Source organism: Streptomyces bikiniensis, assembly GCF_000716625.1.
GTDB classification, from domain to species: Bacteria; Actinomycetota; Actinomycetes; order Streptomycetales; family Streptomycetaceae; genus Streptomyces; species Streptomyces bikiniensis.
In genome coordinates this window covers 168,767-215,635 of sequence record NZ_JNXJ01000004.1, presented here as the reverse complement: position 1 = coordinate 215,635, position 46,869 = coordinate 168,767, and the positions used below count along the sequence as shown (strand labels likewise).

The following is a 46,869-nucleotide window of genomic DNA, read 5'->3' as shown; positions in this document are numbered from 1 at the left end:
CGCGGGCGAACGCGGCCCACGCGGCCGGGGCGGCTCAGGACTGGCATCGGAGACCTCCACCCGCAACCCCTCCCGCCCGCGCCGCAGAACGAACTCCTCGGGACCCCCGGCATGCAGACAGGCATTGGTCACCACCTCCGACACCAACAACAGCACGTCCTCGACCCGCTCCTCCCCCGCCTCGCTCCCCGCCGGAATCCACCCCCAGTCCGCCAACGCCTCCGCCGTGAAGTCCCGGCAACGCGACACCACCCTCCGCACCCCGCGCACCATCAGCCTCCGCACCTGGATTCCACCTCCCCCGCCCTCGCCGTCAGCCATGGCCCTGTCGGGGCCCGGAACTCTCGCCTCCCGGCTCCTCTTTCCGCACGGACGTCGTGGGTTTCATGAATCTCACCGTTCCTCTCACACCTTTTGCTCCTTTTACCTCTTTCCGAGAACTGTGGGCACATTCCTGAGATGTGAGGGGTTACGAAAGGGGGTTCTGGGAAAACGCGGCGACCGCCTTCTCGTGCGAAAGCGCCGTCGCACTCGCGCGAAAGCGCCGTCGCAGCCGCCGGGCGGACGCCCTTGCGGGACGATTCGGAGCGGACGTCCTGGGAACCCGCAGCGTATGAACGGTCGCCGCGTACATCACGTGCGGCCCATGGCCGCCGAGACCCGCCGGTACGAACTGACGGAGGTCCCCGGGGTGGTGGGCGCGTGCCGGGACCTGACCCAGCGGGCGCTGAGCGAGTGGTTCGGGACCGCGGGCGCGCCCGGGCAGGTCGCCGCCGAGGACGCCCTGCTGCTGGTCTCCGAGGTGGTCACCAACGCGTTCACCCACGGGGGCGTGCCGTACGAGCTGCGGCTCGACCGCACCGGGGGCCGGTTGTGGGTCCAGGTCAGCGACACGAACCCGGTACACCCCCGGCCCCGTGGCCCGCACCGCCCGAGCCGCGCCTCCGGGCACGGCCTGTACCTGCTGGAACGGCTGTCGACCGCCTGGGGCTGCGTCCCGAGGGACGGCGGCAAGGCCGTCTGGTTCGAGGTGGAGGTGCCGCCCGCGCCCGGGACCCCCGGCCTCCCGTGGCCGGAGGGATGAGCGGCCCCGGCGTTTACGGGGCGCACCGCGCGGTCACTCGCAGGGCGTGGCCGGTTCCCCGGCCGGGAGCCGACGGTGGGCATGTCCGCACCGCCTCCCCCGCCCCCCCCGCGATTGGACAAGCACCATGAGGGTCGTCGTCACAGGAGCCACCGGAAACGTCGGAACCAGCGTGGTCCGGGCCCTCGACCGTGACCGCGCGGTCACGGACGTGCTCGGTGTCGCCCGTCGCGTCCCCGAGCTGCGGATCGGCGGAGCCCGCTGGACGGCGGCGGACGTCGACCCCGGCGGCCCCGACCTGGCCGCGCTGTTCGCGGGGGCCGACGCCGTCGTCCACCTCGCCTGGAAGTTCCAGCCCACGCACGATCCGGTCGAGACCTGGCGCACCAACGTCCTGGGCAGCATCAGGGTCTTCGAGGCGTGCGCCCGGGCGGGGGTGCAGTGCCTGGTGCACGCCTCTTCGGTGGGCGCCTACTCCCCCGGCCCGTCCGACGGACGCCCCGTGGACGAGTCGTGGTCCACCCACGGCTGGCCCGGCGCGGCCTACACCCGGGAGAAGGCCTATCTGGAGCGCTACCTGGACGGTTTCCAGTCGGCCCACCCGGACCTGCGGGTCGTACGGATGAGGCCGGCGTTCCTGTTCAAGGAGGGGGCCGCGAGCGAGCAGCGCCGCATCTTCGCGGGCCCCCTCCTGCCGTGGCGCGCCGTACGGCCGGGTGTGCTGCCCGTCGTGCCCTCCATCAAGGGGCTGCGGTTCCAGGCGCTGCACACCGACGACGCCGCCGAGGCCTACCGGGCGGCCGTGGTGCGGCCGGTCAGGGGGCCGTTCAACCTGGCGGCCGATCCGGTGCTCGACACCGACGTCCTGGCCCGCCTCCTGAGGGCCCGCGCCGTCCCGGTTCCGGCGGGCGCGGCCCGTACCGTACTCGCCGCCGCGTGGCGCCTGCGCCTCGTGCCCGCCGCGCCGGGGCTGTTCGACGCGGTCCTGCGGCTGCCCCTGCTCGACTTCTCGCGGGCCCGTGAGGAACTGGACTGGGCGCCGTCGTGGACCTCGGAGGAGGCCGTCGGCGAGTTCCTCGAAGGCCTCGGGCGGGGGGCCGGGCTCGACACCCCGCCCCTGGCCGCCGACGCGGCGCCGGCGGGGGCCGGTGGGAGCGCGGGGAGGTGAATCCGCGCCGGTGGGCGGCCCGGGCGGGCCGCCCACCGGGGCGCTCCGGTCTCGCCCGCGCCCGACCTCGTCCATGTCGGTCTCGTCCGCGCCCGGCCCCGTCCACGTCGGCCTTACGCGTCTCCGGCCCTCATCCGTGGACGACCTCGCGCACGTTCTCCACGCGGCCGCAGTCCGAGGCGAGCTGCCGGGCGCGCTCCTTCAGGAACGCGCCGCCCAGTTCGGCCCTGCGCTCGTCGGGGACGTTCTCCCGGGTGTCGTTGAGGATGGTGCGCTCCTCCTCGTCGAGGTGGTGGGTGACCGCCTCGACCAGCTCCTCCAGGCGCTCGTCCCACTCGTCGGAGCCGACCTCGTCCACTTCCAGGAGGGCGAGGAGGGCCTTGTTCCCCTCCTCGTGCTCCTCCGTGCCGTGGTCCACTTCCTCGTCGTCGACGTTCTTGAAGCGCTTGAGCGCCCCGTAGACCTCGGCCTCCTCGGCCTCGCCGTGCGCGATCAGCAGGGCCGAGAACTCCTTCAGGGCGGCGGCCCGGTCCGCCTCGACGCTCCGCATCCGGCGGAACAGGTCCTCCATCCTGCGGTGGTCCTTCAGGATGGCCGCGACCACGTCCTGGTTCTCCTTGCTGCCCGCCATCGTGCTGTCTCCTCCTCCGCCGGTCTTCCACCGGCCGGTCTGTCCCGCCGTACGGCGCTCCGGTGCCCGGTGCCGTCCGGCGGGTACCCCTGCCGGGGAGAACCAATCGCGCCCGCCGTCCCGGCGCTCGAACCGAACCCGGTGGAGCGCGCGGCGGCCCTGCCCGACGTCCTCCGGGACCCGATCGCCGGGCGTCCCGTCACCGCACCCCGCCTCCCCGGGGCCCGGCCGCGCCCCCGGGGCCCGACGCGGCGGCGAGCAGGTCCTCGCGGTCCACGAGTTTGACGCGGGGGCGGTCCTGGGCTCGGCCCTCGGCGCGTTCGGCGGCGTCGATCGCGCGCCAGCCGTCGAGGTCGACGGCGTCGGGACGGGCCGGGCCCGCCGGCGGGCCCGCGGGGGCGGTCAGCAGGCCCGCTTCGAGGTCGTCCAGGAGGGTGGTGACGGTCTCCTGGGCGCAGGACTTGTTGGTGCCGATGAAGCCGGTGGGGCCGCGCTTGATCCAGCCGGTGACGTAGACGCCCGGTTCGACCCGACCCCGCTCGTGCGGCACGGTGCCGGTCTCCGCGTCGAACGGCAGGCCCGGCACCGGTTCGGCGCGGTAGCCGACGGCGCGCAGCACGAGCGACGTCGCGATGGTCTCGGTGTCGTCGGTGGGGACGGCCCGTACGGTGCCGTCGTCGGCGCGGCGCAGTGCGGTCCGTACGACGGTCAGGCCGGTCACCCGGTCCCCGCCCTCGATCCGCGCCGGGCCGGTCAGGAAGCGCAGCACGATGCGGCGGCGGCCGGGGACGGGGGCGCGGGCGGCGAGTTCGGCGAGGACCGCCGTCTTGGGCGTGGCGTCCGCCGGCAGGCTCTCGGGCCATCCCTCCACGAGGACGTCGACGTCGTCGAGGGCGGCGAGCGCGATCAGTTCGGGCAGGGTGAACGCGGCCTCGGCCGGTCCGCGCCGCCCGAGGACGACGACCTCGCGGACCCGGCTCGCGCGCAGCGCGGTCAGGGCCCGGTCGGAGATGTCGGTACGGGCGAGGGCGTCGGGGTCGGCGGTCAGGATCCGGGCCACGTCCAGGGCCACGTTGCCGTTGCCGACGACGACGGCCCGTTCGGTGTCCAGCGGGTGGGCGGTGCCGTCGTGGTCGGGGTGGCCGTTGTACCAGGCGACGAAGTCGGTGGCGGAGGCGCTGCCGGGCAGGTCCTCGCCCTCGATGCCGAGGCGCCGGTCGGTGGCGGCGCCCACGGCGTAGACCACGGCGTGGTGGTCGCGGACCAGGTCCTCATGGTGCAGGTCGTGGCCGATCCGGGTGTTGAGGCGGTACGAGAAGCCGGGCTGGCCCTCGATGGCCCGGAACAGTTCGGTGACCCGCTTGGTGTCCTGGTGGTCGGGGGCCACTCCGGCCCGCGCGAGTCCGTACGGGGTGGGCAGCCGGTCGTACACGGTGACGCTCACGCCGGGGTGCCGGAGCAGTTCGTCGGCGGCGAAGAGTCCGGCCGGTCCGGCGCCGACCACGGCCACCCGCAGCCCGGTGGTCTCCGCCCGGCGCTGCGGGGGCACGAGGGCCATGGGGGTGCGGTCGGCGTGCGGGGAGGTGTCGTAGTAGGCGCGGTTGAGTTCGAGGAACGGCAGCTCGCCCTCGGTGAGCTTGGTGTGCGGTTTGAGGGCGTCCACCGGGCAGGCCGTCGTGCACGCCCCGCAGTCGACGCAGGTGCGGGGGTCGACGTACAGCATCTCGGTCTGTCCGAAGCCCGGTTCGCCGGGGGCGGGGTGGATGCAGTTGACCGGGCAGGCCAGCACACACGACGCGTCGGCGCAGCACGACCGGGTGACGACGTAGGGCATGGGGAGCGGTTCTCCGTTCACGTTCGCGGGGCCGCCGGGACGGCTCCCGGTCGGCGGTCCCGCCCGGCGGGCGGGTGTGCTGCCCGGACGGCGTACGCCCGCCGGACGAGGAGCCGGTGCGTCAGGCGGCGTGCGGGGCGGGCTCGCCCCGGAAGCGGGACGGGCGCCCGTCGATGCGCAGGGCGCGCCACACCTTCCGGGAGGCCCGGTTCATCAGGCCGATGTCCTCGGCGAGCATCCGCACGTCGGAGAAGAGGTCGCGGAGCATCTTCTCGCCGTCGGGCGACTTCCAGAAGATGTCCTTGATCACCCAGTGGGGGACGCCGATCTTCTCGGCGGTCTTCCGGTCGGGGACCACGATGACGTCGCCGAGGACGCGCATGATGACCGGGAAGGCCACTGAGAGGGCGCCCCGGCGGAACCTGCCGTAGCCGGGGACCTTGACGCGCAGGAACTCGTGGGCGAAGGAGATGTGGCGGGCCTCCTCGGCGACGTGGATCTGCATGAGCCGCCGCATCAGGGGGTGGATGTCCTCGCCGCCGCGCAGGATCGCCTTCTGGAGGTGGTCGATGGGCTCCTCGCCGGCGAGGACGCCGGTGAAGAACGACTCGGGGATGAGGGAGCCGGCCAGCGGCAGGAAGCGGCTGACCACCCGGAAGGAGCGCCGGCCGCCGGGCACGTCGGCGCCCGCGCGGTTGACGAACTCCTGGAACATCTGGGTGTGGTGGCACTCCTCCGTGGCCTCGTGGGTGAGGTAGCGGAACTCCGGGTTCTGGTTCGGCAGCGCGAAGAGGTAGTCCATCACCCCGCGGATGAGGACGTTCTCGAACTGCATGCCGACCTTGACGATGTTGGCGTACCGCCACAGGCCGATCTTCGTCCGGACCTCCAGCGGCTGCGCCCGGTACCACGGGTGGCCGCCGAGCGGGTCGGCCGCGGGGAGCACCCAGCGGGGGTCCTTCGGGTCGATGGCGAACTCGGGGTTGTCCCAGTCGATGTCGGTGAAGGCGTCGAAGTGGATGTGCACCGACGCCTCGGACAGCGTCCGGAGCCTTTCGTGGTAGTTCTCCTGGCTGATGGTCATCGTCGTCCTCGATCTCTCGTGTGCGGTCTCCGGAGGGACGGGCGGGTCCGGGGTCAGACCGCCGGGGCGTGGTCCCGGCGGTCGGTGGCGGGACGTGTCCCGGGGGCGGTCCGCTCGAAGCGGAGGGCGGGGTCCTCGACGGGCGAGTCCCGCAGGGCCCGGCGGTCGCGGTAGTAGTCGTTCCAGATCCGCCAGGGGTCGCGGATGCCCTGGCGGGGCATGATCGCGTCGCCGCGCGCGATGTAGCCGGAGGTCAGCGACTCCCCCATGACGGACACGTCGGAGCGGTCGGACGCGGCGGCGACGGGGGTGGCGCTGGTGAGGCCGTGCCGGTCCATGTGGGCGATCAGGCGGCTGAGGTACGCGCAGGCGAGGTCGGCCTTGAGCGTCCAGGAGGCGTTGGTGTAGCCGATGATCATCGCCAGGTTGGGGACGCCGTCGAGCATCACGCCCTTGTAGAGGAGGTGGTCGCGGGTGACGAGGGGCTTGCCGTCGACCGTGATCTCCATGCCGCCGGCGAGCTGGAGCTTCAGGCCGGTGGCCGTGACGACGACGTCGGCCGGGATCTCCTCGCCGGACTTCACCCTGATCCCGTTCTCGGTGAAGGTCTCGATCCGGTCGGTGACCACGGAGGCCTTGCCGCTCTTGAGGGCCTTGAAGAGGTCGCCGCCGGGGACGACGCAGAGCCGCTGGTCCCAGGGCTTGTACGACGGGGTGAAGTGGCGCATGTCGACGTCCTTGCCGAGCCGGGCCCGGACGGCGCCGAGCAGCACCTTGCGCATGAGCCGCGGGGCCTTGCGGCACAGGGCGTACAGGCCGCGCTGGAGCGCGATGTTGCGGGCGCGGCCCACGCGGTGGACGAGCCCGGCGGGGACGCGGAGCCTGCGCAGGACGGTGGAGACGGGGTCGTCGGCGGGCAGCGCCAGGATGTACGTGGGCGAGCGCTGGAGCATGGTGACGTGCGCGGCGGTGTCGGCCATCGAGGGGACCAGGGTGATGGCGGTGGCGCCGCTGCCGATGACGACCACGCGCTTGCCGGTGTGGTCGAGGTCCTCGGGCCAGTGCTGCGGGTGCACGAGGGTGCCGGTGAAGCGCTCCTCGCCGGGGAACTCCGGGCGGTGGCCGGCGTCGTAGTCGTAGTAGCCGGTGGCGCCGACGAGGAAGCGGGCCTTCCAGAGCTCGGTCGTGCCGGTGGCCTCGTCCAGGGTCTCGACGGTCCACCGGCCCTCGTCGCCCGACCAGTCGGCGCGGACGGCCTTGCGGCCGAAGCGGACGTGCTCGGTGACGCCGCGCTCCTCGGCGGTCTCCTGGACGTAGCGGCGGATGTCCGTGCCCTCGGCGAGGATCCTGGTGCCGTGCCAGGCGCGGAAGCCGTAGCCGAAGGTGTACATGTCCGAGTCCGAGCGGATGCCCGGGTAGCGGAACAGGTCCCAGGTGCCGCCGACCCGTGCGCGCCGCTCGATGACGGCGTACGTGGTGCCGGGGTTGCCGTCGGCCAGGTGGCAGGCGGCGCTGATGCCGGACAGTCCCGCGCCGATGATCAGCACGTCGACGTGCTGGTGTTCCATCTCGTTACCCCTCTGTCGCCGCCCCGCGTGCTTCCGCACCGGTGCACCGGATGCACCAGACCCGAACGCCGTCGCCCGGTACGGGAATTTACCTGTGTCACTGCGTCCAAGGTACCGGCGGTAACACGTCATGCGCCACCCCCGGGAAACGACCGCGCGCGGCCTCTTGATCGGGCCGGGTACGATCCACGCCGTGGCGGAGGACAGAGACGTACGCGGTGACGGACGCCCCGACGGCCGGGACACGCGCTGGTCCGGCCACCGGGCCGAGCGCCGCGACCAGGTCCTCGCGGCGGCCCTCGCCGTCATCGGCCGGGAGGGTCCCTCGGTCAGCGTGGCGGCGATCGGCGCCGAGGCCGGGATGCCCCGTTCCGTGGTCTACCGGATCTTCCGCAGCCGCGAGGACCTGGACGAGCGGATCCGCGCGCGCATCGCCGACGACCTGCTGGCCGAGTTGTACCCGGCGCTCGACCCGAAGGGAACCGTCCGGGAGGCCGTCGAACTCGGCGCCGCGACCTATGTCGGCTGGGTCGCGGAGCACCCCCGGCTCCACCAGTTCCTCGGCACCGGCTCGCCCGAGCGGCACGCCGCCGGCTCCCGGGTGGTGGCGGGCACCCGCACGGCCATCGCCCTCCACCTGGCGCGGCTGCTCGACACGTACGCCGAGCAGTTGGTCGACGGCGGCAAGGCGCCCGCGGGCTTCACCCTCAACCTGGCGTTCGGCATGGTGGGGCTGGTGGACGGGGTGGTCAACCAGTGGGCCGCGCACCCCGAGTCGCGGAGCTCCCTCGACGACCTGACGCATTTCCTGGGCGACGCCCTGTGGGGCGTCCTCTCGCAGTCCACCCTGCGGCTGGGGCTCGTCCTCGATCCGGACCAGCCGATCGGCACGGCCCTGGAGCCACCGGCGCGGCCCCGGCCGTGAGGGGCCAGGGCGGTCGGGCCCCGTGCCGGAAGAAGCCAGGGCGATCGGGCCCCGTGCCGGAAGAGGCCGGGGCGATCGGGCCCCTTCCGGAAGGAGGCCCGGGCGGTCAGACCTTTCGCGCCTCCGCCACGGCCGAGCGCAGCGTCTTCCTGGTCCACGGGCTCTGCGGGGCGAGCCGTTCGACCACGGCCGCCAGCCAGTCCGGGTCTCCGAGGCGCTCGGTCTCCTTCGCCTCGGCCGTCCGCACGAACAGCTCGTCCAGCAGGAGCACGTGGGCCGTGCGGTAGCGGTGCGCGTGCCGGGTGAACCGCGCCTCCCACACCTCGTAGGGGTGACGGAGCGTCGCCCTGACGAGGGGGCCTATCCGGTGGCGCCCCTCGAACCTCGGTCCCACTTCGTGGATCGTCATGAACCGCGACCAGGGGACCAGGGTCTGCCGGACGCCGTCGCACCGCTGTTCAAGGCCCTCGGGCAGGAGGACGACATGGCTGCCGGAGGGATTCCGCTCCCGGTCGCCGAGACCCCAGAAACCGTTGCTGTCCCTCTCCAGCGGCCCCAGAGCCATGGGTCCCTCCCGGTGTGCGGTGTTCCGTTCCTCCCCGCACGGTAGACGGGGAGTACGGGCGGCCGTCATGCCGGACTCCGGCAGTCCGGAGGGCGCTCTGTTGCCTGCCGGTCACCGGCCGGCACCGGGAACGGCGACGCGCCGGCCCCGCGGGTGCGGGGCCGGCGCGGGGTGGTCCGCTTGCCGGGGACGGCGGCCGTGTGGACCGTGGGGTCCTCGTCGGCCGACGAGTCGGGTCCTCGTCAGCCGGCGAGGAGTTCGAGCGTGTCGATGACGCGGTTCGAGAAGCCCCACTCGTTGTCGTACCAGGCGACGACCTTGACGTGGCGGCCCTCGACGCGGGTGAGCTCCGAGTCGAAGATCGAGGAGGCCGGGTTGCCCGTGATGTCGGAGGAGACGAGCGCGTCCTCCGAGTACTCCAGGACGCCCTTGAGCGGGCCCTCGGCGGCGGTACGGTAGGCCTCCAGGACGTCCTCGCGGGTCACGTCGCGGGAGACGGTCGTGTTGAGCTCGACGATCGAGCCGACCGGGACCGGGACGCGGATCGAGTCGCCGGACAGCTTGCCGTCCAGGCCGGGCAGCACGAGGCCGATGGCCTTGGCGGCGCCCGTCGAGGTCGGGACGATGTTGACGCCGGCGGCGCGGGCGCGGCGCGGGTCGCGGTGCGGGCCGTCCTGCAGGTTCTGCTCCTGCGTGTACGCGTGGACCGTCGTCATGAAGCCGTGCTCGATGCCGGCGAGGTCGTCGAGGACCTTGGCCAGGGGGGCGAGCGCGTTCGTCGTGCACGAGGCGTTCGAGACGATCGTGTGCAGCTCCGCATCGTACGCGTCGGTGTTGACGCCGTACGCGAGGGTGACGTCGGCACCGTCGGCGGGCGCGCTGACGAGCACCTTCCTGGCACCCGCGTCGATGTGGGCGCGGGCCGCCTTGGCCGACGTGAAGCGGCCGGTCGCCTCCAGGACGATGTCGACGTCGAGTTCGGCCCAGGGCAGCTGCGCCGGCTCGCGCTCGGCGAGCACCTTGATGCGCTGCCCGTCGACGACCAGGGTGTCGCCGTCCACGCTCACCGGACGGCCGAGGCGGCCGGAGGTCGAGTCGAAGGCGAGGAGCCGCGCGAGCGCGGTGGGCTCGGTGAGGTCGTTGACGGCGACGACCTCCAGGCCGCTGTCGCGCTCCAGGAGCGCACGCAGCACGTTGCGTCCGATGCGGCCGAATCCGTTGATGGCGATGCGAGTCATGGCGATGTCCCTTCGGTTCGCCACCCATGCTCGTGCGCGGCGGGCGCCTGTGACAGCGGCGCGATCGCCACGGTCCGCAAGGATCGCGCCAGAGCGCCACCGGGGCCGGTTCACTCGCCCTGGGCGAAGGTGCGCCGGTACTCGGTCGGCGTGGTGCCCAGGATCCGCTGGAAGTGCAGCCGCAGGTTGGCCCCGGTGCCGAGCCCCACGTCGGCGGCGATCTGCTCGACGCCCCGCTCGGAGCGTTCGAGGAGTTCGCGGGCCCGGTCGACGCGGGCCCGCATGACCCACTGCATGGGGGTGTACCCGGTGTCCTCGACGAACCGGCGCGAGAAGGTGCGCGCCGACACCGCCGCGTGCCGGGCGAGGACGTCGAGGGTGAGGGGTTCGCCGAGCCGGTGCAGCGCCCACTCGCGGGTGGCGGCGAACCGTTCTCCGAGCGGTTCGGGCACGCTGCGCGGCACGTACTGCGCCTGGCCGCCGCTGCGGTACGGGGCGGCGACCAGGCGCCGGGCCGCGTGGTTCGACGCGGCCACCCCGAGGTCGCCGCGCAGGATGTGCAGGCACAGGTCGATGCCCGAGGCGGCGCCGGCGGACGTCAGGACGCTGCCCTCGTCCACGAAGAGGACGTTCTCGTCGACGCGGATCAGGGGGCGCTTCGCGGCGAGCGCCCGCGCGTAGTGCCAGTGCGTGGTGGCGCGTTTGCCGTCGAGGAGTCCGGTGGCGGCCAGCGCGAAGGCGCCCGTCGAGATCGCGGCGAGCCGCGCGCCCCGCTCGTGGGCGGCGATCAGCGCGTCGACGACGGCCCGGGGCGGGTCCTCGCGGTCGGGGAAGCGGTAGCCGGGGACGAAGACGATGTCGGCCCACGCGAGCGCGTCCAGGCCGTGGGCGACCTGGTAGGCCAGACCGTCGCCGCCGGCGACGACACCGGGTTCGGCGCCGCACACCCGTACCTCGTACGGCATGCTCGCGCGGGTCGTGAACACCTGCGCGGGGATGCCGACGTCGAGGGGCTTCGCCCCTTCGAGGACGAGGACGGCGACGCGATGCAGACGGGAAACGGGCACGTCACGAGGGTACGCGGGGCGTGTCGGGGGCGGGGCGGGGGCGTCCGGACGCGGCCGCGGGAGGTGGCGCGCGGGAAACGGAATCAGCCCCTCCGCATCCCGTGGCCCGTGTCAGGAACCTTTCCCGGGCGTTGGCACTCATGATCAAGGGGCCCGGGGCCGCGCCGTGACGGTGGCGCCCTCCGTGCCCCCGGTGCGCCGCCGCCGCGCGTCGTTCCGGACGAATCCGATGAAGTCGAGGAAACCACCGTGCCCCTGACGTCGCACCGACGCCTGGTCGTGAGCGCCACCATGATCGCCGCACTCGCCGCGGGCGTCGCACCCGCCACCAGCGCGTCCGCCGCCCCGCAGGCCCCGGCCGCCGTCCCGCAGGCCCCCGCCGTCCCGAAGACGGCGGACACCGCTCCCGCTCCCGACATGGAGGGCGTGGTCGCGGCGCTGAACGCCGCCGTGGCCAACGGAGCGCCGGGCGCGATGGCCCGGTTCTCCGGCCCCGACGGCGTCCGGAGCCGTACGGTCGGCGTCCAGGACCGGGTGAACGGCACGCCCATGGACGTCCGGTCGCGGTTCCGGATCGGCAGCGTCAGCAAGACGTTCTCCACGGTCGTGCTCCTCCAGCTGGTGCAGGAGGGGCGGCTGACGCTCGACGCGCCGGTCGACGCGTACCTGCCCGGCCTGCTCCCCGACGACCGCATCACGGTCCGTCACCTGCTCACCCACCGCAGCGGACTCGCCGACTACACCGACCCGATGTTCGCGAACACGGTGCCGGGCTTCGAGTCCGTGCGGAACAGGGTGTTCACCTACCAGGAGCTCGTGGACCTCTCCCTGGCGCTGCCCCGGACCACCGAACCCGGAGTGTCGTACAAGTATTCCAACGCCAACTTCGCGGTGGTCGGGATGCTCATCGAGAAGCTGACGGGCAGGCCGGTGGCGGACGCGTACCAGCGCCGCATCTTCAAGCCGCTGAAGCTGCGCGACACCTCGTACGTCCACCCCGAGACCCGCATCGCGGGGCGACACGTCCGCGGGTACCTGTACCCGGACGCGGCCGGCGACCCGCTGGTGGACTCCACGGAGCAGACCGTGTCCTGGGCTCAGTCCGCCGGGGCCGTCATCTCCAGCCCCGCCGACCTGAACACCTTCACCAGGGCCCTCATGCGCGGCCGTCTGCTGTCCCCGGCGATGATGGACGCGATGACGACGGTGACGCCGACGGACGCCACCGGCACCCGGTTCTACGGCCTCGGCCTGCGCCGCTACGACCTGTCGTGCGGCACCCAGGTGTACGGCCACACCGGCACCGTGCAGGGCTTCTACACGTACGCCTTCTCGACGCGTGACGGCCGGCGCAGCCTCTCGGCCATGGCGAACTCCTCGAACCGCGGAGTGGTCAACACGGCGCTCGGCGGAACGCTGGAGGCGGCGTTCTGCGGCAAGAAGCCGGCCGTGGCGCCGTCGTCGCGCGCCGCCTCGCCCTCGGCCGGCGACCTCTCGGCGCTGCCGGCGGAGCGGGACCTGCCCGAGCGCCACTGACGGCCCCGAGGGGGCGTCCGCGGTCCTCACCCGGCCGGACGCCCCCTCGGGTTCACGCCTGGTACTCGCTGAGGTCGATGGCGTGCACGCGCAGGGGGACGCCGAGGACCGGGTGGTCCAGCTCGCGCTCGGGCTCCATGCCGAGCTTGGCCGCGACGTTCTCGGACGCGCGGTCGCCGAGGTGCGTGACGGCGACGACCCGGTCGAGCCCCCGGTCCTGGAGCGCCCACTCCAGGACCGCGTGGGCGGCCTCGGAGGCGTAGCCCTGGCCCCAGAACGGGCGTCCGAGGCGCCAGGAGATCTCGACGTCCGCCGCCGCCTCGTCCGGTACGGAGAGTCCGACGAGGCCGATCAGCTCGCCGGAGGCGAGGAGTTCGACGGCGAAGAGGCCGAAGCCCTCTTCGTCCCACTCCTCCTCGTACCGCTCGATGTCCCCGGCGGTCTCCTCCAGGTCGCGGACCGAGCCGTCGCCGGTCCGGCGCATGACCTCGGGGTCGGCGTTGATCTCGGACAGCGGGACGAGGTCGTCGTCGCTCCAGCGGCGGAGGACGAGGCGGGGGGTGCGGATCTCGGTCATGGTCCCATCCTGGCGCACGCCGCGGCCCGCCCGCGCCACCGGGCCGCGGGGCGGTCCCGCCGCGCGGACAGGGAGCGCCCCGGAGGCGCCGGCTGCCTCCGGGGCGGTCGCGTGCGCCGGGTCGCGGCGCGGGCCTCGTTACGGGACGATCCGCAGGAGGCGGTTCGGGGAGCCGCTGCCCGGGCCGGTGACCTTGCCGGGCGTGGCGCCGTTGACGAGGGCCGTGGCGACCTGGGCCGGGGTGGCGGAGGGGTGCCCGGCGAGGTGGATCGCGGCGGCGCCCGCCACGTGCGGGGCGGCCATCGAGGTGCCCGAGATGGTGTTGGTGGCGCTGTCGCTCGTGTGCCAGCCCGCGGTGATGGAGACGCCGGGGGCGAAGAGGTCGAGGACCGAGCCGTAGTTGGACCAGCTCGCCTTGGCGTCGGCGTTGCTCGTGGCGCCGACCGTGAGGGCCTCGGTGACCCGGGCGGGCGACGAGGAGGAGGCGTTGACCCCGGAGTTGCCCGCCGCGACGGCGTAGGTGATGCCGTCGGCGATGGACCTCCTCACCGCGTTGTCGAGGGTGGTGGAGGCGCCGCCGCCGAGGGAGAGGTTGGCCACGGCCGGGGTGCCGGCGGTGTGGTGGGAGGTGACCCAGTCGATGCCCGCGATGACGCCGGCGGTGGTGCCGGAGCCGTTGTCGTCGAGGACGCGGACGGCGACGACCTTGGTCTTCTTGGCCACGCCGTGGGTGGTTCCGGCGACGGTGGTGGCGACGTGGGTGCCGTGGCCGTTGCCGTCCTGGGCGACCGTGTCGCCCTCGACCGCGTCGTAGCCGTTCACGGCGCGCCCTGCCAGCTGGGAGTGGCTGATGCGGACCCCGGTGTCGATGACGTAGGCCGTGACGCCGCCGCCCGCGCTGTCGGGGTAGGTGTACGTGCCGGAGAGCGGCAGGTTCGCCTGGTCGATGCGGTCCAGGCCCCAGGGGGCGTTGGTCTGCGTCGCGTCGGAGCGGACCACCTGGTTCTGCTCGACGGAGGCGACGGACGGATCGGCGGCGAGGCGGCGGGCGGCCTTCGCGTCGAGGGTGGCCGTGTAGCCGTCGAGGGCGGCGCCGAACGTCTTGCCGACGGTGCCGCCGTAGGCGGATATCAGCTTCCGGCCCTTGTCCGAGCCGGCCTTGAAGCCCGCGTCCTGCTTCAGCGTGACGATGTAGCTGCCGGGGACGGCGTCGGCCGAACCCGCCGCGAGGACGGTGCCCTCGGCCGGGGCCGCCTGGGCGGGGACGGCCGCGAAGGTGCCGAGCAGGGCGGCCGCGGTCGCGGCGGAGGCCGTCACGGCGAAGCGGGTCCTGGTGCTCTTCGGGAGTGCCATTGCGAGGGAGTCCTCCTCGTCCGCGTCGTGCCCGGGGGTGGGGCGGCACGACTGTGGGGGGGGTGCACGCGGGGCCACGTGCACGGTCGGGACCGGTGTGTCCGGTCCCGGCGTGATCAGCAGCCTGGCGGCTCCACGGGCGTGGCTCAAGGAAGTTGACGCCTTGTCATGCATCCGCCACACGCCTGCAATCGAACCCCCTCGGAACCCCGTCGAGGTGGCCGGATCAGGTGTACGACTGGCCGGAAACACGGCCTGCCCGGCCCGGCCGATCCGAACGGCCCGGCGGGTTCGCCACGTCCGGTCGGCCCGTCGCGTCCGGCTCGTCCGCCGGGTTCGCCACGTCCGGTCGGCCCGCCGCGTCCGGCTCGTCCGCCGGGTCCGTCACGTCCGGTCGGCCCGCCGCGTCCGGCTCGTCCGGCGGGTCCGTCACGTCCGGCCTGCCCGCCGCGTCCGGCGGGTTCACGTGGCTTCCGCGAGGGAGCGGGCGAGCGCGGTGGCGAAGCCGTCCGGGTTGTCCAGCATCAGGTTGTGCCCCGCGCCGGGGACCTCGGTCACCGGGATGCCGAGCGCCGCGGCCTTCTCCGCGTCGGCGTCCGGCAGGCTGAACTCCCCGACGAGGAAGGCACGGGGCGCCACGATCCCGGCCAGCAGGTCCCCCGTGGCGGGCGCGCTCCCCTCGACCAGCGCCACGGCGCTGCGGTGGACGGCCAGCGGGTCGGCGAGGCGCAGCCGGGCGGCGTAGTCGGCGCGGCCGGCGAGGGCGAGCATGCGGGAGAACCCCCTCGTCACGAACGCCTCCTCGCTCTGGGCGGCCACCGGTGAGCTGAAGGCGCCCCCGCCCGCGTACAGGTTGGGCTCCGCCACCACGAGCCGGGCGACCAGGTCGGGGCGGGCCGCCGCCAGGTGGATCGCCACGGAGCCGCCCATCGAGTGCCCGACGAGGTCCGCTCCCGTCACGCCGAGGTGGTCGAGGACGGCGGCCACCGCCGCCGCCTGGGACTCCATGCGGTAGTCGAAGTCCGCGGGCCGGTCGCTCAGTCCGTGGCCGAGGAGGTCCACCAGGAGCGCCCGGCCGCCGCGGAGCGCGGGGTGGGCGGCGATGTGGGCGAAGTCCGAGGCGGCCGTGCACCCGAGGCCGTGGACGAAGACCCGTACGGGCCCTTCGCCCGGCAGGTCGATCCACCGGATGTACGCCCGCTCCTCCGCCAGGAACAACTCCCGCATGCCGCTCTCCTCCGTGCCGCACCGATGCCGTACGGCCGTCGTGCCGTCACCGTGGTGCCGCTGTCGTGTCGTCGGGCGTCACCCTATGGGTCGGTACCGACAGCGTCGCCGGAGCGGCCTGCCGCTCCGCGCGCGGGTGGGTCGGATAGCGTCGGTCCGAGCCGATCCGGTGACGCCGGACAGGAGCCGAAAGGACACACATGCCCCTCGAAGGTGAGTACGAGCCCAGTCCGGAGGCGTGGGTACGGGACCAGGTCGAGCTCTACGAGTCGTCCGGCGGCACGGAGGGCACGACCCTGCGCGGCATGCCGGTGGTCCTGGTGACCAACCGGGGCGCGAAGAGCGGCAAGCTCCGCAAGATCCCGTTGATGCGGGTCGAGCACGACGGGGCGTACGCGCTCGTGGCGTCGAACGGCGGCGCCGCGAAGCACCCCTTCTGGTACCACAACCTCGTCGCCCACCCGGAGGTCGAGCTGCGCGACGGCACCGGGGTGTGGGACATGCGGGCCCGCGTCGTCACCGGCGAGGAGCGCCGGGAGTGGTGGGACCGGGCCGTCGCCGCCTTCCCGGACTACGCCGACTACCAGCGGAAGGCGGACCGGGAGATCCCGCTGTTCGTGGTGGAGCGCACCGGCTGACCGGCCGTCGGCGCGGGCCCCGGGCCACGACCGGCCCGGGGCCGTCCCTCAGCCCGTACGGAGGACCCGGAGCCGGTCGGGCTCCGCCAGGTCCCGGTCGACGACCTGGACCGGTGCCCAGGTCCACTGCCGTACGCCGATGCCCGGCGCGCGGGAGAACCGGATCGGGCCGCGGGTCCCCTCCACCTCCAGGTGCGGCCACGACGCGGCGACGGACGCCCGGTCCGTCCCGTGGGAGCGCAGCGCCGCGGCCAGGACGGTGACGGTGTCCCAGCCCTCGAAGGCGACGAAGGAGGGCGCCGCGCCCAGGCGTTCGCGGAGTTCCCGCCCGACGCGCTCGCCGAGCGGGCCGAACCGCTCGGGCAGGTAGCGCAGGAACGGGATTCCGGCGCCGTCCCCGCCCAGCGCCCCGGCCCATTCCGCGAACTCCGGCTGTCCGGCCGGGGCGCCGATCAGGACGTCCGCGAGCCGCCGGTCGCCCCGGACCGCCTTCACGATCGGCACCGCCGGCTCCGGGTGGCCGACGAGGAGCAGGAGGGCCGTCGCGCCGTGCCCGGCGAGCGCGTCGCACAGGGCGCCGGGGGTGAGCGCGTTGGCGTCGAGTTCGGCGACGGTGCCGCCGTGGGGAGCGAGGCGGTCCCGCAGGATGCGGGTGCCGGACGCCCAGTAGGCGCTCGGCTGGGTCGCCACGGCGATCCGGTGCCAGCCCGCGCCGAGGAGGAAGTCCGCGTAGAGCCGCCAGCCGTGGGACTGGGCCGGGGCCAGGCGCGCGACCCACTCCGTCGGCTCCCCGGTGAGCGCGTCGAGCACGGCGGACGAGCAGAGGAAGGGCACGCCGAGGGCGGCGGCACGGGCGGCGGCGGCGCGGGCGACGACGCTGTGGTACTCGCCCGCCACGGCGGTCACGCCCAGGGCGGCCAGTTCGTCCACGGCCGCCGCGGCCCGCTCCGGATCGGCAGCGGTGTCCCGGACGAGGAGTTCCAGCGGTCTGCCGTCGATCCCGCCCGTGCCGTTGACCTCGCGGACGGCCAGGTCGAGCCCCGCGAGGAGGTGCCGGCCCGCCTCGGTCCAGCCGGGGCGCGTCAACGGGATGAGGGCGCCCAGGCGGACGGGCGGCCCGTCCGCCCGCTCCGCTCCGGACGACGGCGACGGTGACGGCGACGTGCCCGGTGACGGCGACGTGCCCGGTGACGGCGACGTGCCCGGTGACGGCGACGTGCCCGGTGACGATGACGTGCTCGGTAGCGGTGACGTATTCGGCAGCGGTGACGTGCTCGGCAGCGGTGACGTGTTCATCGGGTGGCGCCTCCCCTGGGGCGATGCGGTCGCGGTCCGTCCGGATCGCGCGCCGGTCGGGACCGGCGGCCCCGTCGCCCACGTCCCGCCCGGGCAGGCGCACCCGGATGATCACGCCGTCATTGGATCCGCCGCCGTCACCGCCGGGCAACCGGTTATCCGTTTGCCGCGCCCTCCTCCCGGTCAGGCCGGGGCCAGGACCGTCAGGAGGCGGGCGACCTCCCGGGCCACGGCCGCGCGGGCCGGAGCCAGGTACCGGCGGGGGTCGACGGCCTCCGGGTGGTCGGCGAGGTGGTCCCGTACCGCCCGGGTGAAGGCCTTGTTCAGATGGGTGGAGACGTTCACCTTGGTCATGCCGGCCGTGACGGCGGCGGCGAGGTCCGCGTTCGAGACGCCGGAGGAGCCGTGCAGGACCAGGGGGACGTCGACCGCGGCGCGCAGCCGGGCGATCAGGTCGAAGTCGAGGACCGCGTCCCGGGTCAGCATCTGGTGGGAGCTGCCGACGGCGACGGCGAGGGCGTCGACCCCGGTGGCTGCGACGAAGGCGCGGGCCTCTTCCGGGTCCGTGCGCACCCCCGGGGTGTGGGCGCCGCCCTTGCCGCCGACCTCGCCGAGTTCGGCCTCGACCCAGACGCCGTGGCGGTGGCACTCCTCCACCGCTTCACGGGTCGCGGCGACGTTCTCGTCGTACGGGAGCTTCGAGGCGTCGAACATGACGGAGCCCAGGCCGAGTCCGACGGCCTCGCGGACGAGGTCGGGGTTCTCGGCGTGGTCGAGGTGGACGGCGACGGGGACCTTGGCGGCGCGGGCGACCGCCAGGGAGGCGAGGGCGACCGGTTCCAGGGCGCCGTGGTAGCGGACGGTGTTCTCGCTGATCTGGAGGACGACCGGTCTGTCGGCGTCTTCGGCTCCGGCCACGATGGCCTGGGCGTGTTCGAGCTGGAGGACGTTGAAGGCCCCCACTCCGGTGCCCGCCGCGCGGGCACGGCGGGCGATCTCGTCGGTCGGCGTCAGCGGCATGGCGCGTCTTCTTCCGGGGTGCGGTCGGCTGCTTCTCGGGTGCGGCGGACGGGGCGCCGGTCGGGCGTGGGCACAGGACCCTCGGACACGGACACCGGCGCGTCAGGCATGGACGTCGGAGAGGACCACGGAGCGGGTCAGGTTGCGGGGGGTGTCGGGGTTCAGGCCCCGGGCCTCGGCGACGGCGACGGCGAGGCGCTGCGCGCGGATCAGGTCCGCGAGGGGGTCGAGGCCGCTCTCGGAGAGGATGCCGCCGACCTTCCGCACGTCGTCCGCGAGTCCGGCGGGGAGGGCGCCGAGACCCCAGGCGACCCGGCCGGGGCCGGTGATGCTGATCGGGCCGTGGCGGTACTCCATCGCGGGGTACGCCTCCGTCCACGCGCCCGCCGCCTCGCGCATCTTGAGGCCTGCCTCCAGGGCGAGTCCGTAGGTCCAGCCGCTGCCGAGGAAGGTGAACTGCTCGGCCACGAGGACCTTCTCGTCCAGCGGGGCGGCGAGGGCCTGCTCGGCGTCCCGCGCGGCGTCCTCGACGGTGGCCACGCCCTCGGGGAGGGCGTCCTCGGCCTCCAGGTGCGCGCGGAAGAGGGCGAGCGCCGTGGTGGCGAAGCGGGTCTGGACGACGGACTCCTCGTCCGCGAAGTCGAGGACGGCGAGTTCGTCGGCGAGGTCCGCCACCGGGGTGGCGGGGTCGGCCGTGACCGCGCCCGTGGGGACGGTGCCGCGCAGCCGGGAGAGGAGGGCGAGGACCTCGCTGGTGGTGCCGGAGCGGGTGAGGGCGACGACCCGGTCGTAGCGGCGCCCGTACGGGAACTCGGAGGCGGCGAAGGCGTCGGTCTCGCCGTGGCCGCCGGACTCGCGCAGCTCGGCGTAGGCCAGGGCCATGAACCAGGAGGTGCCGCAGCCGACGACCGCGACCCGCTCGCCCCGCCGGGGCAGGGCGGCGACGTGCCGGGGCAGGGTGCGGGCTGCCTGGCGCCAGGTCGCCGGCTGGGAGGCGATCTCCACGGCGGTGCGGGTGGTGCTCATGCCGATCTCCTTGCAAGAAAGACTGCGCGATATTGAATGAACATGCTCGAAGTAGAACTCATTCAAGCAGAAACATGCACGCCGTTTCCAGATCCCACGCTTGTCGGCGGCTAGAATCGGACGCTCGCACGACCGGGAGGGAGGGACCCATGTCCAAGCACGAGCGGTGGAACACGCTCCTCGAACTACTGGCGGCCTCGGGAAAGGTCGAGGTGGAGGAGGCGGCGACCGCGCTCGACGTCTCCGCGGCCACGATCCGCCGGGACCTCGACGAGCTCGCCGAGCAGCAGCTCCTCGTGCGCACGCGGGGCGGCGCGGTCGCGCACGGCGTGTCGTACGAACTCCCCCTGCGGTACAAGTCGACGCGGCACGCCCCGGAGAAGAAGCGGATCGCGGAGGCCGCCGCCGATCTGGTCGCGCCCGGCGAGGTCGTCGGGCTCAACGGCGGCACGACGACGACCGAGGTGGCACGGGCGCTCGCGCTGCGGTTCGCGAGCGGGCGCGCCGAGGCCCCGGTACCGGCGACGGCGCCCGCGGGACCGGCGCTGACCGTGGTCACCAACGCGCTCAACATCGCGGGCGAGCTGGCGGTGCGCCCGCAGATCAAGATCGTCACCACGGGCGGCGTCGCCCGCCCCCAGACCTACGAGCTGGTCGGCCCGCTGACGGCGGGGGTGCTCGGCGAAGTGGTGCTGGACGTGGTGGTACTGGGGGTCGACGGGGTCGACGCCCAGCTGGGCGTGATGGCGCACCACGAGGACGAGGCGAGCATCAGCCGGCTCTTCGCGGAGCGGGCGAGCCGGGTCGTCGTGGTGACCGACTCCTCGAAGATGGGCCGCCGGGCGTTCGCGCGGATCTGCGGTCTGGACCGGATCGACACCCTCGTGACCGACACGGACATCGCGCCGGAGACGGTCGCCCAGCTCACCGAGGCCGGGGTGAAGGTCCTCACCGTCTGACCCACCCATGGCCATTGGTACGCGGTCAGACCAATCACACCGCGGGGAGACCCGTACTTCCGGTTGTTAACCCAGTAATTACCACACGTGTGTATACCTTTGAGCACCCCTCACTTCATCATGTGTCCGACGTGCCGCCGGGGCACGCCGTGACACGAGAGGCGGGGCATGCTTCCCATCAGCCGCAGGGGGTTCGTCGGCATCGGCGCGGGGCTCGTGGCGGGGGCGGCGCTGCCGCCGGCGCCCGCGTCGGCCGTCGCGCGGGCCGCGACCGGCACCCTCACCGACGTCCGGCACGTGGTGATCCTCATGCAGGAGAACCGCAGCTTCGACCACTACTTCGGCACCCTGCGCGGGGTGCGGGGCTTCGCCGACCGCGCGGCGGGCAACCTGCCCGGCGGCTGGGGAACCTTCAACCAGCCGAACCTGGGCGGCCGCCAGTACCCGTGGAAGCTCAGCGACACCCCGCCGGCCGGAGGGGTGGACGGTGAGACCCTGGCGCAGTGCAACGGCGACCTGCCGCACAGCTGGACCTCGCAGCACGCGGCCTGGAACAAGGGACGCCTCGACCACTGGGTGACGGGCGTGGGCAACGTCCGCACCCTCGGCCACCTCGACCGCGAGGACATCCCCTTCCACCACGCGCTCGCCGACCACTACACGATCTGCGACGCGTACTTCTGCTCGGCGCTCAGCGCCACCGGCCCCAACCGCACCTTCCTGTGGAGCGGGAAGATCGACGCCTCCAGCAAGGACGGCGGCGAGGAGCGGGGCCTGACCTGGGAGACGTACGCGGAGGCGCTCCAGCGCGCCGGGGTGAGCTGGAAGGTCTACCAGAACGCCCAGGACAACTACGGCGACAACGGCCTCGCGTACTTCAAGAGGTTCACCGACGCGCGGCCCGGCGACCCGTTGTACGACCGGGGCATGGGCTCGGTCCCGAAGGTGACCGGCTCGACCCCGGACGACATCGCGGCGGCGATCCGCGCGGACGTCCTGGCGGGCACCCTGCCGCAGGTGTCGTGGGTGGTCGCGAGCGAGGCGTTCTCCGAGCACCCCTACGCCCCGCCCGGGGACGGCGCGCACTTCGTCGACCTCGTCTACCGGGCCCTGGCCGCGAACGCCGAGGTGTTCGACTCGACCGTGCTGTTCCTCAACTACGACGAGAACGACGGCTTCTTCGACCACGTGCCGCCGCCGGTCGCCCCGCCGGGCACGCCGGGCGAGTACCTCGACGGCGTGCCGATCGGTCTGGGCTTCCGCGTCCCCATGCTCGTCATGTCCCCGTGGACCCGGGGCGGCTGGGTGAGCTCCGAGGTCTTCGACCACACCTCCGTGCTGCGCTTCCTGGAGACCTGGACGACGGCCCTCGGCACCCCGGCCGCCTGCCCCCACATCAGCGCCTGGCGACGGAAGGTGACGGGCGATCTGACCGGTGTCTTCGACTTCGCCCGCCCGGTGTACGGGGTGCCCGCCGGGCTGCCGTCGACGGCGAAGGTGATCGGCCAGGCCACCTGCAAGCCACTGCCGAACCCGGTCCCGCAGAACAACGCGCTGCCCGCGCAGGAGCCCGGCACCCGGCCGGCGCGCGCCCTTCCGTACCAGGTGAACGGCAATCTGGACCGCTTCGAGTTCGGCTCGGGCGGCAAGATCCTGGCCTGGTTCTCGATGACGAACCAGGGGCCGGAGGCCAGGCGGGCCGCACACTTCTCGATCCACCCGCACCAGCACCGCGACACGGCCGCCTGGCAGTACACCGTGGACCCCGGCGGCACGGCCACCGACTTCTTCAACATCGGTACGGGCTCGGGGTCCGGGAAGTACGACCTCTCGATGATGGGGCCCAACCGCTTCCTGCGCCGCTTCGTCGGCGACGCCTCCAAGGCGGGCAGGGACGTCGAGGTGGCGGCCCGGTTCGCGATCGAGCCGGGGACCGGCAGGACGGCCCTCTGGTTCAGGATGACCAACGCCTCCGGCGGGCCCGTCACCTTCACGATCCGCTCCCACGCCTACCGGACGGACGGCCCGTGGACGTACACGGTGCCGGCGGGCTCCGCCACCGAGGACTTCTTCAACGCCGTCGCCCACCACAAGGGCTGGTACGACTTCACGATCACCGCCGACGTCGACGGGACCTGGTCACGCCGGTACACCGGCCACATCGAGAACGGGGCCCCGAGCGTCAGCGGCTGACCCCGGCCGCCCGGGCGGCGGGCCCTCGCGCCCGGGCGGCGGGGCCCACTCGCCCGGGCGGCACCGTCAGCGGCCGGCGTGCGCGGCGCGGCGGATCGTGGCGTCGAGGAGGGCGAGCGCGTCGTCGGCCGTGCGCCCCGGGGCCCGGTTCCACGGGCCGATGAGGTCCCCCCAGCCGCGCGACCGCAGCTCGGTCATGATCCAGGCGGCCGCCTCGTTCATGGTGTCCGCGCCGCCGTAGCCGAGGCGGTGGGCGGCGAGGAGCGCCCCGCAGACGCAGCGGGCCCCGCGTCTGTCACGGAGTCTGTACGGGGCGTTCTGCCAGCCCCACTCGGTCAGGACGAGGCGCGCGTACCCGAGGTGGACCGAGGGGCGCAGCTCGGCCTGTCCGATGCGGCGCCAGGCGTGGAGGCGGTCCGGCAGTACGGCTCCGATCCGGCCGGGGAGGCGGCGTTCGGCGGGGCCCGGCGCCGGGAGCGCGTCGAGCGCCTCGGCCACGAGCCGGTCCACGGGCACGCTGAGCAGGTCCCGCCAGCTCCGCTCCTCCCCCGGCGACGGGGGTGCGGGGGCGGGCGCGGACGGCTCGGGCGCGGACGGTGCCGGTGCGGACGGTGCCGGTGCGGTCCAGTCGGTGACGATCCGCTGCCAGACTGCGCTCTCGTAGAGGGCGGCGGCCTCGCGGTCGAGGGCGTCGGGGGCGTCAAGGACGCCGGGAGCATCCAGGACGCCGGGGGCGTCGGGGGTGAGCTGGGGGGCGGTGGGGGGCATCGGGCGGCTCCTGGGTCGGTCGACTCCATCCTTGAGATGAATGTCGGCTTTGCGAGCTTTGCCCTTGAGCGACCACGATGCCACCAAAGGTACCCCATCGCCCTCGAAACCCCCACCACATAGATTTTCGCCCTATTTCCCCATCAATGGAATTACGCCGCATATTCGGACATAACTCACCGGGTGATGCGACTCACTCCGCACGGCCCGCCGCACGGCGCCGGCCTCCCCGCCCCGTACCGCGCAAGGAAGTTCGGCCCCTTTCCGGGCCATCCGATCTTGAATTCTCCGAATTCGGTGATCCTTTTACGGGCGCCGCCGCCCTGATCCTCTTGTTATTCGCCGCATTACTGGCCTACGGTCACCCCCATTCGAGCGGAACGCCTAATCCTGCCACCGCTCGGAAACCTCCCTTTTCACCCGACGGCAGGAGCGGGGGACCCACGAATACGCCGGTCCGGTGATCCGGAACGGCTCGGGGTGCAGCCGCGTGCGCGCGGCCGGACACCTCCCGTCCGAACCCGACAGCTCACCTCGTAGGCGCCGGAGAGGAATCCCGTCATGCCTGCACACGGTAAGCACCGCCGCCCCCGCCGCAACCACGTCTCCCGTGGCCTCGCCCTGGTCGGAACGGGTGGGGCCGTGCTGTCCCTGCCCCTGCTCGCCCCCGCCACGGCCGGCGCCGCGCCCGCCGCCGGGGCCCCGGCGATCGCCGCCGAGGCCTTCACCGCCCCCGTCGCCCCGGCCGCCGCCAAGGCTCCGGCCGCCGCGGAGACCACGCGCACGTACACCGTCGTGAGCGGTGACTCGCTTTCCCTGATCGCCCACAAGAAGGGAATTCAGGGGGGCTGGAAGAGCCTTTACCGCGCCAACCAGAGCGCCGTGGGTGACAACCCGTCACTCATTCACCCCGGTCTGGAACTGACGATTCATCGGGGCGCCGCCGAGGCCGCCCCCGCTCAGGCGAAGACGCAGGAAAGGGCGGAGCGGAAGGCCACCGCGAAGGCGGAGGAGTCCACCTCGGCCGACCGGGCGAGCCGCTCCGAGCGCCGCGCGACCGCCTCGTCCGCCGGCACCGCCACGGGCGCCTCCGCCGCCGCTCCGGCCGCCGCCGCCCCGGCCGCCGTCACCCAGTACGCCGACAACCTCGACGGCTGGATCCGGCAGTCGCTGGACATCATGGCCCAGCACGGCATCCCCGGCTCCTACGAGGGCATCCACCGCAACATCATGCGCGAGTCCTCCGGCAACCCGCTGGCCATCAACAACTGGGACATCAACGCCGTCAACGGCACCCCCTCGAAGGGCCTCCTCCAGGTCATCGAGCCGACGTTCCTCGCCTACCACGTGCCCGGCACGTCGATGGACCTGTACGACCCGGTCGCCAACATCACCGCCGCCTGCAACTACGCGGCCGACCGCTACGGCTCCATCGACAACGTCAACGGGGCCTACTGAGTCCCCGTTCGGTGCGGCCGACCGGCCGGACCGCGGGCCGGTACGGCGCCGGACGCCCGCGCGTCGGCTCCGGTGCACGGGAAGGCCCCGCCGGGTCGGTGGACCGGCGGGGCCTTCCTCCGGGGATTCGCCGTGCGGCGGGCTCCCCGGGCGTCAGAGCGGGCGGGCGGGAGCGAGCAGCGTCAGATCCCCACCGGCCTCCTCGCTCCTCAGCCCGGGCCGCGACCGCAGGAGCGTCCGCGTGAGCGGCTCGCGTGCGAGGACCCGGTCCGGGAAGACCGGCGCCCCGTCTCCGTCGTAGAGCACGGCCGAGTCCCAGTCGGCAGGGTCACTCGCACCCTGCCGGTCGACGATCACGGCGCGGGTCGGGACCGGCAGTGCCGTCGTCGCCGCGATGACGGCCGCCTCGACCGCGTCGGCCTGCTCGGGCGTGAGGCCGTCCAGCCACAAGGTCTGGATCTCGCAGCCGAGCGGTTCGTACAGGAACTCGTCGGTCACGTCGACGTCGGCGGAGAACCACCAGTTCACCGTGAGGGACGCGATGCGCAGGCCCAGCAGGCGGCCCAGCTCCTCCCTGCTCATGGGGACGCCGTCGCCCTCGACGTCGAGCACCACGGCCGCGCCCCGCGCGGGGTGCGCGAGCGCGAGGCCGTGCGCACCGAAGACCTCCGCCTGCTCGGCGAGGACCGGCGTGGCCGCCGACTCCCGGTACCACCGGATGAACCCGTCGGTCATGACTGGCAGCTCGGCAGCGTGAAGATGTGGACGTTCTCGTCTCCGAAGACCTTCTCGGCCTGCTTGATCGCCGACTCCGGCGTGTTGTCGGCCAGGTAGGAGACCGCCTTCACGCCGGCCTCGCCGGCCGCGTACTTGTTGATCTTGAGGGCCTTTCCGAACCTGGACGGGTTGGCGGCCTTGGCGCCGCCGCCGACGTAGATGTACTCACCGTTCGGCCCGATGACGTCGAGACCGCTCGATCCCACGTTGGGCATGACGATCTTGATGTCCTGGCCCTTGTCGTCCTCGGCCACCGTTCCGCCGACCAGCTTAGCGATGTTCTCCTCGCGCTTGAGGCCGATGTTCTCCGCGTCCTTGCCACCGGACATCACCACGAACGAGCCGCGCGCGACACCCGCCGACAGCGCGGAACTCCGCGCCGAACCGTTCTTCTTCTTGCCCGTCACGCACGCCGGAAGCTTCTTCCAGACGTCGTCGAGGATCTCCTCGCCCTTGTCGACGAGCTTCTTCGCCCGGGCCGACTTGTCGAGGAAGTCGTTGATGCCGAGGATGATCTTCCCGAGCTTCGGGAGCTTGCCGACCACCTTGACGGCCTTCGCCCAGGGCAGACTGCCGACGATCGCCCACAGGCAGGTCGGAATGTCGGGATCGTCCCAGCACTCCTTGATGTCCTCGGCGACGAGTTCGACGAGCAGCTCGGCGCCGTTGTCCATCAGGTAGTCGAGCAGGTCCTGCTGCGCGAGGGCCTTGGCCGCCTCGTACTCCGCGACGCTGAGGCCCGCCGCTTCGAGCGCCTTGCGCTCGGCCTCCTCCAGGGAGTAGCCGTCCCCCTTCTCCTTGCTCCCGGCGGCCTCCTCGGCATGGGTGCCGGCGTTCTTGGCAGCGGCCTCGGCCGACGTGGCGTGCTTCTCGGCGGATTCCGCGAGCCCGGCGGCGCCGGCGGCGTCCTTCTCCGCCCGGGTCGCCGCGTCCTGCGCGAGGCCGGCCTCCTTCTCCGCCAGGGCGGCGGCGCCGGCGGCGGCCGCCGCGTGGTTCTCCGCTTCGGCGGCGGCGCCCCGGGCCCGCTGCGCCTCGCCCCCGGCCCGGGTCGCCGCGGTGCGTGCCGCCGCCGCGTCCGCGAAGGCCTCGCCGGCGGCCCGGCGGGCGAGCTTCGCGTCGGCCTGCGCCCGGGCGTCGGCCTCCCGGGCCCGTGCCGAGGCGGCCCGGGCCTCGGCACCGTCCTCGGCGGCCTGGGCGGCGGACTTCATCGCGGCCGCCGAGGAGCGCGCCGCGTCCGCGGAGGAACGGGCCGCTGCCGCCGCCGCCTTGAACGCGGGCGCCACCCGGGCGTTGGCGCGTGCGGCCGCGGCTTCGGCCGCCTCGGCGGCCTTGACCGCCTCCGTCGCCCGTGCCTCGGCCTTGACGGCCTCCTCCCGGCCCACGGCCAGGGACGCCCGGGCCACCTCGGCGGCGAAGTCGGCGTTCACGTCAGCGCCGGTGAACGGCGCGGTGAGGAGGATCGCGGTGTTCGCCGTGCGACGGTTCGGAGATCCACTCCGGCGACGTCTCACGATTCCCCCGGCTGTACTGGTGAAACACCCTGGGGTGCCCGGTCCGGCGAAGCATGGTCGGTGCCTCGTCGATCCCCTCCGGCACGCCGCCCGGTCACGCTGTTCGCAACGAACCCAACCCATGCGCGCCGACCCATGCAATGATCTTTCTGACGCAGTGACATCTCTCGTACACGGTGGGTGCAGACCGGCTCGGGCGGGGCGGTCAGGCCGCACGCGGCATGACCGACCGGGACAGCGCCTAGGGGGTGTCCCCGTGCCGGAAGTGCCCGGTGAACCAGGAGGTGGCGAGCTCCGCCACCTCCTCCAGGGCGCCGGGCTCCTCGAAGAGGTGGGCGGCGCCCTCCACCACGGCCAGCCGGTTCTCGCAGCGCAGCAGCGCCCCGGCCCGCCGGTTGAGGTCCAGGACCAGCGGGTCCTCGCCGCCCACCACCAGGAGGGTCGGGGCCCGTACCCCGGCCAGGCGGTCGGCCGCGAGGTCCGGCCGCCCGCCGCGCGAGACGACGGCGGCGACGGGGGACGCGGGGTCGCCCGCCGCCCAGAGCGCGGCCGCCGCTCCCGTGCTCGCGCCGAAGTAGCCGAGCGGCAGCCCCGAGACGCCGGGCTGCCCGGCCGTCCACTCCGCGGCCCCGGCGAGCCGGCCCGCGAGGAGCGGGGTGTCGAAGACGTGCGCCCGGTCCGCCGCCTCGGCCTCGCTCAGCAGGTCGAACAGCAGGGTCCCGAGACCGGCCCTGTTCAGTTCCGCGGCGACCGCCCTGTTCCGGGGACTGTGGCGGCTGCTGCCGCTGCCGTGGGCGAACAGGACGAGACCGGCGGCCCCCTCGGGCACGGCGAGCCTCCCGGAGAGCACGGCGCCGTCGACCGGGATCCGCACGTCCGTCTCCCGGACGACGGGGTCGCGCCCGGATCCGCTCCGGACCAGGCAGGCGATCACCTCGTCGTCCGGCGTCTGCGGGAACTCCCGGTAGAACTGGCCGACGGCGTAGAACCCCTCGGGGGTCCGGACGGCGACGGTCTCGTCGGCCTCGCCGCCGAGCCGGACCGTCCAGCCGGGCGGCGCGACCGGCACCGCGAGGACGATCCGGGCCGCGCCCCTGGCGCGGACCACCCGGCAGGCCGCCAGGGCCGTGGCGCCGGTGGCGAGCCCGTCGTCGACGACGAGAACGGTCCGTCCTTCGAGGGACACGGGCGTCCTGCTGCCCCGGTAGCGGCGGGCGCGCTGCTCCAGCTCGGCCCGTTCGCGCTCCTCCACGGCGGCCAGCGCACGGTCGTCCACCCCGGCCTCGTGGAGCACCCGGTCGTTGAGCACCCGCACGCCGTCCTCACCGACCGCGCCCATCGCGACCTCGGGCCGGTGGGGCACGCCCAGTTTCCGGACGAGGCAGATGTCGAGGGGGGCGTCGAGGGCGGCGGCCACCTCGACGGCCACCGGCACGCCGCCGCGCGGGAGGCCGAGGACCACGACGTCCTGGTCCTTGAGGTGGTCGAGCCGGGCGGCGAGCTGCCGCCCGGCGTCGCTGCGATCGCTGAAGAACATGGTCCGACGCCCTTCCGCCTGTGCGGCCGCCCGGGCGGGCCCGGGGAGGACGCGGTGTCCGTCCCCTGCCCGTTCCTCCCAGGGTAGACGCGCCGGTCCGTCCCGCCCGGCCGACGGGTCCGGGCCGACCCGGCCGCCGGGCACGGCGGCCGGGCGCACGCGGCCGGGATGCCGCCGTCCGGCGGAGGACCCTCCCGGGATGCGGGGGCTCCGGCCCCGGAGGCATCCTGGCTGTGTGACCTCGCACGGCGCTTCCGGCCCCGGACCGGCGGGCGGTACCGGGCGCCCGTCCGGGAGCGGAGCCGGCGGCGAGCCCGCACCCGTCGCCCTGACGTGGGCGCTCGCGGAGGCGGCGCTCGGGGCGGTGGAGGAGGTCGGTGGGTACGCGGGCGGGGTGTACCTGCGTTCCGAGACGCCCGGTCTGCTGCGGCTCGCGGTCCTCGTGGGGCTGCCGGGGCCGCTGTTCCGCCCGTGGTGGCGGATGCACGCCAACCGCCCGTTCCCGGTGGCCGAGGTCCACCGTTCGGGCCAGGCCGTCCACCTCGCCGACGTCGAGGAGGCGATGCGGCGCTTCCCCCAGCTGGTGGCGAGCCTGCCGTTCCCCTTCGCCTCTCTGTACGCGCCGGTGACGGCGGGTCGCGAACGCTTCGGCGTGCTGGTGGCGCTGCGCGCGCCCACCCCGGGCGTGCCGGTGGACGCGCGGGACCGGGGCCGGATGACGCGGGGCGCGCTCCGGCTCGGCGAGTCCCTCGCCGGGCTGTCCCACGGGGGGACGGCGGTCGAGTGGGCCGGCGATCCGGTGTGCGTGCAGCTGCCGACCGGTTCGGGGCTGCCGGTGCGGTTCGGCTCCTTCGACTGGGACCTGCACTCGGGCACCGTCACGATGGACGACGGGCTCCTGAGGATCCTCGGGGCGGGCGTGACCTCGCCCTGCACGATCGAGGACCTCATGTCCCTCCTGGAGCCGGAGGACGGGTACGCGCTGTGGGCGGCGGCCCGGCACGCGACGGGCGCCGGCGGGCGCCCCCTGGTGCGCAGGCTCCGGCTGAGGGGCCCGGACGGCGGGCTGCACCTCCTGGAGGTGTCCGCACGCGCGCGGCGGACCGGCCCCGAGAAGGGCTCCCGGCTCGCGGGCACCCTCGTCGACCTCGGCACCGGCCTGATCGGCTCGGACGCCACCGACCGCCTGCCGCGGGCCCTCCTGGCCGTCGACCGGCTCGGCCGCGTCACGTACGTCAACGAGCGCACGGAACAGTTGCTCGGCCGGCCGCGCAGGGACCTGGCCGGACGGCCGCTGTGGGAGGCGCTGCCCTGGTTCGGGCACGCCTTCCACCAGGAGCAGCTGCGCACCGCCCTGCTCTCCGGGGAGCCGGTGCGCTTCCTGGCCCGCCCGGAGGGGGGCCGCTGGCTGTCGGTCTCGCTGCATCCGGGGCGGGACGGGGTGACGCTGGTGCTCCAGCCCGAGGAGGGGGCGGCGGACCTCGCGCACAAGACCGGGACGGGGAGGCGCGTCGCGGACGACCTGGCCTCGCCCGGGGACCGGGCGGCGGACCTGTACCGGCCGGTGGCGCTCGCGATCGCGCTCACCGAGGCGGTGACGGCGCGCCAGGTGTCGGCGGTGGTGACGGAGGAGCTGCTGCCGGCGTTCGGCGGGCGGCAGCTGGCGATCTACCTGCTGAGCGACCGGCGCCTGTATCTGGCGTGGGAGACGGGCTTCCCGCAGGGCTTCCTCGAACCCTTCGACGGGGTGGGACTCGACGCGCGGGTGCCGGGGGTGGTGACGCTGACGACGGGCAGGCCCCTGTTCTTCGAGTCGATGGAGCAGCTGGGCCGGGCGTACCCGGGTCTTCCGCTGGACGCGGACCAGGGGGCGCGGGCGTTCCTGCCGCTGATCGCCTCGGGCCGGCCGGTGGGCTCCTGCATCCTCGGTTTCGACCGGCCGCGCGGGTTCGGCCCGGAGGAGCGGACCGTGCTCACGGCGCTCGCGGGGCTGATCGCGCAGGCCCTGGAGCGGGCGCAGCGGTACGACACGGAGTCGGCGGTCGCGCGGGGGCTCCAGGACGCGCTGCTGCCGCACCGGCTGCCGGTGCGGGTGGGGGTGGACACGGTGGGCCGCTATCTGCCGGGCACGCAGGGCATGGACGTGGGCGGGGACTGGTACGACGTGATCGAGACGGGTCAGGGGCGGCTCGCCCTGGTGATCGGCGACGTGCAGGGCCACGGGGTGGCGGCCGCGGCCACGATGGGCCAGCTGCGCAGCGCGGTGCGGGCGTTCGCGCTCGGGGGCCACCGGCCGCAGGACGTCATGCGGGGCACCAACCGGCTGCTGATCGACCTGGACCCGGGGCAGTTCGCGAGCTGCTGCTACGTCCTGCTCGATCCGGAGACGGGCGAGGCGCGGGCGGTGCGGGCGGGGCATCCGCAGCCGCTGCTGCTGCGGCCGGACGGGACGGCGGACCAGGTGGACCTGGCGGGCGGGATGGTGCTCGGGATCGACGACGGCGCCTCGTACCCGGTGACCCGGCTGCGGCTGGCTCCCGGGTCGGTCCTCGCGCTGTTCACGGACGGGCTCGTGGAGCGGCCGGGCAGGGACATCGACGAGGGGATCGAGCGGTTGCGCAGGGCGCTCGCCGCGACGTCCTCCCTGCCGCTCTCGGAGACGGCCGACCGGCTGACCCGGGAGGCCCGGCAGGCGACGGCCCGGCCGGACGACATCGCCCTGCTGCTCGCGGCGCGGTGGCCGGCGAGCGGCTGAGCCGTACGGGCGGTTCCGCGCCGGCCGGACGACCGCGGGACCGTACGCGGGAGGGGTACGGGGCGGTACGCGTGCGCGTGGCCCGTCGGCGCCGGTCGGCGTCCGCGTCGGGGGCGGGGGCGCGGGCCCGTCACCCGGTCGGGCCCGTGGCACTGGTCGGCGGCCGCGCCCCCGGGGAGGCTGGGGGTGCCGTGCCGATCGGGCCGGCGAGTCAGGGCGGCAGCCCGAGGAGGACACGTGCAGCAGGACAAGCAGCCCGAGTACGGCCCCGTGGTCTTCCGCGACCGCTCGGCCGGGTACGCGTTTCTGACCCGTTCCACCGCGACCAGCGACCGGACCATCGAGTGGGACGACGGCAACACGTACCCCGTGATCGACGTCGAGATCTCCTCGGAGAGCCACCCGTTCTACACGGGCAAGGCGCGGACCGTGGACACCGAGGGTCGGATCGCCCGGTTCGAGCGCCGTTTCGGCGAGCAGGGCTCCTCCGAGGGCTGAGCCCTCCCCCCGGGGTTCTTCCCCGGCTGCGACCGGCTGGTGGAACCGGCTTGCCGAACTGGCCGGGAGACGACCACTTCGGCTTCCAGGATGGGGTCACGAGGACGGCGGGGCACTCGCGCTCCGCCGCGGACTCCCTGGAGGGGGAAGAGTCGTGATCGTGGTGACCGGAGCGACCGGGAACGTCGGGCGACCGCTGGTGGAGGCGCTGGCCGCGGCCGGCGAGGAGGTCACGGCGGTGAGCCGCCGTGACGCCGGGGAGCTGCCCGCCGGGGTGGCGCACCGGCGGGGCGACCTGGCCGACGCCGACGGCCTCAAGGGGCTGTTCGAGGGGGCGGAGGCGGTGTACCTGCTCGTCCCGGGCCTCGGGGACGAGCTGCGTCCGCGCGAGATCGTGGCGGCGGCGGTGGCCCGCGGGGTGCGGCGGATCGTGCTCCAGTCCTCACAACTGGCGGGAACGCGGCCCGGGTCGGTGTCGCACGGGCCGCTGCGCGCGTTCGAGGCGGCGGTGCGGGAGTCAGTCCCGGAGTGGACGGTGCTGCGTCCGGGCGGCTTCGCCTCCAACGCCTTCTTCTGGGCCGGGCAGGTGCGGGCGACCCGTACGGTGGCGGCCCCCTTCGCCGATGTGGCCCTGCCCGTCGTGGATCCGGCGGACATCGCGGAGGTCGCGGCCACCGCGCTGCGCGGTCCGGCGCACGCGGGGCGCACGTACGTCCTCACGGGCCCGGCCGCGGTGACGCCGCGCGAGCAGGTGCGGGCCCTCGCGGAGGCGATGGGCGTCCCGGTGGGATTCGCGGCGCTGGGCGCGGACGAGGCCCGGGAGCGGCTGGTGCGGTTCCTGCCGGAGGAGGCCGTCGACGGGATGCTGTCGGTGATGGGCGATCCCCGCGAGGAGGAGCGGCGGGTGAGCCCGGACGTGGAGCGGGTCCTCGGGCGCGCGCCGCGGCCGTTCTCGGCGTGGGCGGAGCGTCACGCGGACGCGTTCGCCTGAACCCGGGGCGGGCCGGGGACGGGCGCGCGGCGGGGCGGGGACGCGGGTCCGTCGGACCGCGCTCCCGCCCCGGCCGGGGCTGCGAGCGGGGGCGCGGAGCCCTCCGCTCGGTTCCGGAAGGCGATCAGGCCTTCACGATGCCGGACTCGGCGACCTTGATGGAGGCGCTGGTGGCGCCGGTCGGGGAGGAGCCGTAGGACTCGATCTTCTTGACCAGGTCCTGGCCCTCGACGACCTCGCCGAAGACGACGTGCTTGCCGTCGAGCCAGTCGGTGACGACCGTGGTGATGAAGAACTGCGAGCCGTTGGTGTTCCGGCCGGCGTTGGCCATCGACAGCAGGAACGGGCGGTCGTGCTTCAGCTTGAAGTTCTCGTCGGCGAACTTCTCGCCGTAGATGCTCTTGCCACCGGTGCCGTTGCCCTCGGTGAAGTCGCCGCCCTGGAGCATGAACTGCGGGATGACGCGGTGGAACGGGGAACCGGCGTAACCGAAGCCGTGCACGCCGGTGGCGAGCTCGCGGAAGTTCTGCGCGGTCTTCGGCACGACGTCGTCGAACAGCTTGAAGACGATGCGGCCCGCGGGCTCGTCGTTGATGGTGATGTCGAAGTAGACGTTGTCGCTCATGGGGACATCCTGTCATTACTCGCGCACCGGGTGCGCACGGGCTGCCTCCGGCCGTGTCACGGCACGCCGGCGCCCCGCCGCCCGTGAGGGCGCGGGGCGCCGTTCGCGTCGTCGGACGCGGTGGGGGAACGGAGTCAGAGCAGTCCGCCGGTCTCCGGGGACTGGAGGGCGCCTCCGGCGTCCTGGACGGTGTCCTGGAGGACGGCCTCGGCGCCCTGGTCCTCCTGGAGGAGGCCGAGGGGGGTGCCGATGGGGTTGTCACCGACGACGGCGTTCGCCTGCGGCGGGGGCGTGACGAGGGCGGTGACGACACCTGCGGCGAGGGAGGCGATGGCGAGCATGCTGCGCTTCTTCATGCCCTGGTCAACTGCTGAACGGCCGGGGGGGTTACGGGCTCTCCCCGATCGGACGCGGATCGGGTCCGGTCCTGCCCCGCACCCAGACGAGCAGCAGCAGCGAGGCGACGGCGGCGAGGGCGCACCAGGTGGAGACGAACTCGGTGGTCCACAGGAGGGCGCAGACGACGGCCCCGGCCCCGGTCAGGAGGCCGAGGAGCCGCAGGAGCCGGTCGCGGGCGAGGAGCAGGGCGCCGACGGTGGCGAGGAGGTACGCGGCGAGGAGCAGCGGCGCGTACGGCAGGTCGACGACGTAGCCGAGGGTGCGGCCGCGGACCTCGGCGGTGACGGGGCGGGTGGCGAGCCGGTACGCGAGGACGCCGGCGGTCGCGAGGCCGGCGGCGAGCGGGACGAGCAGGCGCGGCCGGTCGGCGGGGCGGGCGGCGGTCAGGACGCCGACGGGGAGCCAGAGGGGCAGCAGGGGAAGCGCGATGACGGCCCAGGCGAGGGTGGCGGGTCCGGCTCCGCCGCCGGCGTGCCAGACGGCGGCCTCCACGACCTGGTGGGCGCCCAGGAGCAGGGGCAGGGCGGCGAGCGGCGCGTCCCCGGGGCGGTGCACGGAGGCGAGGGAGGCCACGCCCACGGCGCCGATCCCGAGGCCCGCCCAGAGGTCGGCCGTCGCACTCCAGCACATAGCGCACTTCTACCCCATATCGGGTGGAACCGTACGGTCGTGGTCGGTGTCTTCCCCGGTGACACCACCGTCCCCGAGCACGAGGAAACGGGGGACGTCATGCGCCACCGTCATCTGTTCGCCGCCGGCGCCGTCGGCGCCGCGGGAGTCCTGCTGACCGCCGGAATCGGCGCCACGGTCCCGGTGGGCGCGGCCGGCGCTCCGTCCCGGAGCGGGTCCGTCCCGGCCACGGCCCTGGTCGTCGGCGTCCGCTGGAGCGGCCATCCGGGCTTCGACCGGCTCGTGGTCGACGTACGGGGCGCCGTGCCCGCGGTCACCGTGCGCCGGGTCCCCGCGCTGTACCAGGACGGATCGGGTCGGAGGGTCCCGTTGGCGGGGAAGTACTTCCTGGAGATCAGGCTCTCCCCCGCCGCCGCCCACGACGGTGCCGGCAGGTCCGTGTACCGGGGGCCCCGGACGGCCGCGGTCCCGCTGCCCGCGCTCAGGGGGGTCGCCCCGACCGGCGACTTCGAGGGCGTGGTGACGGTCGGGGCCGCCTTCGACGCCGAGCCCGTCCACAAGACCTTCCGGCTGCGCTCCCCGGAGCGGTTCGTGGTCGACACGGCCCACCCGGCGGGCTGCCGGCCCTGAGGGGGCCGTCGGCGGGGCCGTCCGTCCGGGCCGGTCCCGCCGGCGCGCGGTCAGCGCTCGCCGGGGCCGGCCTCCAGGTACACGGGCGCGCCGGTCCGGCGGGCGCGGTCGATCGCGGCGAGGCGGGCGAACTCGGCCGGGTCCATCTTCCGCTCCCACTCCTCCAGGGTGCGCAGGGCGTACGCGCTGTGCTCCTCGGGATCGAGGACGACGGCGGCGATCTGCTCGTCCGTCAGCTCGCCGCCGTCGAAGAAGAAGCCGATGCGGTTGGCGGGCCAGTCGTCGCCCCGGTCGGTCGTGAAGTGGGTGCCGAGCAGCCGGGGCTCCCCGGTGAAGACGATCCCGGTCTCCTCGCGGCACTCGCGCACCGCCGTCTCCCAGGGCGTCTCCCCCGGGTCCATGTTGCCGCCGGGCCACTGCCACATCCCGGAGTAGTGGACGGTGCGCAGTTGGAGGGGGCGGCCCCTGGTGTCGGTGAAGTGGAGGCAGGCGTAGGCGGTCGCTCTCGGGAGGGTCGCCACGTACTCGACGGGCGGCAGCCAGGTGTTCGTCATGGGCGGCTCTCTCTCGACGGGCCGGTGGGATCGCCTCCATCCAAGTGGCCGTGGGGGCGCGGCCCGGCCGTTCACCGGTGGATCACCGGATCGTGTGATCACGCCCTGTCCGCGGGTCCTCCGGGCCGGTGCGGGAGGCGGCGCAGACGGCGCCGGACCAGGTGCTCGTGGACGAGCCGGCCGACGAGGGCGCCTCCGTAGACGACGAAGCCGACGCCGACGAGCCAGGACTGGAGGACGAGGACGGTGCCGAACTGGCCGTACGTCACCGCGTTCGAGGCGATGAGGGGGGAGAAGACCAGCTGGGAGAAGATCCGCAGCCCGAGGAGGCCGAGCGCGGTGAGGACGGCGCCGGGGAGGAGGGCGCGCCAGCGGATGCGTCCGCAGAGCAGGAAGCGCTGGGACCACCAGAAGAAGAGGAAGGTGCCGAGGGTGTCGCCGAGGGCGACGGCGGCGGTGGCGAGGGCGGGGGCGTTCTCGGGGGCGGGGAAGGCGACGAAGACGAGGAGGGCCGCGATGAGGACCGCGAGCCAGACGACGTGCCGCCACATGGTGTGCCAGCGGGCCGTGGGGAGGTCCCAGACCCGCTCGTACCCGGTCTGTACGGCGGATCCGAAGGTCACGCCGAAGGCGGCGAGGGCGGCGAGACCGAAGGCGGTGGTGCGCTGGAGGGCCTGTCCCGGCTGCCCGAAGAGCCGTTCGACCTCCTCCTGGGAGACCTCGGTGACGCCGAGGCCCTGGACGAGCCAGCGGGCGAAGCCCTGTCCCCGGGCGAGGTCGGCCGCCGCGACGACGATGAGGAGGGGGACGAGGGTGAGCAGGCTGAGCGCGGCGAAGCCCATGGCGCGGTGCATGAGTTCCATGGCGCGGCCGCGGTTCCACGCGAGGCCGACGGGGGAGGCGGCGACGCGGTCGTGGACCCGTCGGAACCAGTGGCCGTGTTCGGTGGGGGCACCGTCGTGCGGCGGACCGGGTGTGGAGGGCATGCCTCGTGAGGTACCCGGCCCGGCGACGCGGCATCGCGGGGTGCCGCCGAACGGGTGGGGGCGGCGCTCGGGGGGCGGCCCCGGGGCCGGGGCTCAGGCGGGGAGCGGGCGGGCGCCGGGGCCGGGGCGGACGGTGACGTCGCGGACGGAGAGGGCGGCCCGCTCCTCGCCCTCGCACTGGACGACCACGCGGACGGGGGCTCCGCAGCCGGTGTGGCGGATGTCGAGGACGGGCCCCTCGGGGACCTCCGCGTGGGTGTCGCCCCACTGCTTGAGCGCGAGGAGCACGGGCCAGAGGTCGATGCCCCTGGGGGTGAGCCGGTACTCGTACCGGGTCCGGGCGCCGGGTTCGCGGTAGGGCTCGGCGCGCAGGATCTCCGCCGCGACCAGCTTGCGGAGGCGGTCGGCGAGGACGGCCTCGGAGAGCCCGAGGTGCCGGCGGAACTCGTCGTACCGGCGTACGCCGTTGAACGCGTCCCGCAGGATCAGCAGGGTCCACTTCTCGCCGACCAGGTCCAGGGTGCGCCGGACCGAGCAGTTCTCCGTGTCCGTCTCCAGCCACTTCATCGTCACACTCTAGCCACCTGACTGCGTCGTTGACAGTCAGCTTTCGGGGAGGCTAGCTTCGCCGTGCAGAGTCAGCTGGTCGAGTCGGGCGGAGAGTGGTCGTGGCACGGACGCGTACGGTCGAGTGGGAGGACCCGGCGGCTTCCGCGCGGGCCGCGGGGACGACGGCGGGGCTGGACTTCCTGCGGGAGATCGCCGCCGGGCGGCTGCCCGGGCCGCCGATCGCCGCGCTCCTCGGCTTCGCCCTCGAAGAGGTCGAGGACGGCCGGGTGGTGTTCTCCTTCGAGCCGGCCGAGGAGCACTACAACCCGATCGGGAGCGTGCACGGCGGCGTGTACGCGACGCTGCTCGACTCGGCGGCCGGGTGCGCGGTGCACTCCACGCTCCCCCGGGGCACGGCGTACACCTCGCTCGACCTGTCGACCCGCTTCCTCCGCCCGATCACGGTCGCCACCGGCAAGGTCAGGGCGGTCGGCACGGTGCTGACCCGGGGACGCCGTACGTCGCTCGCGGAGGCGGGTCTGTACGACGCGCAGGACCGGCTGCTCGGTCACGCGACCAGCACGTGCATGCTGTTCCCGGTCCCTGCGTAGTACCGCGCGACGCGCGGGGACGGGCCGGGTTCAGCGGACGCCGGGGACCGGGCGGGTGCGGGTGCAGCCGTCCGGGACGGCGTCGGGGGCGCCGCTGGCCTGGAGGGCCGCGCTCACCAGGGTGGCGAGCAGGTCGATGTCGGAGCCCATGTCCAGACGGACCGTCACCCACCCGGACCCGGCGCGCAGGCGGACGGCGCTCGATCCGAGGAGGGCCGGGCGCAGTTTGGCGATCATGGCGCGGGTGAGGTGGACGTCGGCCTCGTGCTCGCCGTGGAAGTGCACGATCTCCTGCGTCGCGGTGCCCAGTCCGACCTCGGCGCCGCAGTGGGCACGGCCGGGGGTCAGCGAGGGCCAGCTCATCAGACGTTCACTGGCATGCCTGGCCGTGTTCATACGAGGAGCGTGCCGGGCGCCGGGGCCGCGCACAAGCGTCCTGCGGAAAGAATCCCGCCGACACGCGGAGCGGGCCGCCGGAAGGACCCTCGCGACCGTGCGTGACGGCGGCGCGTGGGACCGAAGTGACTCTGTGTCATGGCGGAGAGGGGTGGGGACGCCTCCGCCGGGCGGTGCTCCTCCGCCGGCGGTTCCGGGCCTTCCGGTGGTGGGCCCTCCCGGTTGTACGGCGGGCGGGCCGTCGAACTAGCGTGGCACCCATGGAACTCTTGGGAGAGATCACGGGCGACCGCCCCCTGCTGGTGCTCGCCGTCAAGGAAGAGGCGCAGTTCCTCGACACGGGGCTGCCGGTGCTGCTCACCGGCATGGGCAAGGTGAACGCCGCGACCGCGCTGGCGACCGTGCTCGGCCGGGGCCCCCGTCCGTCCGGGATCGTGAACCTGGGGACGGCCGGGGCGCTGCGGCCGGGCCTGACCGGGACGCACGTCGTGGGCACCGTGGTGCAGCACGACTTCGACGGGCGGCTGCTCGCGATGCTGACGGGCGAGTCGTACGGGGCGCCGCTGACGCTGCCGGACGGCGGGGACGTGGTCCTGGCCACCGGCGACACCTTCATCTCGGACGAGACCGCCCGCGCCCGGCTCGCGGAGCAGGCGGCCCTGGTCGACATGGAGGGGTACGCCCTCGCGCACGTCGCCTCGGTCGCCGGGGTGCCGCTGCGCGTCGTGAAGCACGTCAGCGACGAGGCCGGGGAGGGCGCCGCGCGCACCTGGCGCGAATCGGTCGCCGGGTGCGCGCGGGTCCTGGCCGACTGGGCGGCGGAGAACGTTCCGTACCGTCCCTGAGGGTTCCGGCCGCGGTCACCGGTTCTGGAAGTGTGCCTCCGGGTCGGCCTCGGTCGGGCCGTCCAGGACCGGGCGCGAAAGTCCGCGCAGGTGCCGGTCGAAGAAGGCGGAGACGTACGTCCGGGTGAGGGCGACGGCCCGGTCGGCGGGCAGCTGCGGTTCGGGCAGGCCGAAGTGACGCGAGATCACGGGGCCGTCCGAGAAGGAGAAGTGATCGGATCCGGCCAGCGTGATCCAGCGCTTCCAGCCGTCGAGCGCGGACCACGTCCGGTCCCAGCTGGTGTCGATCCCGCCGGGCAGGTGCATCCCGTCGTGGGTGCCGAGCATCATGAACGGGCGGCCCCGCAGGCCCTCCGCCGGAAGGTCCTCCCAGAAGGAGCCGTCCATGTTGATCCCGGCGTCGATGCGCCGGTCGGCGACCATCGCGGTGGCCGCGCTCGCCCCTCCGATGGAGTGGCCCGCCATGCCGATCCGGCGCGCGTCGATCACGTCGGCGTGCCGCCAGACGGACCGGGGGCCGACGAGCCGGTCCAGGACGTACCGCATGTCGGCGGCGCGGGTCGTGGTGACCACGCTCCCGTGCACCCCGCCCTCGTCGAGGGCCGTGCAGGCGACGCAGGTGAGGGTGCGGCCGCCGGGGAGGCTGATCCCGTACGACTCGTAGGCGTGGTCGACGGAGGCGACGACGTAGCCGCGCGAGGCGAGGTCCTCGGCGAGGGAGGTGAGCGTCCAGCGGGAGACGCTGAAGCCCGGCGAGAGCAGCACCAGGGGGTGGCGGCCCGGCGCGGGCCGGACGCCGGCCCTGCTATGGGTGCGTGTCCGGGCGAGCACGTCGCCGGAGACGCCGGGTCCCAGCTGCTCGGCGAGCAGTCGCGCCTCCTCCCGGGTGGCGTACGGGGCGGGGTGGCCACCGCCGGAGCGGGCGGCCGGGTAGTGGAGCGTGACCATGAGGGCCCGTCCGTCGGCGGTGGGCACCCAGGGGTCGGTGCGGGACCGGTCGACCAGCGGCAGGACCGTGCTGCCGACGGCGTGCGGCCCGGTGGGCGCGGGGAGGGCGGCGGGCCGCACCGGCTGTGCGACCGTCGCGCTCGCGCCGGGGGCGGGTGTGCCGGGAGGGGCCGCGGTGGCGACTCCTGCCGTCAGGGCGAGGGAACAGGTGAGAATGGTGGCCGCGACGGCCCTGGTGAGTCGAGTCATGCGGGCACGGTAGGCGCCGGGAGCGGTCCGGCGCGTCCGCCCGTGGGCTCACTTTCGATCAACCTCGGGTCGGAGAAGGGGCCTTGCCCGTCATCCACGGGTACGTCCATGGGCTCCGACGTCCGGCTCACCCCCAACTCCCTTCCCCCGTACCGGTCCTGATGTGCCGACCGGTCGGGTGGAGCCATGCGGCGGGACGACCTTGACAGCGTGGAAGGCCGCCTGCCTATGGTGAGGAGTCTCCGTCCGCGTCCGGACGGGGCCGAGGGACCCGGGGGAGGCGTACGTGCGCACAGCGACCACGGCGCCGCACGCCCCGGTCCGGGCGGGTGCCCGCCTCGTCTGCCGCCGGCACGTCGACCTCTGCCGTACCGCGTCGGCCATCTGTCCTTCTCCGCGCGTCTGACCCCGCCCGGCGGGTCCGCCCGTCCCGTCGCCCGTCCGGCGCGGGGCGTCGCGGCGATCCCGCCGCGCCCGGGTCCGCGCTTCCCGTGACGTCCCGTCGCCCGGTCCCGCGCAGCCGTGCCCCGCACCGCTGCCGCGCCGCCGCGCGTCCCCCGCCGCCCGGAAGGACTCCCATGCCCCGCCCCGCCCTGCACCTGGCCGTCGAGATCGACGGCGACGGTGCCCATCCCGCCGCGTGGCGCCGTGCCGCGCACGCCCCCGGAGAGCTGCTGAGCCCGCGCCGGCTCGCCCGGACCGCGGCCGCCGCCGAGAACGCCGGATTCACCCTGGTCACCCTGGAGGACTCGATCCTGCCGCCCGGTTCCGCCGACGGCACCGGCCCGGTGGGCCGGATCGGCGCGGTGGAGCGGGCCGCGTTCGCGGCCGCTTCGACCAGCGTCCTCGGCATCGCCCCCGTCCTCGCGACCACCTACGCCGAGCCGTTCCACGTCTCCTCGCAGATCGCCTCGCTCGACCACGTCTCGGCCGGCCGGGCCGGCTGGGTGGTGGGGACCGAGGAGGACCCGGCCGCCGCGCGCGCCTGGGGGCGGCCGGTGGTCGGGGGCGCCGACGCGATCGCCCGCGAGGCCCGCGACGGGCTCCGGGTCGTACGGGACCTGTGGGACTCGTGGGAGGACGACGCGGTGATCCGGTCGGTGGCCACCAGCCGCTACCTGGACCGGTCGCGGCTGCACTACGTCGACTTCGAGGGCGAGACGTACTCGGTGAAGGGGCCGTCGATCGTGCCGCGTCCGCCGCAGGGCCGGCCCGTGGTCCTGGCGCCCGCCGGTCTCGTCCCGGCGGAGCTCACCGACGTGGCGCTCGTCGGCGGCCCGACCCCGGCCGGGGCGGGCGCGGCGGCCTCGGCGGCCGGTGCGCCGCTCGCCTTCGCCGAGGTCGAGGTGGCCCTCGACGCCCCGCGCGAGACGGCGCGGGAGCGGATCGCGGACCTGGAACGGTACGCGCCGTGGGAGGGCCGCCCCGACCGGCTGCGGTACACCGGTCCGGCCGCCGGTCTGGTGGAACTGCTCGCGGACCTGGCCGGGCGCGTCGACGGGGTGCGGCTGCGTCCGCTCGTCCTCGACGAGGACCTCGCCGTGCTCTCCCGGCTCGTCCTGCCCGAGCTGTTCGTGCGGCGGCTCGCGGCCCGGCCCCTGCCGGGCACCACCCTCCGCACCTCCCTGGGCCTTCCCCGGCCCCTCAGCCGCTTCACGACCGCCGGCGCCGCCGCGCCCGCTCCGGAGGAGACCCGATGACCCGCACCGACCCGCACGACGTCCCGCGCCCGGACGCGCGACTGCACTTCGGGGTGTTCTTCCAGGGGGTCAACCACTGGACGATCTGGTCGGACCCGTCCAGCGGCTCGCAGATCGATCCGGCCTCCTTCCTGCGGGTGGCCAGGGCCGCCGAACGCGGGCTCTTCGACGCCTTCTTCCTCGGCGACGGCCTGCGGCTGCGCGAGTCGGAGGGCGGCGTCCACGAGCTGGACGTGGCGGGCCGGCCCGACTCGATCACCCAGCTGTCGGCGCTCGCCGCCGCGACCGAGCGGATCGGGCTCGTCTCCACCTCGAACACCACCTTCAACGAGCCGGGCGACCTCGCCCGGCGGCTCGCCGGCCTCGACCTGCTCTCCGGCGGCCGGGCCGGCTGGAACGTGGTGACCACGCACAACGCCTGGACCGGCGAGAACTTCCGGCGCGGCGGGTTCCTCGACCACGCCGACCGGTACCGGCGCGCCGAGGAGTTCCTGTCCGTCGCGCGGGCCGTGTGGAACGGCTGGGCACAGGGCGCGGTGGCGGACTCGGCCGAGGCCCGTTCCTGGTCGGTGCCGGGGGCGGTGGGGCGCGTACGGGTGGAGGGGGCCCACTTCGACGTCGACCTGGCGCCGACCCTGCCGCGCAGCGCCCAGGGGCATCCGGTGATCTTCCAGGCGGGCGACTCCGGGGAGGGGCGGGACTTCGCGGCCCGCAACGCGGACGTCGTCTTCTCCGCGCACGGCACGGACTTCGACGACGCGCTCGCCTTCGCCGAGGACGTCCGGCGGCGGCTGCGGGCGGCGGGCCGGGCCGAGGACGCGCTGCGGATCCTGCCGGGTACGGAGATCGTCATCGGGGCGACCGAGAAGGAGGCGGAGGAGAAGGCCCGCTGGGTGCGCCTCCACCAGGTCACGCCCGCGGTGGCGCTCGGCATCGCGAGCCGGCTGTGGGGCTTCGACCTGTCCGGGCGGGACGCCGACGGGCCGCTGCCGGCCGAGGACCCGGTGGTGGCCGCGTACGAGGGGAGGTTCGGCACGCGCTGGGTGGACGACCCCCGGGCGGTGGTGGCCGAGTGGCGGGCGAAGGCCGACGCCAACGGCTGGTCGCTGCGCGAGACGGTGATCGAGCTGGGGCCGCAGCGCGGGCACGTGGGCACTCCGGCCGGGCTCGCGGAGAAGTTCGCGCGGTTCGTCCGGCACGGGGCGCTGGACGGTTTCAACGTCTCGCCGTACCTGGTGCCGGACGGTCTCGACGACATCGTGGAGCTGCTCGTGCCGGAGCTCCAGGAGCGGGGCGTGTACCGGACGGCGTACACGGGGACGACGCTCCGGGAGCATCTGGGACTCGCCCCTGTGGCATGACCCCCGCGGTCAGGGGGCGTCGGGCGGGCGGACCACCAGGAGGGCGGCCACGTCGTCGTCGGGGCCTTTGCCGCCGTAGGCGGTGAGGTCGCGGTGGAGGAGTTCGAGGAGGCCCGCGGAGGGCTCCCGGTCCCAGCTCCGCAGGCGCGCCTCCAGGGGGTAGAAGGCGCCCGCCCGGTCGCGGGTCTCGCTGACGCCGTCGGTGTAGAGGAGCAGCCGGTCCCCCGGGCCGAAGGGCGCCTCCTCGATCCGGTGGCGGCCGTCGGCGAGGCCCGCGAGGTTGACGGGGAGCGAGGGGTCGGTGAAGCGCACCGGTTCGACCCCTCCCCCGTGCTGGAGGAGCGGGGCCGGGTGGCCGCAGCTGAGGAGCCGTACGACGTCCCGGTCGTCGGGGAGTTCCACGAGGACGACGGTGGCGAAGCGTTCGGCGGCATCGGAGTCCGGGTCCCAGGCGCCGTACCGGGCCAGGCCCTCGTCGAGGCGGTCGGCGAGGACGGCCAGGTCCCCGGCCTCGTGGACGGCGGCGCGGAACGCGCCGAGCAGCACGGAGGCGGTCTCGACGGCGCCGAGCCCCTTGCCCTGGACGTCGCCGAGCATGACGCGCACGGCTCCGGGGACCTTGACGGCCTCGTAGAAGTCGCCGCCGATCCGGGCCTTGGCGGCGGCCGCGACGTACAGCAGGTGCAGTTCGAACCGGCCGAGGCGGCGGGGCAGCGGGCGCAGCACGACCCGCTGGACGACCTCGGCGACGGCGGTGAGTTCGCGCAGGTCCCGCTCGTAGCGGGTGCGGACCCGGCTGATCCAGGCCGCGGCGGCGGTCACGACGGCGAGGACCGTCTCGCTGGCGAGGAGTTCGGGCAGGGGGTCCCCGCCCCGGTTGAAGCCGAGCAGCACGCGGACCGCCATGGTGAGCAGTCCGATGCCGAGGGTCCCGCGCACGCTCCAGGTGACGGCGGCGAGCGCGGGCGCGGCGACGAGGAGGCGGTCGAAGCGCTCCTGGCCGGGGGTGAGCACATCGGCGAGGGCCGTCAGGAACAGGACCAGGAAGGGCAGGGCGCGACCGACGTTGAACTGGGTGCGCGTCGCCGTGCCTGGGCTGCGGGGACCGGCTGCGGGCATTTCATGATCGTACGCAGGGCCGTCGGCCGGGGCGGGGCGGGGCCTGCTCCGGGCGTGTCCCCCGGGCGCCGCCGGGCAGGGCGAGGGCTGCGGGCAGCGCGAGGGCGGTGATCGCCGCCAGGGCCGGGAGCGCGGCGCCCTGCGCCGGTACGAACCCTCCGTCCGGTACGAGGGTGAGCAGGAGGGTCGCGGTGGCGACGCCGAACGCCGGGCCGACGTTCATCGCGGTCTGCTGGAGGCCTCCGGCGACTCCGGCGTGGGCCCCGGGGGCGCGGTGCACGACGACGGAGGTGGCGGTGACCATGAGCGTGACGAAGCCGGCGCCGAGGAGGGCGGAGCAGCCGCCGACGGGGAGGGCGCCGGCCGTGGCGTCCAGGCGGGAGAGCAGCAGGACGCCGAGGGTGAGGAGGGCGGCGCCGGCCGTCGCCGTGCGGCGGGGGCCGTAACGGCGCTGGAGGGGCGGGCAGAGCGGTGCGCCGAGCACCATGAGGAGGGCGAGCGGCAGGACGCGCAGCGCGCAGGTGAGGGGGTCGAGCCGCTGCACGTCCTGGAGGAAGTACGTCGCCACGAACAGCGTGCCGAAGAGGGCCGCCGAGGCGGCGAGGAGCGCGGCGGTCCCGGCGACGACGGGCACGCTCCGGAGCAGCTCCGGGGACAGCAGGGGGTGTGCGGCGCGGCGTTCGTGCCGGGCGAGGACGGTTCCGGCGACGACGGCCCCGGCGACGGCGAGCGCCCCGGGTCCGGCCCCGCCGGGCCGCGCGGCCTCGACGAGCCCGTGGACCAGCAGCCCCAGGGCCACGGCGAGCAGCAGGGCCCCGAGGGGGTCGAGCGCGGCGAGCCCGGGGGGCGCGGGTGGGCTTGCGGGGGTGGTTCGGGGTGGGGGTGCGGTGCGGTCGGGGACGGGCGCGGTCCCGCCGGGTGCGGTCCTGTCGGAGGCGGTCCCACCGGGCGCGGTCCCGCCGGGTGCGGTCCTGTCGGAGGCGGTCCCACCGGGTGCGGCCTTGGCAGGCGCGGTCCTGGTGAGCGCGGTCCCGACAGGGGTGGTCCCGCCGGGTGCGGTCCTAACAGGGGCTTCGGTTTTTCCCGGGTGCGGCTCCCTGGTGGTGAGGGCCAGGAGCCCGAGGGCGAGGGTCGGCGGCACGCTCAGGAGGAAGACGGAGCGCCAGCCGTACGCGGAGACCAGCGCGCCGCCCACGAGCGGTCCGGCGGCGGCCGCGAGGCCGATGACGGCGGTGCGGACGGCGATCGGGGTCGCGAGCCGGTCGGGCGGGAAGGCCGTGCGCAGCATGCCGAGGGTGGCGGGCTGGAGGAGCGCCCCGCACACCCCTTGGAGCACGCGCAGCACGATCACGGCCCCGATGCCGGGGGCCAGGGCGATGCCCGCGGAGGCGGCGGCGAAGCCGAGGGCGCCGGCGGCGAAGACCCTGCGGTGGCCGTGGCGGTCGCCGAGGCGTCCGGCGAAGACCAGGAGGCTCGCGACGGCCACGAGGTAGCCGGTGCTGGTCCACTGGACCTGGCCGACGTCGGCGTGCAGATCGCGCTGGAGGGCGGGTTGGGCGACGGTCAGGACCGTGCCGTCGAGGGCGACGACGGCGGCTCCGACGACGCTGCAGGCGAGGACGGGGGTGCGGCGTCGCTTCACGGGGTCGGCTCCGCGGGCCCGAGATGGGCGTCGAGGGCGGCCGCGAGCAGCGGGGCGGGATCGGTGCCGCCGGTCGCGAGCGGGAGGCTGCCCCGGTACCAGAGCTGGGCGATGCCGTGCAGGTTGGCCCAGAGGGCGCCGGCGGTGACGACGGGGTCGGCGTCGGGGCGGACGCGGGCGACCAGTTCGGCGAGCCGGGCGAAGAGCGGCAGGCTCGTCTCGCGGAGCCCGAGCCTGCCGCTCTCCAGCAGGTCGTGCCGGAACATCAGCTCGTACATGCCGCGCCGCGCCCCGGCGTGGTCGAGGTAGACGCGGGCGAGGAGTTCGATCCGCTCGCGCGG

Annotated in this window: 47 protein-coding genes and 1 riboswitch (1 of these 48 running past the window's edge); of the genes, 17 read left to right on the top strand and 30 right to left on the bottom strand. The window is 74.5% G+C overall.

What is annotated here, in order from left to right:
• The coding region (locus OO47_RS37615) for an ATP-binding protein (RefSeq protein ID WP_030212584.1) at positions 1-273 on the bottom strand (273 nt) is incomplete at its 3' end.
• A gap of 373 nt (positions 274-646) precedes the next feature.
• Here OO47_RS37615 and OO47_RS04340 point away from each other — a divergent pair.
• Both OO47_RS04340 and OO47_RS04335 read left to right on the top strand, forming a co-directional pair.
• The gene (locus OO47_RS04340; RefSeq protein WP_030212581.1) at positions 647-1,084 is read left to right on the top strand and encodes an ATP-binding protein; all 438 of its coding nucleotides are present in this window, start codon (positions 647-649) and stop codon (positions 1,082-1,084) included.
• Positions 1,085-1,211: 127 nt separating this feature from the next.
• Positions 1,212-2,252, top strand: coding sequence for an NAD-dependent epimerase/dehydratase family protein (locus tag OO47_RS04335; protein ID WP_030212578.1), 1,041 nt, complete (start codon positions 1,212-1,214; stop codon positions 2,250-2,252).
• A gap of 130 nt (positions 2,253-2,382) precedes the next feature.
• Here the strand turns inward: OO47_RS04335 and OO47_RS04330 are convergent, their stop codons facing one another.
• From OO47_RS04330 to OO47_RS04315, 4 genes are all read right to left on the bottom strand, one after another.
• Positions 2,383-2,883 carry a hemerythrin domain-containing protein gene (locus tag OO47_RS04330; RefSeq protein ID WP_030212575.1) on the bottom strand — a complete coding sequence of 167 codons (501 nt, stop codon included), beginning with the start codon at positions 2,881-2,883 and terminating at the stop codon, positions 2,383-2,385.
• Positions 2,884-3,082: 199 nt separating this feature from the next.
• Complete coding sequence (locus tag OO47_RS04325) at positions 3,083-4,717, bottom strand: FAD-dependent oxidoreductase (RefSeq protein ID WP_030212572.1); 1,635 nt, start codon at positions 4,715-4,717, stop codon at positions 3,083-3,085.
• Between the two features lie 121 nt (positions 4,718-4,838).
• Entirely contained in the window at positions 4,839-5,801 is a 963-nt protein-coding gene (locus OO47_RS04320) for an AurF N-oxygenase family protein (protein ID WP_030212569.1), read from the bottom strand.
• Positions 5,802-5,854: 53 nt separating this feature from the next.
• Positions 5,855-7,369, bottom strand: coding sequence for a flavin-containing monooxygenase (locus OO47_RS04315; protein ID WP_030212566.1), 1,515 nt, complete (start codon positions 7,367-7,369; stop codon positions 5,855-5,857).
• Positions 7,370-7,562: 193 nt separating this feature from the next.
• On the opposite strand from OO47_RS04315, the gene OO47_RS04310 reads away from it, so the two are divergent.
• Entirely contained in the window at positions 7,563-8,294 is a 732-nt protein-coding gene (locus tag OO47_RS04310; protein WP_030212563.1) for a TetR/AcrR family transcriptional regulator, read from the top strand.
• 106 nt (positions 8,295-8,400) lie between these two features.
• On the opposite strand, the gene OO47_RS04305 is transcribed toward OO47_RS04310, so the two are convergent.
• The 3 genes from OO47_RS04305 to OO47_RS04295 form a co-directional block, all read right to left on the bottom strand.
• Positions 8,401-8,859 carry a hypothetical protein gene (locus tag OO47_RS04305; protein ID WP_030212560.1) on the bottom strand — a complete coding sequence of 153 codons (459 nt, stop codon included), beginning with the start codon at positions 8,857-8,859 and terminating at the stop codon, positions 8,401-8,403.
• 242 nt (positions 8,860-9,101) lie between these two features.
• Positions 9,102-10,097, bottom strand: a complete 996-nt coding sequence (gene gap / locus OO47_RS04300; RefSeq protein ID WP_030212557.1) for a type I glyceraldehyde-3-phosphate dehydrogenase — start codon at positions 10,095-10,097, stop codon at positions 9,102-9,104.
• A 110-nt stretch (positions 10,098-10,207) separates the two neighbouring features.
• Positions 10,208-11,164 (bottom strand): GlxA family transcriptional regulator, encoded by a 957-nt coding sequence (locus OO47_RS04295; protein WP_030212553.1) that lies wholly within the window; start codon positions 11,162-11,164, stop codon positions 10,208-10,210.
• Between the two features lie 291 nt (positions 11,165-11,455).
• Here OO47_RS04295 and OO47_RS04290 point away from each other — a divergent pair, with 291 nt between their 5' ends.
• The gene (locus OO47_RS04290; RefSeq protein WP_051715919.1) at positions 11,456-12,700 is read left to right on the top strand and encodes a serine hydrolase domain-containing protein; all 1,245 of its coding nucleotides are present in this window, start codon (positions 11,456-11,458) and stop codon (positions 12,698-12,700) included.
• 52 nt (positions 12,701-12,752) lie between these two features.
• Here the strand turns inward: OO47_RS04290 and OO47_RS04285 are convergent, their stop codons facing one another.
• From OO47_RS04285 to OO47_RS04270, 4 genes are all read right to left on the bottom strand, one after another.
• A complete protein-coding gene (locus OO47_RS04285; protein WP_030212548.1) occupies positions 12,753-13,277 on the bottom strand; it encodes a GNAT family N-acetyltransferase in 525 nt (174 codons plus the stop codon).
• Positions 13,278-13,415: 138 nt separating this feature from the next.
• A complete protein-coding gene (locus OO47_RS04280; RefSeq protein ID WP_030212545.1) occupies positions 13,416-14,630 on the bottom strand; it encodes a S8 family peptidase in 1,215 nt (404 codons plus the stop codon).
• Positions 14,631-14,856: 226 nt separating this feature from the next.
• The gene (locus OO47_RS04275; RefSeq protein WP_030212542.1) at positions 14,857-15,096 is read right to left on the bottom strand and encodes a hypothetical protein; all 240 of its coding nucleotides are present in this window, start codon (positions 15,094-15,096) and stop codon (positions 14,857-14,859) included.
• Positions 15,093-15,857: an alpha/beta fold hydrolase gene (locus OO47_RS04270; protein WP_030212539.1), complete on the bottom strand. Its 765-nt coding sequence runs from the start codon at positions 15,855-15,857 to the stop codon at positions 15,093-15,095. Before OO47_RS04270 ends, OO47_RS04275 begins: the two co-directional genes overlap by 4 nt.
• 200 nt (positions 15,858-16,057) lie before the next feature.
• On the opposite strand from OO47_RS04270, the gene OO47_RS04265 reads away from it, so the two are divergent.
• Complete coding sequence (locus OO47_RS04265; protein ID WP_030212536.1) at positions 16,058-16,495, top strand: nitroreductase family deazaflavin-dependent oxidoreductase; 438 nt, start codon at positions 16,058-16,060, stop codon at positions 16,493-16,495.
• 48 nt (positions 16,496-16,543) lie between these two features.
• Here the strand turns inward: OO47_RS04265 and OO47_RS04260 are convergent, their stop codons facing one another.
• From OO47_RS04260 to OO47_RS04250, 3 genes are all read right to left on the bottom strand, one after another.
• The gene (locus OO47_RS04260) at positions 16,544-17,599 is read right to left on the bottom strand and encodes an ABC transporter substrate-binding protein (protein ID WP_030212534.1); all 1,056 of its coding nucleotides are present in this window, start codon (positions 17,597-17,599) and stop codon (positions 16,544-16,546) included.
• 375 nt (positions 17,600-17,974) lie between these two features.
• Positions 17,975-18,811: a class II fructose-bisphosphate aldolase gene (locus tag OO47_RS04255; protein ID WP_030212532.1), complete on the bottom strand. Its 837-nt coding sequence runs from the start codon at positions 18,809-18,811 to the stop codon at positions 17,975-17,977.
• Positions 18,812-18,913: 102 nt separating this feature from the next.
• Positions 18,914-19,837 (bottom strand): SIS domain-containing protein, encoded by a 924-nt coding sequence (locus tag OO47_RS04250; protein ID WP_030212529.1) that lies wholly within the window; start codon positions 19,835-19,837, stop codon positions 18,914-18,916.
• Between the two features lie 149 nt (positions 19,838-19,986).
• On the opposite strand from OO47_RS04250, the gene OO47_RS04245 reads away from it, so the two are divergent.
• Positions 19,987-20,796 carry a DeoR/GlpR family DNA-binding transcription regulator gene (locus OO47_RS04245; RefSeq protein WP_030212527.1) on the top strand — a complete coding sequence of 270 codons (810 nt, stop codon included), beginning with the start codon at positions 19,987-19,989 and terminating at the stop codon, positions 20,794-20,796.
• 168 nt (positions 20,797-20,964) lie between these two features.
• On the top strand, positions 20,965-22,989 hold the full coding sequence (locus OO47_RS04240; RefSeq protein WP_030212524.1) for a phosphocholine-specific phospholipase C: 2,025 nt from the start codon (positions 20,965-20,967) through the stop codon (positions 22,987-22,989).
• 66 nt (positions 22,990-23,055) lie between these two features.
• Here OO47_RS04240 and OO47_RS04235 read toward each other — a convergent pair whose 3' ends face one another.
• Complete coding sequence (locus OO47_RS04235; RefSeq protein ID WP_234323073.1) at positions 23,056-23,757, bottom strand: DUF6197 family protein; 702 nt, start codon at positions 23,755-23,757, stop codon at positions 23,056-23,058.
• 381 nt (positions 23,758-24,138) lie between these two features.
• Positions 24,139-24,312: riboswitch (cyclic di-AMP (ydaO/yuaA leader) on the top strand.
• Between the two features lie 6 nt (positions 24,313-24,318).
• Here OO47_RS04235 and OO47_RS04230 point away from each other — a divergent pair.
• Positions 24,319-25,215: a LysM peptidoglycan-binding domain-containing protein gene (locus OO47_RS04230; RefSeq protein ID WP_030212519.1), complete on the top strand. Its 897-nt coding sequence runs from the start codon at positions 24,319-24,321 to the stop codon at positions 25,213-25,215.
• A 153-nt stretch (positions 25,216-25,368) separates the two neighbouring features.
• Here the strand turns inward: OO47_RS04230 and OO47_RS04225 are convergent, their stop codons facing one another.
• The 3 genes from OO47_RS04225 to OO47_RS04215 form a co-directional block, all read right to left on the bottom strand.
• The gene (locus OO47_RS04225; protein WP_030212514.1) at positions 25,369-25,950 is read right to left on the bottom strand and encodes a hypothetical protein; all 582 of its coding nucleotides are present in this window, start codon (positions 25,948-25,950) and stop codon (positions 25,369-25,371) included.
• On the bottom strand, positions 25,947-27,419 hold the full coding sequence (locus tag OO47_RS04220) for a hypothetical protein (protein WP_030212512.1): 1,473 nt from the start codon (positions 27,417-27,419) through the stop codon (positions 25,947-25,949). The genes OO47_RS04225 and OO47_RS04220 overlap by 4 nt, the downstream gene beginning before the upstream one ends.
• 325 nt (positions 27,420-27,744) lie before the next feature.
• Entirely contained in the window at positions 27,745-29,040 is a 1,296-nt protein-coding gene (locus tag OO47_RS04215; protein WP_030212508.1) for a phosphoribosyltransferase family protein, read from the bottom strand.
• A 235-nt stretch (positions 29,041-29,275) separates the two neighbouring features.
• On the opposite strand from OO47_RS04215, the gene OO47_RS04210 reads away from it, so the two are divergent.
• From OO47_RS04210 to OO47_RS04200, 3 genes are all read left to right on the top strand, one after another.
• On the top strand, positions 29,276-31,795 hold the full coding sequence (locus OO47_RS04210) for a SpoIIE family protein phosphatase (RefSeq protein WP_030212505.1): 2,520 nt from the start codon (positions 29,276-29,278) through the stop codon (positions 31,793-31,795).
• 237 nt (positions 31,796-32,032) lie between these two features.
• Entirely contained in the window at positions 32,033-32,293 is a 261-nt protein-coding gene (locus OO47_RS04205; RefSeq protein WP_030212502.1) for a type B 50S ribosomal protein L31, read from the top strand.
• Positions 32,294-32,447: 154 nt separating this feature from the next.
• A complete protein-coding gene (locus OO47_RS04200) occupies positions 32,448-33,284 on the top strand; it encodes an SDR family oxidoreductase (RefSeq protein ID WP_030212496.1) in 837 nt (278 codons plus the stop codon).
• Positions 33,285-33,408: 124 nt separating this feature from the next.
• Here OO47_RS04200 and OO47_RS04195 read toward each other — a convergent pair whose 3' ends face one another.
• The 3 genes from OO47_RS04195 to OO47_RS04185 form a co-directional block, all read right to left on the bottom strand.
• The gene (locus OO47_RS04195; RefSeq protein WP_030212493.1) at positions 33,409-33,909 is read right to left on the bottom strand and encodes a peptidylprolyl isomerase; all 501 of its coding nucleotides are present in this window, start codon (positions 33,907-33,909) and stop codon (positions 33,409-33,411) included.
• A gap of 134 nt (positions 33,910-34,043) precedes the next feature.
• Positions 34,044-34,265: a hypothetical protein gene (locus OO47_RS04190; protein WP_199812267.1), complete on the bottom strand. Its 222-nt coding sequence runs from the start codon at positions 34,263-34,265 to the stop codon at positions 34,044-34,046.
• 31 nt (positions 34,266-34,296) lie between these two features.
• Positions 34,297-34,938, bottom strand: a complete 642-nt coding sequence (locus OO47_RS04185; protein ID WP_030212487.1) for a DUF6629 family protein — start codon at positions 34,936-34,938, stop codon at positions 34,297-34,299.
• A 99-nt stretch (positions 34,939-35,037) separates the two neighbouring features.
• Here OO47_RS04185 and OO47_RS04180 point away from each other — a divergent pair, with 99 nt between their 5' ends.
• Positions 35,038-35,568 (top strand): AMIN-like domain-containing (lipo)protein, encoded by a 531-nt coding sequence (locus tag OO47_RS04180; protein ID WP_030212485.1) that lies wholly within the window; start codon positions 35,038-35,040, stop codon positions 35,566-35,568.
• A 50-nt stretch (positions 35,569-35,618) separates the two neighbouring features.
• On the opposite strand, the gene OO47_RS04175 is transcribed toward OO47_RS04180, so the two are convergent.
• The 3 genes from OO47_RS04175 to OO47_RS04165 all read right to left on the bottom strand — a co-directional run bounded on the left by OO47_RS04175 (position 35,619) and on the right by OO47_RS04165 (position 37,675).
• Positions 35,619-36,122 (bottom strand): NUDIX domain-containing protein, encoded by a 504-nt coding sequence (locus OO47_RS04175; RefSeq protein WP_030212483.1) that lies wholly within the window; start codon positions 36,120-36,122, stop codon positions 35,619-35,621.
• Between the two features lie 98 nt (positions 36,123-36,220).
• The gene (locus tag OO47_RS04170) at positions 36,221-37,108 is read right to left on the bottom strand and encodes a YhjD/YihY/BrkB family envelope integrity protein (RefSeq protein WP_030212481.1); all 888 of its coding nucleotides are present in this window, start codon (positions 37,106-37,108) and stop codon (positions 36,221-36,223) included.
• A gap of 93 nt (positions 37,109-37,201) precedes the next feature.
• Positions 37,202-37,675 (bottom strand): winged helix-turn-helix transcriptional regulator, encoded by a 474-nt coding sequence (locus OO47_RS04165; RefSeq protein WP_030212479.1) that lies wholly within the window; start codon positions 37,673-37,675, stop codon positions 37,202-37,204.
• 101 nt (positions 37,676-37,776) lie between these two features.
• Between OO47_RS04165 and OO47_RS04160 the strand changes: the two genes are divergently transcribed.
• Positions 37,777-38,268, top strand: a complete 492-nt coding sequence (locus OO47_RS04160) for a PaaI family thioesterase (RefSeq protein ID WP_030212476.1) — start codon at positions 37,777-37,779, stop codon at positions 38,266-38,268.
• 30 nt (positions 38,269-38,298) lie between these two features.
• Here the strand turns inward: OO47_RS04160 and OO47_RS04155 are convergent, their stop codons facing one another.
• Positions 38,299-38,664, bottom strand: a complete 366-nt coding sequence (locus OO47_RS04155; protein ID WP_234323072.1) for a luciferase domain-containing protein — start codon at positions 38,662-38,664, stop codon at positions 38,299-38,301.
• A 260-nt stretch (positions 38,665-38,924) separates the two neighbouring features.
• Between OO47_RS04155 and OO47_RS04150 the strand changes: the two genes are divergently transcribed.
• Positions 38,925-39,509 (top strand): nucleosidase, encoded by a 585-nt coding sequence (locus OO47_RS04150; protein ID WP_030212470.1) that lies wholly within the window; start codon positions 38,925-38,927, stop codon positions 39,507-39,509.
• Between the two features lie 15 nt (positions 39,510-39,524).
• Here OO47_RS04150 and OO47_RS04145 read toward each other — a convergent pair whose 3' ends face one another.
• A complete protein-coding gene (locus OO47_RS04145) occupies positions 39,525-40,706 on the bottom strand; it encodes an alpha/beta hydrolase family protein (protein ID WP_030212467.1) in 1,182 nt (393 codons plus the stop codon).
• Between the two features lie 286 nt (positions 40,707-40,992).
• On the opposite strand from OO47_RS04145, the gene OO47_RS38555 reads away from it, so the two are divergent.
• From OO47_RS38555 to OO47_RS04135, 3 genes are all read left to right on the top strand, one after another.
• Positions 40,993-41,112: a putative leader peptide gene (locus OO47_RS38555; protein WP_324606505.1), complete on the top strand. Its 120-nt coding sequence runs from the start codon at positions 40,993-40,995 to the stop codon at positions 41,110-41,112.
• 172 nt (positions 41,113-41,284) lie between these two features.
• Positions 41,285-42,406, top strand: coding sequence for an LLM class flavin-dependent oxidoreductase (locus OO47_RS04140; RefSeq protein WP_030212465.1), 1,122 nt, complete (start codon positions 41,285-41,287; stop codon positions 42,404-42,406).
• Positions 42,403-43,767 (top strand): NtaA/DmoA family FMN-dependent monooxygenase, encoded by a 1,365-nt coding sequence (locus OO47_RS04135; RefSeq protein ID WP_030212463.1) that lies wholly within the window; start codon positions 42,403-42,405, stop codon positions 43,765-43,767. Before OO47_RS04140 ends, OO47_RS04135 begins: the two co-directional genes overlap by 4 nt.
• A gap of 9 nt (positions 43,768-43,776) precedes the next feature.
• Here OO47_RS04135 and OO47_RS04130 read toward each other — a convergent pair whose 3' ends face one another.
• The 3 genes in view from OO47_RS04130 to OO47_RS04120 are tightly spaced (at most 1 nt apart) and all read right to left on the bottom strand, a layout consistent with a single transcriptional unit that may run on beyond the window.
• Positions 43,777-44,886, bottom strand: coding sequence for a PP2C family protein-serine/threonine phosphatase (locus tag OO47_RS04130; RefSeq protein ID WP_030212459.1), 1,110 nt, complete (start codon positions 44,884-44,886; stop codon positions 43,777-43,779).
• A 1-nt stretch (position 44,887) separates the two neighbouring features.
• Positions 44,888-46,528 (bottom strand): MFS transporter, encoded by a 1,641-nt coding sequence (locus tag OO47_RS04125; RefSeq protein WP_033207992.1) that lies wholly within the window; start codon positions 46,526-46,528, stop codon positions 44,888-44,890.
• Positions 46,525-46,869 carry the 3' portion of a TetR/AcrR family transcriptional regulator gene (locus OO47_RS04120; protein WP_030212457.1) on the bottom strand. The gene runs 282 nt beyond the window's last position, so only the last 345 of its 627 coding nucleotides appear in the window; the start codon falls outside the window, past its right edge — the gene reads right to left on this strand; its stop codon occupies positions 46,525-46,527. The genes OO47_RS04125 and OO47_RS04120 overlap by 4 nt, the downstream gene beginning before the upstream one ends.

Excerpts from the sequence above, each read along its gene's own strand:
- OO47_RS04340 (WP_030212581.1), top strand. The coding sequence starts at position 647 with ATGGCCGCCGAGACCCGCCGGTACGAACTGACGGAGGTCCCCGGGGTG.
- OO47_RS04335 (WP_030212578.1), top strand. The coding sequence starts at position 1,212 with ATGAGGGTCGTCGTCACAGGAGCCACCGGAAACGTCGGAACCAGCGTG.
- OO47_RS04330 (WP_030212575.1), bottom strand. The coding sequence starts at position 2,883 with ATGGCGGGCAGCAAGGAGAACCAGGACGTGGTCGCGGCCATCCTGAAG.
- OO47_RS04325 (WP_030212572.1), bottom strand. The coding sequence starts at position 4,717 with ATGCCCTACGTCGTCACCCGGTCGTGCTGCGCCGACGCGTCGTGTGTG.
- OO47_RS04320 (WP_030212569.1), bottom strand. The coding sequence starts at position 5,801 with ATGACCATCAGCCAGGAGAACTACCACGAAAGGCTCCGGACGCTGTCC.
- OO47_RS04315 (WP_030212566.1), bottom strand. The coding sequence starts at position 7,369 with ATGGAACACCAGCACGTCGACGTGCTGATCATCGGCGCGGGACTGTCC.
- OO47_RS04305 (WP_030212560.1), bottom strand. The coding sequence starts at position 8,859 with ATGGCTCTGGGGCCGCTGGAGAGGGACAGCAACGGTTTCTGGGGTCTC.
- gap (WP_030212557.1), bottom strand. The coding sequence starts at position 10,097 with ATGACTCGCATCGCCATCAACGGATTCGGCCGCATCGGACGCAACGTG.
- OO47_RS04290 (WP_051715919.1), top strand. The coding sequence starts at position 11,456 with ATGATCGCCGCACTCGCCGCGGGCGTCGCACCCGCCACCAGCGCGTCC.
- OO47_RS04285 (WP_030212548.1), bottom strand. The coding sequence starts at position 13,277 with ATGACCGAGATCCGCACCCCCCGCCTCGTCCTCCGCCGCTGGAGCGAC.
- OO47_RS04280 (WP_030212545.1), bottom strand. The coding sequence starts at position 14,630 with ATGGCACTCCCGAAGAGCACCAGGACCCGCTTCGCCGTGACGGCCTCC.
- OO47_RS04270 (WP_030212539.1), bottom strand. The coding sequence starts at position 15,857 with ATGCGGGAGTTGTTCCTGGCGGAGGAGCGGGCGTACATCCGGTGGATC.
- OO47_RS04265 (WP_030212536.1), top strand. The coding sequence starts at position 16,058 with ATGCCCCTCGAAGGTGAGTACGAGCCCAGTCCGGAGGCGTGGGTACGG.
- OO47_RS04255 (WP_030212532.1), bottom strand. The coding sequence starts at position 18,811 with ATGCCGCTGACGCCGACCGACGAGATCGCCCGCCGTGCCCGCGCGGCG.
- OO47_RS04250 (WP_030212529.1), bottom strand. The coding sequence starts at position 19,837 with ATGAGCACCACCCGCACCGCCGTGGAGATCGCCTCCCAGCCGGCGACC.
- OO47_RS04245 (WP_030212527.1), top strand. The coding sequence starts at position 19,987 with ATGTCCAAGCACGAGCGGTGGAACACGCTCCTCGAACTACTGGCGGCC.
- OO47_RS04240 (WP_030212524.1), top strand. The coding sequence starts at position 20,965 with ATGCTTCCCATCAGCCGCAGGGGGTTCGTCGGCATCGGCGCGGGGCTC.
- OO47_RS04235 (WP_234323073.1), bottom strand. The coding sequence starts at position 23,757 with ATGCCCCCCACCGCCCCCCAGCTCACCCCCGACGCCCCCGGCGTCCTG.
- OO47_RS04230 (WP_030212519.1), top strand. The coding sequence starts at position 24,319 with ATGCCTGCACACGGTAAGCACCGCCGCCCCCGCCGCAACCACGTCTCC.
- OO47_RS04225 (WP_030212514.1), bottom strand. The coding sequence starts at position 25,950 with ATGACCGACGGGTTCATCCGGTGGTACCGGGAGTCGGCGGCCACGCCG.
- OO47_RS04215 (WP_030212508.1), bottom strand. The coding sequence starts at position 29,040 with ATGTTCTTCAGCGATCGCAGCGACGCCGGGCGGCAGCTCGCCGCCCGG.
- OO47_RS04195 (WP_030212493.1), bottom strand. The coding sequence starts at position 33,909 with ATGAGCGACAACGTCTACTTCGACATCACCATCAACGACGAGCCCGCG.
- OO47_RS04190 (WP_199812267.1), bottom strand. The coding sequence starts at position 34,265 with ATGAAGAAGCGCAGCATGCTCGCCATCGCCTCCCTCGCCGCAGGTGTC.
- OO47_RS04185 (WP_030212487.1), bottom strand. The coding sequence starts at position 34,938 with ATGTGCTGGAGTGCGACGGCCGACCTCTGGGCGGGCCTCGGGATCGGC.
- OO47_RS04180 (WP_030212485.1), top strand. The coding sequence starts at position 35,038 with ATGCGCCACCGTCATCTGTTCGCCGCCGGCGCCGTCGGCGCCGCGGGA.
- OO47_RS04175 (WP_030212483.1), bottom strand. The coding sequence starts at position 36,122 with ATGACGAACACCTGGCTGCCGCCCGTCGAGTACGTGGCGACCCTCCCG.
- OO47_RS04170 (WP_030212481.1), bottom strand. The coding sequence starts at position 37,108 with ATGCCCTCCACACCCGGTCCGCCGCACGACGGTGCCCCCACCGAACAC.
- OO47_RS04165 (WP_030212479.1), bottom strand. The coding sequence starts at position 37,675 with ATGAAGTGGCTGGAGACGGACACGGAGAACTGCTCGGTCCGGCGCACC.
- OO47_RS04155 (WP_234323072.1), bottom strand. The coding sequence starts at position 38,664 with ATGAACACGGCCAGGCATGCCAGTGAACGTCTGATGAGCTGGCCCTCG.
- OO47_RS04150 (WP_030212470.1), top strand. The coding sequence starts at position 38,925 with ATGGAACTCTTGGGAGAGATCACGGGCGACCGCCCCCTGCTGGTGCTC.
- OO47_RS04145 (WP_030212467.1), bottom strand. The coding sequence starts at position 40,706 with ATGACTCGACTCACCAGGGCCGTCGCGGCCACCATTCTCACCTGTTCC.
- OO47_RS04140 (WP_030212465.1), top strand. The coding sequence starts at position 41,285 with ATGCCCCGCCCCGCCCTGCACCTGGCCGTCGAGATCGACGGCGACGGT.
- OO47_RS04135 (WP_030212463.1), top strand. The coding sequence starts at position 42,403 with ATGACCCGCACCGACCCGCACGACGTCCCGCGCCCGGACGCGCGACTG.
- OO47_RS04130 (WP_030212459.1), bottom strand. The coding sequence starts at position 44,886 with ATGCCCGCAGCCGGTCCCCGCAGCCCAGGCACGGCGACGCGCACCCAG.